Source organism: Candidatus Melainabacteria bacterium (assembly GCA_003963305.1).
Classification (GTDB): Bacteria; Cyanobacteriota; Vampirovibrionia; order Obscuribacterales; family Obscuribacteraceae; genus PALSA-1081.
This window is the reverse complement of the sequence record RXJR01000003.1, coordinates 1-57,671: the sequence shown is the minus strand read 5'-3', so window position 1 is coordinate 57,671 and position 57,671 is coordinate 1. Positions and strand designations below refer to the sequence as shown.

Sequence of the window (57,671 nt, the reverse complement as noted above, 5' to 3'; positions counted from 1 at the left end):
CGACAGTAGCTTAAACAAAATGTGATCAGTATTTCGACAGCAGAGTAAACAGCTCCTGCCCCTTGCGGTCAGGCACTGAATCAGTAGGCTCATGCACCAGGTCGAATCGGAAGTGCGGAGAAAAAAGCTCGAAGAGTTCATCCTTCGAGACAGAAAATGGTGGTCCTGACCCCTGTCTCTCGAGGAGCCACCAGAGCGCGATTAGCTTACCTTCCGGTTTCAGCAGATCGCGGACGACAAGCTCATAAGTTTTTCGTCGTGCCGGATGTATTGCGCAAAAGCATGTATGCTCAAGTACGTAATCAAAATATCCTCGATAATTATGCAAGTCGAAGATATCATGTTGAACTACTTCTGCTGTCTTTCCTAGATATCCATACTGTGCGAATTTTGCTCTTGTCGATGCAACCGCAGATGGTGCGAAGTCGAATGCAACTACCTGATATCCATAGTACGCAAACAACAGTGCATCATGACCGGTACCAGCTCCTAAAACCGCAACTCTGCCCAACGGTACTCGATAAGGTGAGTCCAAAAAGGTTTTGAGTGGAGGACTGAAGGTTCCCAACTCCCATGGAGTAATGGCACGCTGATAAAGTCCTTCCCAGAACTCTACTGTTTCCACCGTGGGGATTTTCTTCGCGTCCATCTTGCTTCCTGACTTCCACCGCCGTCGGTCAAAGGCGGCGATAATTCAATTCATACCACGGAAGAATGGCTGCTACCTTAATAAGTAACTGGCCAGCCCATGTGTGATATTCCCACAATATGCAGGTCTGGCCATGTCCTGACTGTTGGTGGTTTTCGTGACAGTTCAATTGACAACGCTCTGCTCCTATTTTTCTCGGCTCTGTCGTAGGCTTAATATGCCTATAATTGGGTCAGATCATGTTGGAGGACTACCATGAAACCTTGGGGATTTATCTCAGCAGTTGTCACAATGCAACTGATAGCAAGTGCGCCGGCCATGGCTGACGCGGATCCCAGCGATCCATTGCCCTACAGCGGCACATACTTCATTATCAACGCATTGAATGATCAAGCAATGCAACCGGCAGGGGGCTCCGCAGGTCAAAATGTTCTCACTTATGAGTTCAACAAAGGCGGGACGCAAAAGTGGCAAATTACACGTAAAGAAGATCCCGTTACCCACAAGCCGACTAATAAATACAACATCAAGCTTGCTGGCGAATCGACGCAACTTTATCTCAACCCACACCCGATTTCCGACGCAACAGCAATACTCGGCTCGGATGCAAGCGTATATATTCTTCAGCCGGACGGCGATGGATTTACGGTCAGAAGCGTTGACCGCAATGGCGATGCCATGTACATCGTATCCTCACCGCCAATGAATCCAGAAGTGCACTTTGGACCCAAAGACGAGACATCAAAATTCCGCTGGAAGTTTGCGCACGCCGAGTGGTAAAAACCGAATTAGTGCAATTCAGTGTAGCTGCTAAACCCGATCCGGGTTGTGTCGCGCTAGTGCGAGTCTCTTAATCCCGCTCCGGATTGTGTCGCGTTAGTGCGAGTCTCTTAATCCCGCTCCGGATTGTGTCGCGCTAGTGCGAGTCTCTTAATCCCGAATCAGATTGATTGAGCTATTACTATCTAATAGGCATTAGCTAATGGAAATTACGCGCCGGGATATGCGGATCGCCAGGCAATCGAGGCAGTTGCTCAAAATGTTCTGCGATCACATTGATCACACCTTGTTCTGATTGCAATTTGCCAGTTATCGATAAATAACTCGAACCTAAAACAGTTCGACGATATTCGTCGAAGACACGAGGCTTCACAATTATGTTTGCCATTCCTGTTTCATCTTCCAGCGTAAGAAAAACAAATCCTTTTGCAGTTTCTGGTCGCTGTCTACAAATCACGCAGCCGGCTACAGTAACTCTCGTATCATGCAATTCTTCTTTGAGTTGGTGGCATGACTTGATACCATTATTGGTTGCCCATTGACGATAAAAATACATTGGATGCTCACCAGTTGAAAGCCCCATCATGTTGTAATCAGCAACAATCTCTTGCAACCTGGTCATCTCTTTTATTTCTGGTGAAACAGGTACAGGTTGCAGCAGATCAAGCAAGGGAGTTTCCCGCTTTTTATTTAGCTTAGCCAATGTTTCCCATAATGCCTTTCGCCTACCTGGGTATAGCGATTCAAATGCTCCAGCTCGGGCCAATATCTTCAACTCGGCATGACTTAATCCACTTCGCTTAATTACATCATCTAATGATTTGAAGCTGCCACCATTTTCCCAAGCCTGTTGCAATGATGCCTTAGATCGACTGCCGAGCCCCTCAACAAAACGCAATCCAACTCGCAAAGCAAGAGCACCATCATTACGTTTTTCAAGGGTGCAATCCCAAGAACTCGCAGCAAGATCGGGGGGACGCACTTCAATATTGCGGCGCATCGCATCTCTAATCAGAGTTGCTGGGCTATAAAAGCCCATGGGCTGTGCATTCAAGATTGCACAATAGAATTCAGGACCGTAATAAAGTTTCAGAAATGCAGATGCATAAACAAGCAGCGAAAACGATGCAGCATGACTTTCTGGAAATCCATAGTTTGCAAAAGCACGCAATTGGTGGGTTATCGTTTGAATTGCAACTTCCGTAAATCCATTTGCGCGCATACCAATCGCAAGGTCGACGCAAAGAGCATCCATCTTTTCTTGAGAGCGTTTATGACTCATTACTCGACGAAGATTATCCGCTTGCGAAGGCGTGAAACCGGCAGAAACAACCGCTAATTTCATACCTTGTTCTTGAAATAGCGGCACACCTAAAGTGCGTTTCAATATCGGCTCAAGCGTAGGATGCAAATAAACGACAGGTTCGTCACCACGTCTTCTACGTAAATACGGATGAATAATATTTCCCTGAATAGGACCAGGTCGAACTAAAGCGATGGAGACGATGATATCGTAAAAACAAGTCGGGTTGAGCTTCGGCAATATACTCATCTGAGCACGTGATTCAACCTGAAACAAACCGATTGTTTCTGCAGCTCTAAGCATGTCGTAGATTTTTGGATCATTCATATCCAGCTGCCCGAGATCGATTTCAATATTGCGATGCTTCTTAACTAGCTTCAATCCTTCCTGGATCATCATGAGCATGCCGAGCCCGAGAAGATCAATTTTGATCAATCCTGCCATATCGAGATCATCTTTATCCCACTGAATGACCGTGCGACCAGCCATTGATGCTGGTTCCACAGGCACAATATCACCTATAGGTTCTGCCGATAAAACAAAACCGCCTACATGTATGGAACGATGTCGAGGCAACTGGTGCAATCCAGCAACCACTTTGATTAGTAACTGAACGCGGGCATCATGAACATCCAAGCCCGCTGCAGTGATACCACCAGCGACCAGTTGCTCTGCTGCCTGCAAAGCTTCAAAATAATGAGACTCCGCAGCCAGCTTATCAGCTTGTTCTTGAGAGAACCCCAGTACACGAGCGGCATCACGAACAGCGGAACGTCCTCTGTACGTAATCACTTCGCAAACCATTGCTGCGTGATTGCGTCCATACTTTTCATAAACATACTGAAGAACTTTTTCTCGCTCCTGGTGTGCTATGTCCAAATCAATATCTGGAGGTTCATTGCGTCCTTCGGATAAAAATCGTTCAAACAACAAATCCATCCCTATTGGATCAACAGCCGTAATGAATAAGCAATAACAAACTGCTGAATTAGCGGCAGACCCTCTACCCTGAACCGCAATACCGTTTCGTCGAGCAAAATTCACGATATCCCACATAATCAGGAAATAGGGAGCCAGTCCTAATCCGGTGATCATGCTCAGCTCATGATTGAGTTGATTGACATGTTTTTCGGACAAATTGGAATATCTTGATGCGGCGCCCTCCCACACCAATTTTTCTAATAATCCATTGTGTGTTGTCACTTCATCGGCATATTGAACTGGAACTTCAAAATTTGGTAATGGCGGCTTTAATAATCCCAATCTGAATTGGCAACGCTCAGCGACGACCAAAGTATTTTTTATTCCTTCTGGATAATTCCTCCATAGATGAGCCATCTCAGACGGTGACTTCATATACCAGCTGCCATTGGGACGCAATCTTGTACCGGCCGTAGCAAGTGTCACTTCATGCCGCAAACAAGTTAGAACATCGTGAATTATCCTCTTTTCCGGATGCGAATAATGTACATTGTTTGTCACCACCCATGGTATTGACAATTGACTCGACAATGCTAAAAGTCGTGCTGCAATAATCGACTCTTGATGCAGGTAATGATTCCACAATTCGAAGTAAAGCCTGTCAGCAAATACTTCTTTCAGTTCAAAGGCTGCTTTTTTAGCCTGTTCAAAATCATCAACAGCCAGAGCTAATGGAACGCGACCATGCGGACAACCGGTCAACGCGATTAATCCGTTCGACCGCTCATACAATTTTTCATAAGGCACACGCGGACGACCACGTGCACAAGTCGAGCGTGCGTGAGTTATGAGATGGCAGATGTTTTTGTATCCCTGAAGATCTTGAGCCAATACAATCAAATGTGAATCATCTTCTAAAGTCAGCTCAGCACCAACTATTCCATTAAGATCAAGCTCCTTAGCTGCACTGGCAAATCGAACAATTCCACCCAAATCATCATGGTCGGTAAGTGCTAGTGCACTTAAACCGATTTCCTTTGCACGATAAGCTAATTCCTCAGGTACCGAAGCACCATCAAGAAATGAAAAAGCCGAATGACAATGCAACTCAGCATACGAGGCGCACAATACTCATAACTCTCTAAAGCTGACGGCAATTAAAAAGTAGCTCAAAAGCAGTCAGTGCAAAGCATAAATTGCAAAGCACGACAGATTACAAACAACCGCATTGCAAAGCATGGATCGCAATTGCAGGCAACTAAGCACGGCAATCAGAAAACACGCAATACAAAGCACTCATTACAAAAGCAAGCAAACTCTCGACCACAGGAGTGATGATCTGCGGAAGACAGCAAGCTGCTCAACTTCACTGCTCTGCATACAGCATACCATACAAAATTATGTGTGGCAAGCTTTTAAGAGCGCGCATTCTAGTATTTGCTATTTCCGCACGACAACCTGATCCTCGTTAACCACCGCTATACCCGACTCGCTTCTCAATACGTCTAAACTGCTAAGACTCGGGCGCTCAATCACGAGCATGCTCTCAAATCCAACAAACTCATATATCTCCAAGTTCTCCGCGCCCACTGCCTCATACTTTCCTGTAGCGTTGTATCTCAGAGGCCGAATGACTGCATTATTGACGCTGAAACTGCCCTCCGGCAAAGCAGCAGAACCAAGAGCTGGTGCAACTTCAATCACGTAGAGATGATCATAGCTAGCATCCCAAATTCGCCTATTGTTTCCACCACCGGAAAGCAAAACTTTGCGCACTACCGGGGCCGTTCCAGAGTTATTAACAACTGTCGTCATATCATCACCTCGAATTAAAGTCGAATATCGAACATGAGGGACGAAATCGAAAATGATTAAGTGCCGAAAATTCCGAAATTTCCGTTGCTAAAGTAAAAGCGTAATAGTGCTCAAGAAAGCCACTCTAACGGCATGTACAGCAGCAAAAAACATTGTTTTCTGGATTTTAGACTGATATCAGTTTAAGCACACAAATCGAACTTAAAAGCGATATCGGTTAAAAATCCCGAAATGAGACAAATCTCTCACTAGTTAAGGCGTAGCGGGTTTGTCAGTCTTATAGGTGCCATCGGTCATTTGATAGGTGTTATAACCATCGGTATCAGTTTCGATAGTGCGCACATTTCCAACATCTGGAATCAGTCGTCCATCAGGATACTGAGAAGGATTAAATTGCCTTACCAGCTTCTCAAGTGGTTTTACACCATCAGGAATCAAGTTGCCGCTTGCATCTTTCGCAGTGCTCGTTTTTGATGAGAAATTCAATTCCAGGGAGTAGAAACTGCCGTCTGCGGTTGGTAGATAGATAGTCAAACCGTTGGCGGTCTTCTCAAACGCCTGTATTGAGCCACGATTCGAGCTCACTACTTCTGGATACGATTCTACAACTGCCCCATTTGGACGGTGATAATATTCGGTGCCGTCAGGTGCGGTCTCAATGGCTTTAGCAGGGCCATAATTTGTATCGATAGTTTTCTCTGTGTTCGTCAGAACTTTATTGCCATTTACTTTATCGTATTGAACAAAATCGTTTCTAGCGTATAGGACACGGTTGACGTCACCGTAATCTGTCGAACGAAGATGGTTCGGATCGTAGACTTGAACTTTTGCACCAGATCCATCAGCAAGATCATAAATGGTGCTGTCGAAAGTTCTCACAATTCTGTTGACTGCCCCCTCAGGCGAATCCATAGGAGAACTGTAGTTCTCCATCACGTATGTAGGTTTAAACGAAGACTCTGCGCCACCTTGCGGACGTTCAACTATCTCGATGTGATCAGGATGATTAATCTGCTCGAACGTGGTCTCGTTTGCATCGTTCAGAATGTATTCATTCTTGACCGGCGCCGAGTCTTTGACAGGTTCAGCATCAGCAGGTACTTCGCCACGTTCTAATATTTTATCGATCATAGAATGAGACGCTTTACCGTTGCTTCGCCATGCAGTTGAGACTTCAACTTCCCGCACAGAGCCATCCGCCATTGCGATCTGAACTTTCAGAGGATTTGGATACCACTCTACTGTTGCACCATCTGTAAGATGATAGAAGGTTGTGCCATCAGCTTTAGTGTCCTCAACGGAAACTTTTCCGTACCAATCTTCGCGCGGAGTTGCGTATTTGGTGGCAGAAGTACCGTCCATCTTACCGTAGTCGACTTGACCATCTGGGTGTGTCACTGTAGATGTCACCAGCCCATAATCTGTTTTGAGTCCCTGGGTGTAAACGCGCAGAACCGTGTTGTCGGCAACATTAGTGCCTTTGATAATGTGATAGGCAGTGGAACGATCAGGAAATGATTCAACGAGAGTCGACGTTCCGTATGGAGTGTCCACTGGATCTTTGAACTTTTCTATAGTGCCCCACGTTCTGCCGTTCTCGTCATTTTTGGCGTCTTCTTTTGTCCAACGCTGGAATGATTTGTTGTCGTTAGTTTCGTACGCAATGATCTTCGCCTCACCACCGAAGGGATTTTCGGTGGGCTTTTCATAAACAAAGAGATGCAGTCCGCTGTCAGTCTTGCCACGATAATCGCTTCCAGAAAAATCTGCCTGCGGTCTGAACTTTCCATTGGTGGCTTCGAATTGCGCGGCCTCGCTCTTGAACAAATCACCATAAGTCAAGTTTCTATTGACGCGAAGCGCCTGGATGATTTCCGGATTCGTGTCAGCATAGGGCGATCGCGTATCCAAAGCCGCTTTGACACGGCTTTCGGCTTCCAGCGCAGCTTTTTCTTGCGCTGTGCGAATATCGATAAACTTCTGCTTTGCCGCTTCCGGATCTGTTTTGAGCAGTTCGGCAGCAGCTCTCAGCTCTGGTTCAGCTTGTTTAGCGCTGATACGGTGACTGACTTCGTGTCCTAGTTTTTCTGGTCCATCTGCCGGACCCAGCCTGACCACGTTGCTGTCTTGATTGATACTGGTTTCTCCGGTAGATACGCGTTGGACACGAGTCAGAGGGCTGCGACCGACCAGATCCTGAAGGGGGGCATTGTCGGTCCAATTCTCACGCGCCACGAAGTGATCGACGGGAATGGGTCGCCCCATACGAACGTTGGCCGCGTCTACGGCTCTACCGACTCCATGTTGAACAGCCGGCAAGAATAAGTTCAGCGCAGCACCAGATGATGCTGCCTTCATAAGGCTGTCTGGCGTTCCAAGACTCTGCTCGGAAATCATCATCTGAGTGGTGCCACCAGCTGCTCCAACCAGGGCTCGCAACGGGATACTCTTCGAAAGCGAAAGTCCTTTCGTCATGGCGTTGCCGTACTCAAACATTCCGAATCCGACCATGCTGCCGACAGCGTTGCTGGCTCGGCTCTCTGAACCGACAGGGTCACGGGCACCACCATACAGACCAGCACCAATAATCATGGCTGAGCGCTCGCTAGACAAAAACTTGGCGCTCAGTCCACCAGCTTTGATGAAATTGTTGGACTCGAGAAAGCGTCCGCCGCTCTCCATCGCTCCGCCTGTGAGTTTGCCTGCAACAACGTAAGGAGCGATCGCTCCTACACCGCTTGAAAAAGTCTGCGCTAACCACGAGGCAGTGCCATTGCTTTCCGGCACGGAGAGCAAATCAACTCGTGGCAAATGTTTGCCTGAGACAGCTTCTGAAACCGAAGCGACAGCGTTAATGGGATCGATAACGGCAGCGTTGACGAATGGATGCGCTATGTTATCCATCAGCCACCCGGACGACTGAGTGTCCTTCTTCGGCTCAATTTTCACATTTTCAAGATTATCGCCCAATGTCATAAACCTTCGCTAGAATCGTCAACACAGAAATCGGTATCAATCAACAGTTCAATTGGAACAAAAAAACGCTACCAAAATGTGTCACCGGAATTAAACGCCAAATTATCAGTATTTCTGCCAGTGAAGGCATTATTCATCAGTGAACCTGGGCTTTAAATGGGGTAACTACGTAGTCCGGCACGTTTAATCTGCGGGGCGTGCCAGGTGGTCAGCCCGCGACGCAGAGGCATGGGTCCTTCTCAGGCGCCCAAGGCACATTGGCGGCTCACCACGATACAGCTGCGGATACAACCCGACAGGTACTCTCACACCGGCGAGTCCGAGGCACCCCACGCCAGGTCCCAGTCAGACCGGCGCTAATCAAAAATTCCCTCGATTGACCAATTTTTGTGCATGTGATCTCGAACCAGTAAAACAAGCATGCACGAACCGGGCTCATACTTTGGTTCAATTAGCGCAACATAGTAAGATTTTTGAAACTGCTCTTCCCACCACAATCCCGAAAGGCATTCTGAGACTGTAATATTCAAAATCTTATACCACTTACCATGATAGGCAATTGCATTCGGAATATTATCACTGAATTCAACAAAAACCGGCACCGCTTTTGGTATCTGCTTCAAAACAAGACCGGCTGTTAATCCTCGTTTCCCAATCTTTGCTTCAATATAACCTGTTTCAACCGGCACAGAATTTTTCATCGTGCTACAGTCATTCTTGAATGTTGAAACGATCTGACTATCAATTTGATTAGCTTCAAATACAGGAACCCATAGACCTGAAGAATCAAGACAATGTTGATCGTTTGCAAGCGGTCGTACAAGTGAATTCTGACCAAGCCTGGTAAGAAATTTCTGCAATAAATTCGTCTGCTGCTCACTTACAATTGAATTCGCATTTGATTCAATTTCTACTTTACTTTGCTGAAACGACTCTTTGCAAAAGCGATTAACTTCCAATCGAATCGCAGTAAATTCTCGGCACAGTGGATGTGCTTCAATCGTCAATCGTAAGACTTCAAGCAAGAACTTTGAACTATATGATGGACGCACAAGTTTGACTAACCGTTCATAGAACAACTCATCGTCATTGAAAAATCGAATCAACAATTCTTCAGCGCAATAACCTTCCTTCTGCAGATTGGTTTGTAAATGGTCCAACATCGACTTGAGCAAAAAAACAGTCTGCTCAAGCGATTCAATCGGTCCATCAATTTCGACACTAGCACCAAATTTTCTATCTAGCACCGGAATATTCGGCTGAAACTTATCAAAACCTAGCACCAATTGTTGAGCATTTACTGCTTCTCGTCCAAATCTTTCTGCCAAGTTATCTACAGGAATCTCAGCGAGATGCCCCATTGACTTGATACCGAGATCAACAAATACATCTTGCAAATCACTATCTAAAGCCAGATGGGAAATTGGCAACCTGTTTAGGAATTCACTATCTCTTCCAGGCGGAACAATGTACCAACGATTTTTTGAACGACTTGCAACCATTGCACCAAAAGCAGAATCAGCAACACCAACATTCGCATTGGTATATCCAAGTTTACTGACCAATCGCAACAAGTCACGGCAAAGCTTCCCTTCACCCCCTAATCGCTGCATTCCAGCGGCATCGAGAATAAAGATTCCTGGTTCTTTTGCAGATACTCTAGGAGAACAAATGACCAATTCATTGACGATTTGTTTTTGTGCTTCTCGATATGATTTAACATCACATTGGCGCCAACTTAAATTTGCACAGGTAGCTCGTGCTTCCGGCCATTTCATACCGGCTACAACAAATTTTTTACTGGCACTATCTGAGCACATAAAAACACGAGCACGACTGAGATTGATTTGGTCAGTCTGCTTTTGTGCATCACCCAACAAAACGAATGCCTTTCTTTTCAGTTCAGGCTCACGTTTTTGGTGTACGGCGATCTGGAATTTGGGGATGCGTAAACAAGCAATTCGAGACATGAGATCGAATATTCACCTCAACACTTTTCGTCATTCCTTCTTTCCACAGATCAGTTTTTATCGAAGGAATGATTGACACCACTCCGGATAAACCAATTTCGCAATGCACGTTTGAAGGAGACCACTCAAAATACAATCGTGACTGACAGCCCCAAGAAGAATTAGCATTACTGGTGCTCTCTTCATCTTTCAGCAAAACTAGAGCCGTTCTGGATTTCTCTAAAGATCGTTGTAAACGCGCCGAAATTTTGCTCGATATAGATAAATTACTACCGAGATCAAATATCAATACATCAAACATTGCTGAACGGATCAATTGCTCAACCGCCCAAAGCGCATCATGTTCGATCTTCGGTCCCTTCAAATTTCTTACGACCCAAAATCTACCCGGTTCCTTTGCTTCACTCGGAACCATATTCAATGGCGACGCGCCAGCATAACCAGATTCAACGAATGCCCAGTCACGAGCTTTTAATCGATCGAATGTATCGATATACACAACTTGCATATTGGCAGCACACCATCGCGCTACGATTGCTCGCAGAACACTCGTTTTACCTGATGAAAATGCTCCGGACCACTCAGTAATGCGTTTCCTTGAAATCCCATGCAAAATACCAAAATCAACTTCTGGTATTCCGGTCTGAATATTCTTATGAGTACGTGAATCAACAACCCATTTTCCGGGAAATAGTTGCTCAAATTGTTCTTTTAATTGGATAACGCTCTGCTGATTCATAATCTAGGCGCACAAATAAGCGCAGATGCAATTGCATCTAACAAACCTTTTCCCTTGTTACGTCAAACGCGGTCGTATGGATAGCAATCACTGCAATCCACACATACACGCGCCATCACTTTATTTTTAAAACCAATTCGAAGCACACAGCAACGTGTAACAACGATGCTGAATCACGAGACGGATGGTGCGTCCGTTGTGTCTCGCTAGTGTCTCTTCGGTTTTATAAGTATTCCAATTAGACCATACTTTTGTATGTGTGTCAATGAATATTTCAAATCCGGACAGCACTGAAGTCTGAATCAAAATAGGCCCAACCGATTCCCACAGCCCGACAAATACTAATGTCACCTTCGATTCCCAAAAACCCGTCCCCCACAAGAAATTTCAGTCCCATGCCACGAACTAAAGCGATATCAGTTGAACACTCAATTTTTCAATCTTAAGCTGATATCGCTTAAAAACTGGAAGGAGACGCAAAGCCCTCATATATCTATGCTCTTGCCCGCTTCAAATCAGGGCAGCAAAAAATCACTAATTCACAAAAGCAAACCAGCAAAAAAATGAGACCCATTTAAGGAGAATTTCGTAATTTTCCCATACACAAGTTTGCCGATTGCACTTAATCTCAAATTCTTGCCCCACTAAAAATCTATTACCGGAGCGATCCGATTCGACTCACTATGCGTCGAAGGTTCAGCCAAAACTCTCTAGCCACGAGGCTGTTTGAGAACAAGGCTGGGAGCTGATATCAGCTCAAAATCGCACGCAGTACACTCGAGTCTCGCGACTACGAGCGCAAAAAGACTGCGAACAAAACCGAGACTAGACAATCAATTATTACCAACCCACGACGTGTGTCGACGGGACTAAATCGTTGCGTCGTACCTCCGGAGGTTCACATGACCGCTAAACCAGATTTTGATCCAAGAGAAGCGCCAATGAACATGCGCGACAACATGCGCATGAATCCGGGCGGCGATCAAGATTCCGCGATGGCTCTCTACCAGTCAGCCTACCAATCGAATCCAGAAGGTAGATGGCGGTCCGACTGCTTTCCACGCAACTTTCCAAACAACTTACCTGATTTCAACAATGGAGATTTAGAGATTCCACACTGCTGGCCAAGACCAAGACCAAGTGATTGGAACGAACCAACCGAAGCACAGACAACGAGAGCTGAAACAAAGCTCGATAAAGGTATCAATGGACTTATCCCAGATGCAGATCAGCAAAATCTCAAAGACGCTAACCATGCGCTTCTAACCGGTGACGCCACTGGTCTGAGCGCCGTCTACGAAAAATACAAAGATGATCCAGCCAAGTTGCAGGCATTTGTGCAAGAGCAAAATCGTGAACTGAGCGATGCCAATTCTGACGTGGGCGTAAAGATGACGGACGACGGAAAGATATATGTCTCTAAAGAGCGCGGCATGACTGCCGTTGAAATCGATCCGGCAACTGGCGAAACATCAGTTCGCAAAGTAATGCATGGACCCGATGGAGAAATCTACGTAGGCGACAAAGCGGACAACAGGGACCCGCAGCGAACGCTAGATCTGATCGGCAATCATGCCATAAACGACATTAACGAGCCCAATTTCAGATTCTCGTTTGCACTCCAACATGATCGTATGAGAGGTTACTTTAAACACGCTTTCCTGCTAAATGCGCAAAGCGAGCAAGGTCCACAGGACGAAATGGAGGGTCCTGGCGATCCGAATCAATTCTCTCCCAATCCGCAGGTGATGCTGGCTTAAACATTCGGCAGTCTGGCTCAGAAGCAGAAGATGAGCTGGAACGATATCCACTGACTAAAAAGTTTGCTGAAGGCAGGTCGTCATGTTCGAAAGAGCATGGCGATGCTGTTTACAGGCGTATTTCTGTATGTCTTTCATTTTTTGACAAGGTCTCCGTGGCAGGCCGCAACAATTGAAGTGTTACAACGTGACCACGAGATAGTCACACTAGCTCCTGGAGTGCCTTGAACTCGACTCCATGGTTTAGGATAACGAGGAGCGAATATAAGGTAATCAAGCAATAAACGTTCCTCATAGCGAAAAAACAGAGTTCGTCCGTTACCTCATTTCTGGATTTTCGGCTGTAGGTACGGATTTGGCCACGTACTGGATCCTGCTTGGTCCACTTGGACCATCTCCGGCCAAAGCGATTTCATTCCTAACGGCTTGCTGCGTAGCTTACTTGCTGAACAAATTCTGGACGTTTAAGGCTCACGCCCATTCATGGTCCGAGATATCAAAATTTATCGGATTATACGCAGGAACATTCCTGGCAAACGTAGCGGTAAACAAACTTGTAATCGAAGTCGCCCCTGAATTATCGCAACAGCTAAAACCGTATGTTTTTCAACTGGGCTGGCTCACCGCCACTGGTGTTAGCACCATCCTCAACTACATAGGACAAAAGTTCTGGGTCTTTCGTAAGGCAAAAGCTGAGAAGTTGTCGTCCAGTTCTGAATCAATTTGAAAAAGCAGCTTAATGAATCTCATGCGCGCCGGAATCCTGCGCGACTTCCGGAAGCGCATGCCGGTTAACGTCCTTATCATCAGTCACAGACTCTATCGTAGGAGAATCACCAATGCCGTCGAGCTTCTGTACGGCAGACGCTCTTGCTGAAAGATGTGTGACAAAGACATTGACCAAACAGGCGACCGGCAAACTATAGATAATACCGAGCATGCCGTCAAATCGAGCACCAATCATAATGGCAATGAAAATCATGACCGGGTGGAGACCGATCACGTTGCCGATATATCGAGGGGCAACGATATTGTCTTTGAGCCACTGCACCAAATTGAATACAAGGGCCACGATGATCACTTGAGTCAGTCGGTTGAATGGTAAATTGTCTACGCCGTCCACGGCAGCAGAAAAGACCGTAGGAATGAATCCAATCGTCGGACCGATCACGGGCACAATCTCCCAGACGCCGAGGAAAATTCCAAGCAACAAAGCATAATGAACGCCAAGCCCCATGTACACGAAAATCATGAAGGCGCCAAACAAAAGTCCGAGCACGATTTGTCCGCGAAAAAAGGCTTGCAAACCAATATCCATATCAGTCGCGAGCACTTCCAAAAATGGGTAATGCTTTTTCGGAAACAACTTGATGACGGATTCTTTGATATTGTGCCCATCCAGCAAGAAATAGAAAGAAACCACTATTATGCTCAACCCGTAAAACAACCAGGTCATTGTCGACATCGCAACGTCCGTCATTCTGCCGATAATCTGAGCAGGGTCAGGCTTAGGAATACTTCCAGCAACAGTCGTGAGTATATCCACGGCGCGCACCTGGATCTGGGCAGCATGCAACCGAGCTTCCAACGGCTCCAGTGCTTTCACCAGAAAATCAAGCCACTGGGGAAACTGATTGAATGTAGTGTCACAAAGTTGTGTAACCTGAAAAATGATCGCCGGTATAATTAGAGTGATACCAAATATGGTGAGCACACCCAGTGCAGCATAAACAATTAAGATAGCGGCGGCTCTATTCCTGACGATCTTCTCCAAATAATCAACTACATTTATGAACAGATAGCTGAACAAAACAGAGAAGCCCAGAATTCTTATAATGTCCGCAAAAAAGCCGCCGATTTGCCAAAAGGCTATAAACGCCACCAGAGCCAATACCAGAACAGTCAGCTGTCTCTGTATTTGCAAGAGCTTGTCCGAAGCTTGCCGTTCGTTGGAGCGCTCACTGTCTTCGAAAGTCATTTGTGTCCTGCCATCGATGAATCTTAAATAGTCTAACTTATTTATGACATGTTGCAAAACATAATCGGATGCCGCCGCTGTGACTTTAAAGCAACCCTAAAGTATATCTGCCAAGATTCGTGGTCGGAAAAACAGATCACGTACTATGAAAGAATGATTGAGGACCGCAACGACCCCCCGATTGAAGCGCCGGAACGCCCAGCTTGAGAAAACGAGTTCTAATAGCATTATTGGCAGTATCATGCTTGCTCAACGCGGCAGGCATAACCTTTTTCGTTTTATTTCTCAGTTCTGAATCGCACAATAAATCTCTCAAGCGCAATTTCAAAAGACAGCTAAAGGATATTGAAATCGTCAGAGCTGAAGCTAATCAGCTCAATTCATCGGCGATTTTGTCACGGCGCATGTTTATCAGCCATTTTGACGGAGTACCTGATTCTTTTGCAGTATCGCCCCCGTTTTTATTGACGCCTACAAAATCGGTGACATTGGTCGTCTACTTGCACGGACAAAATTCAAGCTACCTTGAACCCTTCGAAACCGGGGCCGGCAAATGCCTGGCGGAAGTCATCATCGGCCGAAACAACACAATTTTGTTGTCCTGCAATTATCGAGCCCCGGCCTCATGGGGCAATGACGCGGCTATGTCCGACATAACCCAGAACGTACGTGAGATGTGTCAGGAGTATCCGGTAACCAGAATCATCGTCATGGGCACCTCAATGGGCGGTTCAATCGCGCCCACTTTCGCAGCCACAGCTCCTCCTGACATAAAAACAAGAATCACTGGCGTAGTAAGTGTGGAAGGAGCGGGCAATCTGGCCAGTCTCTACAATCAGACCACGATGACAGCGGTCAAAGATGCCATGTTTGTCTCATTTGGAGGCACACCGGAAACTCAACCACAGGCGTATGCCGGAAGAAGCTTTCTTACTCACATAAACGAGCTGCCGCAAACAGTCAGATTCGCAGTCGTGTCAGCACATAAAGACAAGGTCGTGCCGCCGCTACTGCAAAAGGAACTAGTAGACGCGCTGGAAAATGCGCACATACAACACAAATTCATCGAACTCGACATCCACCATGAAGCACCGGCAATTTCGGTCTACCACGAAGCTCTGGAGTACGTTTTAGGCGAAAACAAGTAGCCTCCTGTTAAAAATCTCACTCCGTTCGTCCATGCTCATGGCATGGAGGATCAGGAAAACGTGTATACTACGTTTACTTAACCTCTCCCTACCTCCAAGCACTGGCTCCAGCGGAATTCTATGTCTACCGAAACAGTTCGAGTTACCGTCGACATAGTCGCATTCGCTATCGAGCAAGGCGCCCTGGAAGTACTGTTGATCAAGAGGAAATTCGACCCGTTCAAAAGCTCCTGGGCGTTGCCAGGCGGATTTATCATAGACTCCGACAAATCGCTGGATGATGCAGCCGCAAGAGAACTGCTCGAAGAAACAAACGTAGGCAACGTCTATTTAGAGCAACTCTATTCTTTTGGCGACAAAGGTCGTGATCCACGCGGACGAACTGTCACCGTTGCCTACCTGGCACTGCTGCGACAAGAAGAGCTGGAACTGAAAGCCAGTTCAGACGCCAGCGGCGTTGCCTGGTGGCCTGTAAATCAACTTCCCGAGCTAGCTTTCGATCATGCAGATATAATTTCTTATGCACGCAAGCGATTGCGCTACAAGATTGAGTACTCGCCCGCTGCCTTCATGCTCATTCCAGAGAAATTCACTTTGAGAGATTTGCAAATGGTTTACGAAGCCGTTCTCGGTCGGAACGTAGACAATCGAAATTTTCGCAAAAAGTTTCTCAACACAGGCGTGCTGCAAGAGCTCGATGAAACCTCGCAGGAGACTTCATTTCGCCCAGCCCGTCTCTACAATTTCTCCGAAGGTGATTTCGAACGACTACCAGATCGACCTGTATTCCTTTTCTAAGCATCGTATTCAATACCACATGTTCATACCAAAACTAAAAAAGTTCATGCCAAAACTCAAAAAGAAGGCTCTGGTTTTGACTCTGGTCGGTTTAATCGGCATTGCTCCAACAGCCTACTCTCAAAGTCACAACTGGAATATGCAGGCGCGTGCCCAGGCCGAAAACGCCAACTCACGAGCGCTGACTTTATTGACCAAAGGTCCTGTCGTAAAAGGCTGGCTCGACGAAGCCATCGCAGCACTTTTGCGTGCGACCGCCGCCGACCCGACCGATCCGGTACCTTATACAACACTTGGTCTGGCGCTCGATCTCAAACAACGCTACGGAGAAGCGCTGGATGCACTGGCAAAAGCCTACCAGCTCGATCCAAAGTCTAAGGAAACAGTCTTGAGCACTGGTATCAGCCACTATCTCGGACATACTTTTGATAAATCCGAACACGTCTTAGTAACACTTTTACGCCAGAATCCAAAATTCTGCGACGCTCACATCGATCTTGGATTTGTCTATATGCGCCTTGGTGAATTCGACAAAGCCAAAAAGAGTTTCAAACAAGCAATAACATGTAATCCGAATTGCCAGCCCGCCTACCAGGGAATGGCAATCGTCGACTATCTCTCCGGCGACCTGGAAAGCGCATATGCGGAAGCTACTCACGCCGAAACTTTGAAGTCTTATCCACCCGTTTTGCTTCTTCTTGCTGAGATCTGCGCACTGCGAGGAGACGAACAGCAAATGAAAGACGCACTGAAGAAGCTTTCTAAATTCAAACAACCTTTTGAACAAAGACCAATGACTCTAATCGGCTTTTCAGCTAATCATGATTTTCACTGGGATCCATTCATTGCAGACGACTTTGATCGAGCAAACTTCATCACGGCACGCGCTCTCGAGTTACCGCTGCAAGACAAGAAAAGAGCGTCTCTTGCAGCCGCGGGTAAAATCGACCAACAACTGGCCAGAGCGGAGCAGATGCTCACCTCCGCACCGCACGACTTCTACCTGTTAAGACAAGCCGGACTCTTAAACATGGCAGATGGAAATTATGCCGGCGCCGTCAAACAATTTAACGACGTGCTCACAAAGGCGTGCCCAAACAGTCATATCGACTATTTGTATCTGGGACGTAGCCTGGCTCTTTTGGGTCGAAAAGATGATGCTGCACAATGCGTACGTGAATACAAAAAGAATCTCTCGCAACAAAAACTTTCACCGATGTTTGAGCAGATTGTAAACAATACAGGTGGCACTGCAGGCGGTGCACCAGCCCAGACGCCGATTCAAACGCAACCGCCAGCAACAACACCAATCGATACCGGCTTTTAATAAGCTGGAAATCCTCTGGTGCGTTTTTTGGCAGTCAGCGCTCGGTAGCAGGCTTCCCAGGACCCAGCGCTCGCTACCCGGCTCTCCAGGACCCAGCGCTCGCTACCCGGCTCTCCAGGATCCAGCGCTCGCCACCCGGCTCTCCAGGATCCAGGGCTCGCCACCCGGCGCTCAGGATCCAGGGCTCGCCACCCGGCGCTCAGGATCCAGGGCTCGCCACCCGGTGCTCAGGATCCAGCGCTCTCCACCCGGCTCTCCAGGATCCAGGGCTCGCCACCCGGTGCTCAGGATCCAGCGCTCGCCACCCGGCGCTCAGAATCCAGCGCTCGCTCTACCCGGCTCTCGCGGAGCCAGCAGCCGATACCGAACTCTCTCAGCATCCAGCGATCCAACGCGCACTTAAGCGCACTCTAAGGGCGTCAAGACAGCGATGGGCTGGCAGCTTGACAACATTAGAGGAGAATTAGACGCTATCCCATTGCTCAGATATATAAGATAGTCTACTGTTTGATTACCCGCACTTTTTGAAACAGATTGGCGAAACGGCAGCGCAAGAGCTTGTTGCCGCGGACTCTGCTGCGCGGCTCAGGCATCTCTGGCGAAGGAACAAAAATATGTCACTACTTTCACCCCTGTCACCTTTAAGCAGCTCAGTCAATCCAGTTTCATTCAATAAAGAAATGAGCGTACAGCTAAACTCCGATGCGAGGAAACAAACTACATATTCACAAAGTGAGATTGACCGTCTTCTTCAGGTTGAATCGGAAGGATTTACGACCGCCATCGAGAAGGCTCAAAATGAGATAGAAGTTCAGTTTGAGCAAGTCAAAGCAGATCTCGATCACACGTTGATGAACGAGTTGAAGAGCGTCAACAAACGACTCCAATCACTGGAAGCTTCGCTGGAAACGATTAACGAATCGAAGCTCTCAAATAATTCACAAGCTTTGATCATACTGGTCGCCTTATCCATAGTTCTGAGTGTGGCCAATCTGATCACACTCTTTGTGCACCATTCTTGAGCAAACAAGAAACTCAAGGAAAAGTATCAATCAGACCTGTCCGTTTCCTTACGTCTCCAGCGACGGTTTGTACTCATCCGGCTTCATGTTGAACGTCCAGGCAACAGCCTCCTGAACTGTTTTCATAGTTGGTGGCACACGCAGAAAATACTCCTTGAACGTGCCATCAGATTCGGGAGTGCTGTTTTTAACACGAACCAGGGCAATAGGCTCGTCTCCAGGCATCTGTTTGAGATAAAGAGTTCCCATCTCGTTTTGATCTTTTATGCCTGCGCACGTTTCACGCAAATAATCAGCAACTCCAAATTTATCGATCAGTGCCCGCCTCAGTTCTACGTTTTGCTCAGCATCAATGCGAATAGTGGTCAGTGTTTCCGGTCTCTCAATAATTTCGCGGGGCACAACAGTTCCCTTCCAGGCAAAGATCTTGTAGCCGTCAGGAAACTCTAAAGCAGCACCGTCTGCACAATGCAAACGTTTTAAATCGTCCAAACGAATTTTCGGCAAACGACAAACAAACAAAACTCGCGTCAATGGACAATAGGCAAAACCGCATCGCATCAGCAAACTCAAGTCCGACAATGTGGTCCTCACCTGTCGACTGAATTGATCGCGCAGCATATCGGCTATCACTGCATAACATGTGGCCGAGTAGCTAGCCCAGGCACCCCAGAGTGTATCGTAAGGACCAAAGGCAAGAAGTGCAGCCGTATTCATCGCACCATCCGGATGTCGCTGTCTTGGTTTTCTATACTTCTCATCAGCTTGAGGCGCCGGGCACTGTTCGAGCTCTCTTTCAAATTTCGACCCGCCAATCTGCTCGTGCAAATCCAGTGCACGCCGATACAGCGCCGTCATCGAACCGCGAGAAGATCCGAAGATTGTAGTGGGTGCATCGCGGAGAGAGAGTGATTGCTCTCGCAAAAGCACATGTCCTACCGTCCGCTTGATGTGTTGCGCGGCATCAATAGGTCGTGTGTACAAATGACTGGTCAACTTGGCGGCAAGACCCAAAGTAGCTGATTCTGCCAAACAAGAAATGGCCTCAGAAGTATTCGACTGGAGTAAGTTCAAAAGCGGCAATGCTGCAGAGATTCCACACCGCGACCACTTGAACCTGACATACAATTCGGCAAGATCAGGAAGAACCGGCTCGTCATCATACTTAAGAGAGCAGATAGCTGTAGTGGACACCTGCTCGGTCAAACGACGAAAGGCAGACTGCCAATCATCTCGTACGAGCAAGCGTCCTAATTCCTCGATGCGCAAATCAATATTTAGGTCATCGCTCTTCTTATCGCCCGACCGGAAGCACAACAGCTGTAATAGCAAAGGCATGACGGACATTTGGAATGGACCGTCACACCAGACAAGATAAGGCGCTCGCAATCCGATGCTGTTATAAGTTCGGACCGCTGAGGCTATCACTGCCGCTGAAGCAATTGGTTGATCCAGCTCAGCGCCAACGCGCATTTGCTGGGAAAGCTGTTCAAGCAACCTTTCCTGATCAGATCCGAGCGTATCAAACAGCTCCGTCAAGTGCGATCACTACTTGGGTGTCGTAGCTTTAGTCGTACTCGTAGTATTCGGAGCCGAGGTCGCACCAGCAGAGGTCATGCCAGTCGAGGTCGTACCAGTCGAGGTCGTACCAGTCGAGGTCGTACCAGCCGCAGTCTTGCCAGTGCTAGCGGCAAGTGCAATTTCTTTCCAGTTGGAACGATAGTGCAATTTTTTCCACTTCCCATTTTCTCGTTTGAAGATGTCTGTGCAGTGCGATTTGAACTTCTGAGGATGCTTTCCACCGAATTCTTTGAAGGCAACAAACGATACTACCGCCATATCGCCATCAACTCTGCAATACGGATGCTCCATGGTGTATGCAACCAATGGCGAATCAGACACTTCCCAGCCATGAATTTTATGTTTCATATCCTCGAGAACGGCTTTTCTACCGACAATTAAAGACTTCGATGCTTCATCGAATGTGGTGCAGTCGTCATCCATATATTGACCAGCCGTTTCCAGGTCGCCCCGGCTGTAAGCTCTGAAGAGAACTTTGAGTGTATCAAGAACCTTCTCCGATTCCGCGCATGCGGCATGTGGATTGACACAGCTGATTTTGACTCCGGCCGCATCAACTTCCCAGCCCTGATAACCGGTTTCTTTCGCCTTAGTGTCGGTGTTGGGTAAGACTTTCTCGACTATCGGCTGATCTTTCAATTCGGTCGCAGGCTGCTGCAGTTCGTGCACTTCCGCCGCAGCCGAAGGCGCCACTGGAGTGGAGTTCGCAATACCCCGATTCTCGGTGATGTCTCTCACTGCAACGCTGCCTTCAGCAAGCACCGACGCAGACGACAGCGAAACAACAAAGGATAGCGCTAACGTGATCTTCAAGGTTTTGCTAGCCATATTTTCCTCTTAATTTGCACGAGCCATTGCTGATTCAACGTCACGTAAAGCGTTGTCGGTATCAGCAAGGTAAGAATTGATTGAATCCAGTTTGCTTTGCAACTCCGCGATTTTCTGGCGCGTATCGTCGGCTGCGTCTCGAAGATGTGCGCGCTGAGTTAGAAGAGCATCTCGAGATCGAGCCAGACTATTCAAAATCGATGCGTTGTAGGCTGAGGCTCGTCCTGAAAACCAGCACAATGAACAAATAGCCAGCATTGCAATCAAGTTAATAGAGAATCGATGCGTGATCTTTTTAGAAGCTGCCAGCATCGTTTTGAGTCGGAGATAACGGGGATCTTCCACGGTGTTTCAACCTATAGCAGTCGCACGAAGCACGTCAATAATACTCCGCAAATGGCTCTCTGGCGAGCAAATCACAGAAAACAAGTCTAAATTCTGAAAGTCTATGTTAACCAAAGTTACGACAGTTAACGTCATTGCAACAATTAATATTTGCGCCCCAGAACGTTCCAACGCATATCAACCCCATACAGACAGTCAATTGACAGACAGCCAGCTAGGGGCAGCCACACAGATTACCTAAATTTGTCACCCATCCTAAATTATCGTGATATAACGTAAGTAATACAATTACTTTTAAAACCGCTGAATCGTAAAACAGACACCAAACAGGTGACAAAATGTACGGACTCAAACCAACTACCCAGACTGAAGAGTTTCGCCAAAAGCTTATTGAACAGGCTCTAGATCTAGCTATTCTCGAGGATCTGGGTTCTGAGCAAATCGACGTAACCACTGCCAGTATCGTCACCACCGACAGACAAGTTTCAGGCAGCGTCTATTGCAAGCAAGAAGCCGTTGTTGTTGCCGGCTTGCAAATATTCGCCCAAGTTCTGGAGAAATTCGACAAGCGAATCTCGGTAAAAAATCACGTGGCGGAAGGTCAGTTTATCGAATCGACTCCGACAGTGATTGCCACATTCGAGGGTCCCGCATCGAGCATTCTGAAAGGTGAAAGAATCGCTCTCAACCTTCTACAACGAATGTCCGCAATCGCAACGGTTACGCATCAATATGTTGAACTGGCTAAGCCATTCGGAATTGAGATTCGCGACACGAGAAAAACAACGCCCGGACTGAGAGTTTTCGAAAGAGAGGCAGTGCGAATAGCCGGTGGACAGAATCATCGCTTTGGACTGTTTGATGCCATTTTGATCAAAGACAACCACATTCAATTCGCAGGTGGCATTGAAACCGCCATCAATAATGCCAAAAAAGCATACCCCGAACTAGCTATCGAGGTAGAGGCAACGACTCTTGAACAGGTCGAGCAGGCATTGAAACTGGGTGTCCAAACGATACTGCTCGATAACATGAACGCTCAAACCATTCGCGAAGCGGTGGCGCTGATAAAGGGGACCTGCTTTATTGAGGTGTCAGGCGGCGTCAACCTCAAAAACATCAAGAATTATTTGATTGAAGGCGTCAACGCCATTTCGATTGGAGCTCTCACACATTCGGCTCCGAATATCGATATTAGTCTCGAGGTTGAAATATAGAGATGACCAGGAATGCAACGAATGCAACGATGTCTAGCGGTGCCGTGACTCTGGCGAAAGCGAATGCTTTGCCGAAGGAGCAGTTGCTGCGTGAAATAAACGAACTGCGAAAGGTTCGAAACGCCGTCATTCTCGCCCACAATTATCAAATCGAAGAAATTCAAGATATTGCGGATTTCGTAGGTGACTCGCTTGGTCTATCACAACAGGCAGCTAAGACAAAAGCCGAAACGATTGTTTTTTGCGGTGTTCACTTCATGGCCGAAACCGCTGCCATACTCTGTCCTGAAAAACGCGTTCTAATTCCCGATCTAGATGCCGGCTGCTCACTTGCAGCATCCATCAATATCGAGCAATTGCGCGCATGGAAAACTGAGCACCCAAACGCCGTCGTCGTCTCATACGTAAACACAACAGCCGAAATTAAAGCAGAATCCGATTATTGCTGCACGTCAGGGAACGCCCTGAAAATCGTGCAATCGATTCCGGAAGATCAAGAAATTCTTTTCTTGCCGGACCAATTTCTAGGCTCCTGGGTGCAAAAAATGACGGGACGTCAAAACATGCACATCTGGATGGGTGAATGTCACGTACATTCGGCTGTTCACCCAAGAGAAATCGACGAAAAAATCAAAGAAAATCCTGACGCCGAACTGCTTATCCATCCTGAATGCGGTTGCTTGACTCCGTATCTAGACCGGGTTGCACGGGCCGGCGCAAGCGATCAGCTCAAGGTGGCCTCGACTGAAGGGATGATCCAGCGCGCTTGTAACTCGTCTGCGAAGAAGTTTGTGGTGGCAACAGAAATCGGTATCTTGCACCGCTTGAAAAAAGAAAATCCAGAAAAAGAATTTTTGCCGATCAATCAAGAAATGAGCTGCATGTTCATGAAAATGATCACCCTTGAAAAGCTGCATCACTCGCTTGTGGAGGATGTATTTGAAGTCACTGTGCCAGAGGATATTGCGCAAAGGGCGCGATTATCAATCGAACGAATGATTTCAATATATTAGAAATCAATGACAAATCTAAATAGCATTCTAGACAAATCGTGGACGCGACTCGACTGCGACGTTCTAATTCTGGGCTCCGGTCTGGCAGGACTTCTACTCAGCGTCCTGTTACACGAACGTGGCGCCAACGTTGTGCTCGCTTCAAAAGAAAACTTCAGCGATTCCAATACGTTTTACGCGCAAGGCGGACTGGCCGCAGTGACGTCAAATCAAATTCCACATTTGATTTCAGAGCACCTGAACGACACCATAAAGTCTGGCGCCGGACTAACCGACATCAAAGTTGCATCGGAGATAATTGCGTCAGCACCATACCTAGTGCAGCAGCTAAGTCGCTTCGGAATGGAGTTTGACAGAAATAGTGACGGCACATTCGAAATGGCCCTCGAAGGCGGACACAGCAAAGCGCGTGTTCTGCACAGCAAAGATACAACAGGCAAAGCGATATCCAACGCGCTGTTAAAAACAGCGCGTGAAAAGGCAGCGAGCCAGCCGGCATTTGAATTGATCGAATACTGTTATGCCTTCAATCTCCTCAACGATGGGCAAAAGGTTATTGGAGCTGAAGTTCTGCACGATGGGGTGATCAAACAAATCTCCGCCGGTCATGTCGTTCTTGCTACCGGAGGTGTAGGACAAATATTTTCTCGCACCACAAACCCACTCGTTGCCACCGCCGACGGTGTAGCATTGGCCTACAGAAGTGGTGCCATGCTTGCCGACCTGGAGTTCGTACAGTTCCATCCCACAGCACTGGCTCTGCCAGGAGCACCAGCTTTCCTGATTTCAGAAGCGGTTCGTGGAGCAGGCGCCATTCTAAAAGACGACAACGGAAATCCATTTGTCAGAAACTTCCATCCTGACGGTGATCTGGCAACTCGAGACGTAGTCGCCCGAGCAATTCATCAAACGATCATAGACAACAACTTGCCATCCGTAAATTTAGACTTGCGTCCAATTGGCAAGCGAACCTTATTAAAGCGATTTCCAAACATCATAGAAACGTGTCGAAGATTTGGCGTCGATCCACTGCAACAAGCTGTGCCCGTCTGCCCCGCTGCGCACTATTTCATGGGTGGTGTTCTCAGCGATGCCTGCGGACGAACAAGCATTCCAGGGCTTTATGCAATTGGCGAAGTTGCCTGCACAGGATTACACGGCGCTAACCGCTTGGCGAGCAACTCACTTCTTGAAGCCGGCGTCATGGCGGTCAAGCTAGCAGACGTACTTATCGGTGGCTCGAATAGCATTTCTTGTTCGGGTGGAACCACACCGCTAAGCCTGAGCAAAACAACGCTGGGCATGAGCAACGGCGCGCTAAACATAACCAACAAAGCGTTGAACACCAGTTCGCCTAAGGACAATTGGGATGTGCCGACATCGCTGCCTGAGTTTAAAACAAAAATGTACGAACATGCATCATTGGTGCGCAGCCACAGTCGACTCCATAAATTGCTCGACTATATTCAGTCTAATCGCTGTGCTGCTGGGTCAATCAACGTCGCCAACATCAGCTCGGCGAATCTTCTTCTCGTCGGCGAGCTCATTGCAACCGCAGCAAACAACCGAACGGAATCTAGAGGCGCTCACTTCAGAGAAGACTTTCCCGGTTCGAATGATACCTTCTTTGCCAGACGGCAAGCGGTTTCCCAGGGGAACTGGGATTGGCTGGACGACTCTAAAGGTTTCGCCAAGATTGACAAGCAGTCGACTTTTCCAGCATAACGCTGATTAAGTTTTGTTCCACAAGCATTCTTGACAATGAGGCAAAAGCTTGATGCGTGGTGCATCGGGAGTATCTAGCGATAGATATTCGATCTCGATATCGAGATGTTCTCTTTAGCTAGCTAAGGGTATACACTTATATCAATCGTTAAGGTTGTCTTTAGGTTTCAGAAACCTGCTACCAGAGCCAATTATCGCAGCGACGCATTAAGTTTCTTTCCACCAATTAGCTGAAACAAAATCTGCTTCCCGGCCTCTTTAGATACATCAACTCACTGTCGGAGATATAAAAAGTGAACGCCCGCACAAAGATATTCATCGCAGATTACGATTGTGCGAGTCTGGTCTCATTGATGTTGTGGCTTGAACAGTATCCAGAATTTGAAGTATCTGGAATTTCGAGAAACAGCGCCCACTTAGTGGACCGCATCAATAAAGTCAATCCGGATATCGTGCTCTTGGACATCAACAACGGTGTCGGCGAGAACCTTCCATTGCTGCGCGCCATCCGCGGTACCAACTCATCACCTGCCATACTCGTAAAAACGCAGACTGAGCAGCAAGCCGATGCCCTTGCCATCGAATCAGATGGCACACTAGCACCGTCAATCGCGATTAAAGAAGTTTGTGACGCTATTCGCAAAGCCAGCAATAAACGACGTATGGCGCTAACCGCTGCCAATATGCCGATGACGAAGGCCGGCTAGTGCTGTTAACGCCCCGTACTTAGCCCGGAAGAGTCTGCGCTGGAAGAGATAAGTCATCTAGCACCATTTGTAGTTGCGATCCTTGTGAGCGCCATTGCTACCGCTTTCGCCAGAGTGACGCTAAGCAGAAACTTAGCCCGCACCCAAAATGAAGGTAAAAGTCTGCTTGTTGAGCAGGGCAAACTGCGTCCGGCCGAAATTGCATATCTTTCGTCGAACGGAGACATCTCACACGCTTTACTGGTGCTGGGTGCCGATCTCACTCAGCGCGCCCTGAAAACAACGCTATCAGAAAATAGCAAAGTGCCTGCCCTGGCACCATATGAATTGCGAATGTGGGATCTAGCCAAAGAAACAATCAAAGACTGGGCAATTACCAAGGCCGACCAACACTTGCCCATGGACATCAAGAAAGATCCGATCGAATACGCGCGCAGAGTCTCAAAAATCTACAACTTCGTTGTTCATACAGCACGCCACATGGTCGTCAAAGTCTTGCAAGATCCACGACAGATAAGACGCTATTTCAGAATGTCTGCCATTGCCACACTTATTGCAGACTTTTCAACGGCAGGATACAAAGCGGCTTTCGAGGAAGAGTTTAAAAGCAATCTTCTTTCGCGCGGACTGTTAGTCTCATCAAGCCGCCGGCGATCGTACGCGAAATATTACACAGTGCTTGCCATTGCCGGAGCCTTACTTACGGTGACAATAACATTTATCTTCATTCAGCCCTGGACTTTTGCCCTGGGCTTGGTGAGCATGTGCTTGACGAGCGCTGTACTACTTCGTTTTGCTTTATTACTACTACATTCAATTCCACTTTACGCAGAAATAGCGGAGGTGATTGGACATCTGAAGCGACAAAGCTGGCGCCTGCAAATGCTGAGGATTCTGATCCGAATAATAACTGCGCTGACTTATTCAGTTGTATTGATCGGCTTTCTGGTGCTCACCGGCATAGCTCTGGCTATCTTGACTTTCGGCTTTCATCATTCACACATCATATTTCTCTCCATTTACGTTTTGCTGACGATCGCGTTCATTCTTCCCGTACAAGTATTCATTGACGGCTGGCGCCTCAATATCGAAGAACGACCAAGCGCCGAAGGAGCAAGGCAACTTAGTTTGATTCGACATGAGCTAGCTGCAACAAGTCCGCTCGACAGCTTTAAGGAAGTCTTGCTGACTACGGATTATGTCCCCACTTTCTCCGAACTTCTGGCGATCTATGGAATCGAAACACTCCTGATTCTGGTATAGGAATCAAGCTGTTCCGTCGTCCCGAAACGCTGCGCCAGTGGGATTTAAAATCCTACCAGTCAAGTTTCAACTGATATCAGCTTAAGATCTTCAATTTAGCGCGGAAAGCCGTCCAGTTCGTTGAGTTCGCGGGCCGTAATGCGACGAGCTCGTTGCCTCATAACCTCAGCCTCCTCCGTTTTACTATTCCGGTCGAGAAGGTCCGCAAGAGCGTTCAAACACTGCGCGATATCCAGCTCCGTCGGACTCTGAGGATCAGGAGAACTATCGACCATTGTGATTACTCGTCTATAAAGCTCCTCCGCCTTCGCATAATTGTGCTGAGATAAAGCCTGAGCTGCTTCCGTAGCAAGTTGCTGAACCTGTTGCATAAAAATCCCTCTGAAAACCACTTCCCAAAGCGACCGAGTTCAAGCAATTTCTGTTCCAATCACGATCAGGCGATGGCGTTTGTTACGGGGGTGGACTTCAAGCAGAAAAATGCGGGACGTGCCATGTAATGAGGCTTTATAATCGATTGTCAAAATCTAAAGCGATATCAGCCTAAAATCGAAGATCAGGACAAAAAAGTGCCGAAGAACAAATTAAAACCGGGCTTTGCAGGTGTCATCACAGGCGCATCGACTGGCATCGGAAAAGCGCTGGCAATACTGCTTGCTGACCGACTACAAGCGAAATTAATTATCAATGCTCGCACAGAAGAGGCGCTGGCTGAAACACAGGCCTGCGTGCGAAAACATGGCGGTGAGGCAATTATTGCATCTGGTGACGTAGCGGCAGCGGGAATGCCTGCTGCGCTTGTGGACCGTTGCCTGAAAGAATTCGGAAAAATTGACTTGCTGGTGAATAACGCAGGGCTTGCTAAACCAGGTGCTGTGATGAACTTAACTCCTCAAGACTGGGAGCGCGTCTTCGCCGTTAATTTCTTCGCTCCGCTGCATGCCACTTACGCAGCCCTTCCTCATTTTGTTTCGCAAAAGGCGGGCAAAGTAGTAAATATTTCGTCTGTTGCCGGTAAGGTTGCCTTTCCGGGAAGTGTTTGTTATGCAGCCAGTAAATTTGCGCTTACAGGCATGTCTGAAGGCATGGCTGCTGAACTGCAAAACCAGGGCGTGGACTTCATAACAGTGTGTCCGGGCTGGGTACGCACCGAGTTCTTCGACAAGAACGACGTAATGAAGTCGAAAAATCCAACACTGATAGCCCAGGAAGGCAATTTGCGCGGCATGGTTATGAAGCATATTTTGAGTATTAGCTCAGAGCGAGCAGCTGAAGATATTTTCCAGGCGCTACAGAAAGGTGGTGGACAGGAAATCGTCCTCACTGCGCCTGGCATAGCAGTTGAACGCCTGAATGCTCTCTTCCCGCGTGCTATTTTTGGCATGTCAAAACGCATTCCGACCGAGTTTGTCGACTCGTCCAATCGCAGCAAAAAGTAAGCTCTCTCGGTCAGCCTCGTTGACCGAGAACCCTGCCAGAGTTTCAAAAAGGCTCAAATTCGGGTACTAAATCTTAGAACCTGAACCATGCCGGGAAAAAACGATTGGCAGAGCTTGAACTTTCGGTCAAATATAAACCGCTGCCGGCAAAAATTGGTTTTGCGGTAATGACGGCTCTAATGCCCCTCTGGGCAATAATCGTGCCATTTTGTTTCGGACTATTCTTAACACTAGTTGTGACGAACTGGGCAGCCATACACGGTGCTGCCCTGCCGATCGCCGGAGCGCTAATCGTGCTCGGCACAATTCCAATATTGGCTATTCTGATGGCAGCTGTATGTGAAGACGATCGTATCGTCGTCAGCAAAGAAGGACTCTCTTTTCCGCTGTTCATGTTGCCGAAGCTCCGGTTCAGACGCGAACGCCACTGGAGTGATCTAATCGCCGCTCAAGTGCAAATTGATACCTCCAAGCCTACAGCGAAAGATCTGTCTTCGTGCGGTTTCCTGAGCCTGTTCTTCCGCTCGGGCGGTCGAAGCACTATGGATCTCTCTAGACTCGCCAAACCTGAATTAGAGCAACTCCTGCTTGCAATCGAAGTTTGGGGACAGAGCTGCAAAAGATCACCCGAACTAATTGAGTTTCAGAACGGATTACAAAATCAAAGTCGTGGTATCGAATTTAGTTACACTCAAATGTGGGAGGAGGAACTAAGCAGGCGCTTCAGCGCAACTTCATTCGTACCGCTCGAACCAGATAGAAAGCTACAAAATGGTCGCATCAAGATTGTTCGGCAACTGGCATTTGGGGGATTGTCCGCAATCTATTTGGCACAAGAAAACGAAAAAGAAATGGTTGTTATAAAAGAGGCGGTAGTCCCGGCCAATGCTGATGAACACACACATCAGAAGGCTGCCGAATTGTTTGAACGCGAAGCGAGATTACTGATGAAGCTGAATCATGAAAATATTGCCCGAGTATTCGATCACTTTACAGAAAACAATCGCAGTTACATGGTGCTGGAATACATCCGAGGTCAGGATCTCAGACAACTGGTGAAACAGAACGGACCTCAATCAGAAGAATCTGTTTTGAAATGGGCAAAACAAATTGCATCAATTCTCGCTTACTTGCATTCGCAAGACCCCCCAATCATTCATCGAGATCTCACACCGGATAATCTCGTAAGAAAAGAAGATGACACAATTACGCTGATTGACTTCGGCGCAGCCAATGAGTTTGTGGGCAATGCAACCGGCACGATGGTCGGTAAACAAGCCTACATAGCGCCGGAGCAACTTCGAGGAAAAGCCAACCTGAGCAGCGACATCTACGCACTTGGTGGCACGATGTACTTCCTCTTAACAGGAAAAGATCCAGAAGCACTGATGTCTTCACACCCAAAGGAAATAAATGCAGAGATTTCAGACGCGATCGACGCATTGGTCGCCTCATGCACAGAAATGGAAATAGGCGACAGACCGCAATCTGCAAACGCGCTAGAGCAAGCAATCGGGGAAATCATAATCGAAAGGTCACTTCGAATCCGAGAGAAAGTTTGAACCATGCCAGAAGATCAGACGCAAAACCAGCAAGAGGAAAATGTATTTACTCCTGACGGAGAGTTGGTTATCTCCTATCGCCCGTATGCAAGTATGGAAAAATGGATCAAATACCGGTTCTCAGCATTCAGCAGCGTCAAAGCGTTGTTCACCATTGGACTGGTGATGCTCTTTTTTGGGTTTGGTGGACCACAGTTAATACTGGAACAGATAACCAACATCATGAACTCAGGTGCATCTAGCTCCGCCATCATGGCCGGTGCAGGACAGACACCTAACCCTACGGATAGCTTCATTTTGCCAGGGCTTTTTCTAACTTTCCTGGGAATTTACTTGATTGCTCTGGCCCGCTATTTATCGCACCCCACGCATATTTCAGTGAGCAAAGCTGGGATCTGTATGGAATGGCACCGCTGGAACTACTCAAATGGATTGATGATGCCCTGGAGCAAAGTGGAGCGAGTCGACCTAGCATGGCCGCCAGACAAGACATCGCCTCAAGATTCGATCATTCGATTCAAAGAACTCTCCACCGCAATTAATGGCTCGAACCAGCCAGAGAGCTATCCAATTAAACTGAAACTAGGCAGTATTGCAACGAGCGAAGATCGGCATAAGATGCTCAAAGCAATCGAATATTGGGGAGCGGATGTGCCTCGGGATCCACAGCTCATCGATGTGTTGACTCCGGCCCAGGACGACAGCTACACAGAACTCTGGCTGCAAGCGCTATCAGCGCCACCAAAGCGCGAACGCCTGACGCCCATATCAGAAGGCGCACTGCTTCTTGACGGGAAATATTCAGTGGTCGGACAACTCGGTGTCGGTGGACAAGGTACCGCCTATCTAGCCAGGCGCGTCAGCGACAATGCCGAAGTTGTCTTGAAAGAGTTTATTTTACCCGTGTATGTCGACGTAAACGTGCGTCGTCAAGCTCTCGAAAGCATGCAGCATGAGGCAGCAATGCTAAAACGACTTGACAGTCCGCAGGTCGTCAAACTAATTGAATTCTTTGTAGAAGATCATCGTGGCTACCTTGTGCTGGAAAGAATCGACGGTTTGTCGCTGCGACGGATAGTCGAACAAGAAGGTCGCATGAGCGAAGAACGTGTGCGCGATCTGGCAGCGCAAATGTGTTCGATACTCCAGTATCTGCATAGTCTTTCACCACCTGTAGTGCACCGCGACTTCACACCGGACAATTTGATTCTCAATAAAGACGGTATCTTAAAACTAGTAGATTTCAATGTTGCTCAACAAACAGAATCCACGGCAACCGGCACGGTGGTAGGTAAACATGCTTACCTGCCGCCCGAACAATTCAGAGGACGGCCCACCCCTCAAAGCGATATCTACGCTATGGGTGCGACGCTGGTCTACCTCCTGCTCGGAGAAGATCCTGAACCAATCACCTGCTCACATCCAATAAACGTTAGAGACGATGTTTCTCCAGAGCTAGACCAAATTATTGCACGTGCCACCGCTCTCGATACCGCCAAGAGGTATGCAATCATTGAAGATTTAGACAAAGATCTCGGACCCAAAGACGACAAACAACAGAATAACAACCAAGACGCACAAGACGAAGAGTCTGGGCACACGATTAAGCTGCGAGAATCAATTCGGTCAGAGGTCTGAGACCGGTTTCCTGAGAAACGCTCCTGCGGAACACTCCTTGGGGAAGGCTCTTGTGGGAATGCTCCTTGCGGAACACTCTTTGGGGAACACTCCTTGAGGAACGCTCTTGTGGGAATGCTCATGGGGAACACTCCTGCGGAACACAACTGCGGAACGCTCGCGCACTACGAACGGGCCGGTTGCTGCTCGGGAGGTGTATAGCGCTTTCGCCTGAACACGTCAGTTTTCAAAGAAGCGACTCTATCCAGGAAAAGCAAACCGTCCAGGTGATCCATTTCGTGTAACACAACTCGCGCTTCGAAATCCGAGGACTCAAACTCCCACCATTCGCCGTGCTCATTTTGAGCTCTGACCTTTATGTGCTGAGCTCTCTTCACATTAGCAGTCAGATGCGGCAGGCTGAGACATCCCTCCCTCGCCATCACCTCTCCCTCCGAGAATAGCACTTCGGGGTTTATCAGAATCATTCGACCGTGATTGCTACCAGCTTTGGCATTACGCGAGGCGTCAACGATAACCATGCGCTGAAGAGCACCTACTTGCGGTGCAGCTATTCCCACACAACCTGGAGACTCGTAAAGTGTTTCCAACAAGTCATCGATCAAACTTTTGACAGCGTCATCAATCGCTTCGATGGGGGCGGAAATCTGCTTGAGTCTTTCATCAGGATAAAGCAGTATCGGTAAAATCGCCATTTACAGCTGCACCACATCCAGTGACTGAACCGAGACATTTACATTCAATCGCTTGGAGGCATCATCCAGAGTCGCACGTAGTTGTTTCTCGGTAACTCTATCAGGCAAGCTAATTTCCAGAACCATTAAAAAGACCGTTGCGCCATCACGATCGCCGGTATGCTTAGTCTCTACATCAGTTACATTGGCACCGAGATCAGCAAGCACACGCGTAATACCAGATACGATGCCAGGCTTATCCGCACCATATACTGAGATTATATAAGGCGCGCCCTGATCCTCGGTCACCTCGACTTCTGCGTCACTCAACTCACGCACGTGAATCGTCAATCCAAGCCGGTTTTCAACCTCTAAAATCCGCTCCTTCAGTTGCGCCAAGCTTTGTTCCTCAGGCTGCCGAATCATCAGGATGATGGCAAACTCACCTCGCAAAAGCGTCATACTCGAATCGAGCAAGTTACAACCCATCTCAAACAGAATCTCAGCCAGTTCAGCTACAATTCCGACCCGGTCATGTCCGACACCAGTTAAAACAACATTCTTTGCCACGTGACGCTCCAGTTGAACAGATTGAAATTATACATGTCGACAAGAAAGATATTAGTTGCCGGCACGATGCCGAATCAAAAAGACGCGCTGCTCAAGGGCAACTGCCTCAATCTCACGGCTGGTTTTGTGGAGCAAATCTGCGTAATTTTCAAGACAGGCTGCGACGTTCGCATGATCAGGACCAAGAGTATTTTCCCAGATTTCGACGGAGCGCTGATAGAGCGACTCGGCGCGAGTGTAATTACCATTCTGGTGATATAGCCATCCCAAATTATTCAAACTCTCCGCCACCTTGGGATGCTCACTGCTTAGCTGCTTTTCCCTGATCGTCAGTGCTCGCAAATGCAAAGCTTCTGCCTTAGGAAATTGGTCCTTCTCTGTATAAAGAGACGCCAGTAGCGTAAGTGTGTTGGCAATGGTTGGATGGTCGACACCCAAAGCCTTTTCCTGAATCTGTAGAACCCGCCGAAGATAAGGCTCGGCATCACCGTTGCGCCCTTGCTCATAATAGAGCCGCCCCAGGCTGCTGAGAACTTGGCCTACATCCAGGTGGTCCGGTCCCAACTGCCTCTCACGAATCTCTAGCGATTTCTTGTACAGTGGTTCTGCCTGAGAATATTTACTCATCATCCGATAAAGATCGGCAAGACTGAGCATGCCAGCCGCGGTGCTCAAGTGCTCGACTCCCAGATTGCGCTCCTGGATTGGCAAAGCTCGCCTGAACAGTGGCTCAGCGTCGGAATATCGGCCCTGGGCCAGATATACCAGGGCCAGATTGTTTAAAGCTTCGCCAATATCTTCGTGTTCGACGGCCAAAGCGCGCTCGCGAATGTCTAATGCCCGTTTCAACATTTGTTCGGCTTCGTCGAAACGACTTTCATGATAAAGACTCAAACCCACAGCCGTGAGATAGTCAGCAAATTGCGGGTGTTCACTTCCCAAGAGGGTTTCTTTCTCGGGCAAAAGTTCCATCAGTGCGTCAATTTTGTTGCCCATAAAGAATCCTGCAGACGTCGTAACTATGATATCAAAGCAGTAAGCCGGATTTTCGGGAGCGGAAACGAACCCAGGAAAGGGCGCCAAGCCTTACCCAGTGGCAATTGCAGGGCACCCTTTCGATTTTAAACTGATATCAGTTTAAAACCAGGAACCGAGATTTATTTATCCCGTTCCACAGTCTCGATCGCAGCCTGGGCTGCCGCTAGACGCGCAACCGGCACTCTAAATGGCGAGCAACTTACATAGGCAAGCCCTATCTGGTGGGCAAAAGCGATCGACGATGGCTCACCACCGTGCTCTCCGCATATTCCCAGCTTCAAATCAGGGCGCGTCTGCAAGCCGTATTCGACGGCAATTTTCATGAGCTTGCCGACACCATTGCGGTCCAGGACTTCAAATGGATTACTTTCGAGAATTTTTCCCCTGACACCGTTGGCATCGATGCCCTCGAGATAACGATTCAGGAACTTACCCTCAGCATCGTCACGGCTATATCCAAAAGTCATCTGGGTCAAGTCGTTTGTGCCAAAGCTGAAAAATTCAGCGTGCTCTGCGATTTCATCTGCGGTTACACAGGCTCGCGGAATCTCGATCATAGTTCCGAATTTATAATCGATGTTTGTCTTTTCCCGTTCCATAACTTCCTTAGCAGCAGCCTCTAAAACGCTACGTGCCGTCTTCAGCTCATTTACATGGCCGACCAGAGGAATCATGATCTCGGGCAAAACCTCGATGCCTTCTTTTTTCACTGCAATGGCAGCTTCAAAGATTGCTTGCACCTGCATCTTATTTATCTCGGGATACACAAGACCGAGACGGCAGCCGCGCAGACCCATCATGGGATTGGACTCATGCAACTCGTTCACTTTCTGGAGAAGCAATTCCTTCTCCCGCAGTTGCGCACCCTTAACTCCCTTGGCTTTCATGGTGGCAACTTCTTCGATCAGCGCCTCCATTTTGGGGAGGAACTCGTGCAACGGCGGATCAAGCAGGCGAATCGTCACCGGCAGCCCCTTCATTTCACGGAAGATACCGATAAAATCTTCGCGCTGCATAGGCAAGAGCTTAGCTAATGCGGCTGTTCGTTCGTCCAGTCCGGCCGCCATGATCATTTCTTGAACAGACGGAAGTCTGTCTTGACTCATGAACATATGCTCGGTTCTGCACAGACCTATACCTTCAGCACCGAAATCACGAGCAACGCGAGCATCTTCTGGAGTGTCAGCATTAGCTCGCACTCTCAACTTGCGAACCTTATCAGCCCAACCCAAAAGCGTCTTGAACTCCTGAGAGAATTCCGGTTCATGACGCGCAATCGCGCCGCTGAAAATCTCTCCGGTAGAGCCGTCGATTGAAATCACGTCACCTTTTTTGAATGTCTTTCCGTTTACAGTAAACTCTTGTTTATGCATGTCGATTTTTACTGCTTCACAGCCTGCGACACATGGTTTCCCCATGCCTCTGGCAACCACCGCAGCATGACTGGTCATGCCACCACGCGTGGTGACTACACCTTGAGCTGGAACAATACCGTGAATATCGTCAGGGCATGTTTCAATACGCACCAAAATCACTTTCTCGTTCTTTTCAGCAAGTTTTTCCGATTCATTCGGGTCAAAACAAATAAGTCCTATAGCGGCTCCCGGAGACGCATTCAATCCGGTGGTGAGTAAGCGCCCTTCATCTTTTGCTTTAGCCTTTTCAGACGGCACAAAACTCGGCAAAAGCAATTGATTCAATTGCATCGGCTCGACCCGCGACAGAGCCTCATTCACACCAATAATATTCTCATTGTTCATGTCGACAGCCAGCTTCACTGCAGCTGCGGCTGTACGTTTTCCTGTACGGGTTTGGAGAATAAATAGACGTTCGTGCTCAACAGTAAACTCGATATCCTGCATATCCTTATAATGTTTTTCGAGCTTACCGACTGTAGCCAGCAGTTCCTCATAAACCTTCGGCATTTCTTTTGCCATCTCGGCAATTTTCTTTGGTGTCCGAGTGCCGGCGACAACATCCTCGCCCTGAGCATTAACCAGGTACTCGCCGTATAATGCCTTCTCGCCAGTGCTCGGATTGCGGGTGAAGCAAACGCCCGTTCCGGACTTGTCGTTGAGATTGCCAAACACCATGGCCTGAATATTTACCGCCGTACCGAGATTGTGATCGATCTTGTTCAAATTTCGGTAGTAGATAGCGCGGTTGTTATTCCAACTTTTGAACACTGCTTCGATGGCACCGGTCAACTGCTCAGTTGTGTCCTGCGGAAATGGCTTGCCATGCTGCTTGAGTACAAGCTCCTTATATTCCTTGACCAGTTCCTTGAGATGATCAGCAGTCAAGTCAGGATCATTTTTAATGCCTAAATCGTCTTTTTTATCCTCAAGGATGTCTTCAAATTTGTCTTTATGGATTTCGAGCACAACGTTGCTGTACATCTGAATAAAACGCCTGTAGCTGTCCCAGGCAAAACGAGGATTGTTAGTCAGTTTCGCAAGAGATTCAACTGTCTTATCGTTCAAACCAAGATTCAAAATTGTGTCCATCATTCCCGGCATCGAGAACTTGGCACCAGATCGAACCGACAACAAGAGCGGCTTTTCGAGGTCGCCTAGCTTTCTATCAAGCGACTTTTCAACTTGCTTCAGTTCCTCGAGCACTTCATCGAAAAGCCCGGCAGGCACCTTCTGTCCATGTTCGTGATAAGCTCGGCAAACTGAAGTAGCGATGGTCAAACCTGGAGGAACATTGACACCACTGGCGGTCATCTCGGCCAGTCCGGCACCCTTGCCACCAAGATACTCCTTCATGGCAGAACGCGTCGTATCAGTGAGTTCTTTCGAATCTCCCTGAAACGCTTTGTACGCGTCTGCAAACAAAAGCACTCTTTTCATTTCGGTGCCTTTTTTGATTGTTGTCGATCCGGTGGTGCTCATCATGCTCGCTTTCTCCAGTTTGCTATGAGTGTGGTTGGTTGGTGGTTCCGTGTTATTGACGAAGGTGTAAGTAAATTTCGCTGGATGTTTCTTCGATTGCTTTGGCAGACACGTCTATGACGTGGCACTTCAATTCACGAAACAACTTTTTGGCTTGTCGCACTTCCTGACGAATGCGGTCGGGATCAGCATAGTCAGTACTGGTTGGCATACCGAGAATTTGAGCACGAGTGGTGCGGATGTCTTGCAGCAAGTAAGGGTCAATATGCAGCCCAACAATCTTGCGAGGATTGATCTGGAATAAGGCGAGCGGAGGCTCGACACCGGAGACGATGGGAACGTTAGCCGCTTTGAGTCCATAGTGATGCGCCAGGTACATGCAGTTCGGGGTCTTGCTCGTCCTGGAAACACCCGTAAGCACGACGTCAGCCTGAGTAATACCATCGGGATTTTTTCCGTCATCAAATCTAATTGCGAAATCTACTGCTTCAATGCGGCGGAAGTAGGTTTCATCGAGTAAATGCAATCGACCCGGTTGAGACATAGGAGCCGTACCGGTCAGCGACGAAATGCGTGTGATTAAAGGACCGAGCAAATCGACCGTTGGAATGTTGAACTTACGAGCTTCCTTTTCCAGAGTTTCCCGATACTCCGGCAATACAAGCGTATAAGCGATAACAGCGTTGCCATGCGATACTTCGCGAACCAGACCAGCCAGTTGCTGACAGCTGCGCACTTGCGGCAGCCGGTAAATCGAGGCCCGCCCGGGCTGAAATTGGACGAGAGCTGCTCTGGCAACCGCTTCGGCAGTCTCACCACTGGAGTCAGAAATCGTAAAAACGATGAGTTCGCGCGTTTCAGTCGGAAACGGCGAATCTATTTCTAGGGCAGGATTTTCGTGCTGTTCCACTACATCACCCGCAACATCGCAAAGCTCTAAAAGCAATGCGCTCTAGTATTGGGCTCAATGTTCACACGGGTTAAGCCAAAACTGTTGAAACAACAGATAACTTTAATAAGGTCTACTCACCTTCATCTTCTGGGCTCAGACGGAGACAGTCAAATTGAGAGCTTTCATGACCGTCAAAAGGTCCAGCCCAGCAGTTGTCAACTTAAGCAAATTTCCCTGGTTACAGCCCGGCACACTCACTGACATGCTGTACTTGATACATCCTAGATAGGGAGCGCCTGTTCGCGAGAAAAGAGCCATGGCAAAATCCTCGCGCCGCATCCGATTCTCTATTTCAGAGCCCATGCCGGAGGCAGTCTCCACAGTAGCCAATCCAACCACGACAATGCGCTGCATCGTCAGATAATACGCATTCAGCACAAGCTGTTCGATGGCATCAGAAGCATGCCTGGCGACCAGAATGCAAGGGAGGTTCGCTTTGCGCACAATGTTTGCCGTATCTTGCCACTCGATCACTTTGGATCCGGACTCAGAGGCGTCGAAATAAACTGGCGTCGCCGCTCCCCCTGGCAACTCAACTAAAGTCAAAGACTCTCCGTCTCGATTCTGACTGATGGCCTTGTGAAAATCAGCCTCGCGCATGCTGCCAGACGTTTCCAGAAAAATCTGATGGTAGCCTGGCGGTGTTTGCGAAACACTACTGATGAATGACAGCTCGGACTCAGAGGTTCGATTTTGACCAAAAACAATGGGTTTAATGGCTCGAGTTTTAAAACCCTGCTCTCGCAAAGCTCCGGCCATGCCGGAGAGCAATACCGTTTTACCGCAAGCAGCTCCTGTGCCAACAACGGCGAGACAGTCTGTCAGCTTCTTCTTCTTACTCGATTGCAAGGTTCAATTCCGAGTGGAGTGGTCAATATTGTAACCGCCCAGTTGAATTCTTGAGCTTTCGCTTATCTCACTCACGATAAGCGGAAACCGTTCAGATTAGAAATGAGGTATCACACACTTGATGAATCGGTCACACACTCGGTGACTCGGTCACACACTCACTGAATCGTTCGCAGATTTCGTGCTTACTCACTTACTTACGAGCGTTTATCGCGACAGGATTGATGTCATCAATTTTTCGGTGACAAACTTCAACGGCTGATTTAAGTTGCACGTCTTTCATGTCTTCAGGAACACGCTTGGCTGCTGGTCCATCGGGATCAGCCCACCATGGACCTCTACCTTCCTTGAGATCTTTGTCAGTGATTTCCACTTTGACGTCGGGACCGATGCCCTTTTTGTTGATGTCGGTGTCGTTCGGTGTCAAATACCGGGCAATTGTGATGTTGACGCCGCTGCCGTCTTCCAATTTATTGATTCCCTGCACGAGCCCCTTCCCGAACGTGGTTTGCCCGACCAGAGTAGCGCGGCCATTGTCTTTCAAAGCACCACTTGTAATTTCAGAGGCACTGGCACTGTTCTTATTGACCAGCACCACCAGCGGTTGTCTACAGATCGGCTTGCCGTCGGATGGGGACGGATTCTTGTATCCATCTCGATCAACTGTTGAAACTATCACTCCACTGTCCAAAAACATGTTCGAAATTTCGATTGCATTTGTCAGCAATCCGCCAGGATTATCACGCAAATCAAGTACTATTCCTTTCGCACCAGACATTTTGACGAGAGCCTCACTCATCTCGCGATTCGCCTGTTGCGAAATAAAACTGCTCAAGCGAATATAGCCAACCTGCGAATCAAGCATTTTAGCCGTCTGAACAGCTTTAATTGCAATCTCGGCCCGCACGACGGTTACTTTAATACGCTCTTTCTTGCGCATCAGGACAAGATTGACTGGAGTATCTATTTTCCCGCGTATGTACTTAGCCGCGTCTTCGACAGAAAAACCTTTGGTCGCCTTGCCATCTATCTCAGCAATCTCATCCCCCGGTTGCAATCCGGCTCTAGAAGCGGGCGTATCGTCAATGGGCGTGATGACAATGACTCTGTGATCCTTGTCAATTCCGATCTGAATTCCAATTCCAAACAACTTGGCGTCGATTTGCGACTTCTCATCAGCGAAAGCATCAGTGTCCAGAAATCTGGTGTAACGGTCTCCGAGGCTAGCCAGCATCGTCTCAATTGCTTTATGAGCATCTTCGAGAGTCTTCAGCTTCCCGTCGTATCGGTGCTGCCACCTCTCCCAGTTCTGTTTACCAAGCGTGTCAGGCTCGTAAAAATCGTCCTTAATCAGATTGAAAACACGCTCGTAAAGCCGATCTGGATCAACAGTCCGATCACCTCGCATGGTCTGAATCAGCCTGGGCAACTCAGACTCAGAAGCGACTATAGTAAATTTTCTATCGCTGGCAATAACACTCGAATCGACTAGAGAAAATGCCAGGGCAAAAGGAATTGTAAGTAAAAGTTTCCGGCGCATATAAGTATCCTGGAGACTGTCGGGAGCTGGATTTTTCACGCTTGCCCGCTGTTCTACTTAGCGGCAACTCACTGTTTTCAATGGTTTCAGCCTCAGAAAAGACTGACCGGCAAGGCGTAAATTTTCGGAATGATGGCTCTGGTGATGGACTTTGACATGGTTTATATACCCATTATGCGCAAGTCCTAGACATTTTGCTCGATTCTGCGGGTGTTAGTATATGCCGAGCAACCCGAAGTGGAGTTGCTTATGGAGTTCAATCGAGGAGAAATCGCAGTCGTGGACAAGCTTTCAGCAAACATCGGCATATTTGGCGGGTCTGGTTTCTACAAACTCTTTGACGAGTTCGAGGAAAGACAGATAGAAACACCTTACGGTGCGCCCAGCGACAGCGTCGCAATCGGAAGCATAGCCGGCAAAAAAGTGGCGTTCATTCCTCGACACGGTGGAAAGCACACAATCGCTCCACACAAAATCAACTATCGGGCTAACTTATGGGCCATGAAGTCACTGGGCGTAACGCGTTTGATTTCACCTTGCGCCGCAGGCAGCCTGCAGAAACATGTCAAACCCGGCGATTTCGTTATTTGCGACCAGTTTGTCGACCGCACCAGCGGACGAATCGATACGTTCTACGAAGGTCCCATCGCCACTCACGTTTCGGCGGCAGAAACATACTGCCCTGAATTGCGCCCCCTGGCCGTCAAGGCTGGCGAAGCATGCGGTATCACGATGCATCCCCAGGGCACAGTAGTTGTAATTCAAGGTCCTCGGTTCTCATCCAAAGCCGAGTCCATCTGGTTTGGAGCACAAGGATGGGAAGTTATAAACATGACCCAATATCCGGAAGCTCATCTGGCTCACGAACTGGAAATGTGTGTCGTCAACATTTCACTGATCACAGACTACGATTCCGGGCTCCACGGCAACGTCGAACCTGTTTCTCACTCGGAAGTGATCAAAGTGTTCGGTGCAAATCTAGGCAAGCTGCAGAATCTGCTCGTCAAATTTGTCGAAACCATTCCTGACAAGCGGGCCAATTGCAAGTGCGCCGAAACGCTCTTGCACTCGCGCGCCTGAGAGACTGTCAAGAACACTTAATCAAATCAGCCCTTAAGCGCTAAGTTTAAGGGCTATATTAAGTTGCTCTGATATGCTGAACCATTACTTGCTGAACCGTTACTTGGGCGAATTCAGAAAAATTTCTGCCGCCGAGCTCAGTAAGCAAATTCCAGCTTGAATTTTGATCGCTAATCATAGAAACGAAATCAATGCCGGCAATCTCAATCAATCATGTAGTTGCAGTCCTTGGCGCAGTACTCGCGCTCAGCTCTTACATGGTTTTGAAGATGTACGGGGCGCCTGACAAGATCTGTGTCGGTGGCGGCATCCTCTCGGCACTGGTGGTAGCGATCTTCTGGTCATGTGTGTTGTTGGGAGCCGAAGATGAGGACGAATAATACTATGTTCAAACTAGGTGCTGCGCTCATAAGCGCCACAACGTTGATTGGCAATATTGCGTTGCCGTCTCAAGCTTTGACGTCTCATGCGTCAGCAAAGGACGCAGGGACTCTGCCGCAAAAATCAACCAAAATAGCACTGACCAGTGGCTCAGAACCGGAAAAATTCACCTGGAAGAAGCCACTTATTCCCGTCACTCAGGATTTCACATTACCGAACGGACTGCGCGTAATCCTCTCCGAAGACCATACAGTGCCTGTCGCTGCAGTCGCTATCGTTTATGATGTCGGAGCGCGAAACGAACAGAAAGGGCGCTCCGGATTTGCCCATCTATTCGAACACATGATGTTCGAGGGATCAGAAAACGTCGGCAAAACAGAGCACTTCAAATATGTCGAAAGCGCTGGAGGTTCGCTGAATGCCTCTACACATGCCGACTTCACTAACTATTTCGAAAAAATTCCCAGCAACCAACTGGAACTGGCCCTCTGGTTAGAATCAGACCGCATGCGTTCCTTGAAAGTAACACCAGAAAATTTCGAAAACCAACTGCAAACAGTAAAAGAAGAAAAACGATCACATATCGACAACCAGCCTTATGTTCCCGCCGCGCTGAAACTGGAAGAAGTGACTTTCGATAACTGGTCGAACGCGCATCCGGTCATAGGTTCGTTCGAAGATCTCGAGGCGTCATCGATTGCCGACGTAAGAAGTTTCTTCAAAACATACTATGCACCCAACAATGCAGTTATGGCTATTGTTGGAGACTTTGACGCACCGTCCGTGCGTAAGCTGGTGGAAAAATATTTCGGCAGCATACCTGCGCAACCTAAACCAAAAGCACCTGATGTAGCCGAGCCCCAGCAAACAAAAGAAAAGTATGCCAAGGTCGAAGACCCTCATGCTCAACTGCCAGGCTTCTGGATGGCATGGAAAGCACCAGCCAAGCGAGATCCCGATTACTACACCCTCGGTATCATTCAAACGCTTCTTTCAGCCGGAGACTCCTCTCGTTTCTACCAGCGCATGGTCAAAGGCGACCAGATCGCTTTAAAAGCCGATGCACAATATGACGAGCGACGCGGACCAGGGGCATTCGAAACGTTCGTCATCTTCAAGCCTAATACAACCGCAGAGAAAGCCAGAGAGATTGTCTGGAGCGAACTGGAGAAATTGAAAACCACACCAGTCTCTGAAACAGAACTCGATAAATCGAAAAACCAGGTTCTAAGAGCACTGTTTTCTTCGAACAGTTATACGTCTGTGCAGCGAGGGCTGGCAAGAGCGGAGATGCTGGCCGAGTACGGCTCATTCTTCAATGATCCCAAAGCAATAGATGCAGACATTGAGGGCTACATGAACGTAACTCCTGCCGATATCCAACGCGTTGCAGCGAAGTATTTCACGAAGGAAAAAACCACTGTCATCGATGTGGTACCGACAAAGAAAACTGCTTCGTCAGCGGCAGAAACAGAAAAGAAATAGCTATACCGGTCAAAGATCCGCCCTCCACTTTTGAGAGTGCGAATCGAGAGTAATATTGCAAGTCTAAGGAGCAGTCATGGATTACTTAACTAAAGCAGCGCTATCAAGTAAAGCAGTGCTATCGAGTAAAGCAGCGCTATTGGGTAAAGCAGCGGTATCGGTATCGAGCCCGAGCACCACTGCGCAACCAGCCAGTTTCACAAAAACAGTACTTAGAGGCAACTCGAATTCTCGGTTGATCAAGACACTTTGTGCGGCGCTGAGTCTGAGCCTCGTCGCACTGACGCTCCCAAACGCCAGTCTGGCTGATGTGGCGAACAACAAGCCAGCAGCGAAGTCTGGTGCCAGCAACAGCCTCACCAAATCTGGTGCCTCGAACATCGACACCGGTAAACTTGAAGTCCCTTCGGCCTCGGTCAGCAACGAGCAGTGGCGGAAGAACCCGCCTTCTTCGCCGCCACCACGTCCATTCAAGCTGCCTACAATCACCTCTTACAAACTCGACAATGGTTTGCAGGTACAGCTAATAGAAGATCACCGCGTTCCGTTCCTCACTGTCGCACTGGGCATCAAGGCTGGTTCCGCCCTCGAACCCAAAGACAAACTGGGGCTAGCCGAGATGACGGCTGATATGCTCAATGAAGGCACAACAACCAAAAAGAGCAAAGAAATCGCAGACGAAACCGACTTCATCGGCGGTGGACTGAAAGCGGTCTCCGACTTCGATTTCACGATCGTCAGCGGCTCAGCGCTCTCGAAATATAGTGACCGGCTCGTGAACCTCCTCAGCGATATCGTCTTTCATCCAACCTTTCCGGAAGAAGAGTTGAAGCTGGCAAAAACGAACTTGACCCAGGCACTGGCGATGAAACGAAGTGAACCTGATTTCCTGGTCGAGGAGCGGTTTAACAAAGTAGTCTTCGGCGACCATCCTTACTCAGTTGTCGCGCCGACTCCAACTACGATTGAAAATATCGCCCGCAAAGACCTGCAAGAATTTCACGATTCGCACTATTTGCCTAACGAAGCGACACTCGTTATCGTAGGTGATTTCGATCCCGCGCACTTGAAGCAACAAATCGAATCCAAGTTCGGAACAGGAATTTGGAAGTCTGGCACGATGCCAGTTGCAGACATGCCACAGTTGCCCAAGCAGAACGGAAGAAAGATTTACCTGGTTGACAGACCGGGGTCCGTCCAGTCATCAATCAAACTGGGCAACGTCGCCATCAATAAAGCCGATCCTGATTATTTTCCAGTTCAAGTCGCCAATCAAATATTAGGCGGAGCTGCGCACTCAAGGCTTTTCTTGAACATCCGCGAACAGAAGGGCTACACCTATGGAGCTTACAGTTCAGTCGCTGCACACCGCCAGCGGGGACCATTCGCCGCAGAAGCAGAGGTGCGGACAGAAGTGACAGCACCATCGCTGGAAGAATTTCTCTATGAACTGAGCAGAATTCGCGATGTGAAAGTAACCGATAAAGAGTTGAAAGATGCAAAAACATACATCGTCGGGTCATTTCAACTCGGTCTGGAAACTCAAGCGGGACTGGCACAGAGATTGCTCGAGTTGAAACTTTATGACTTGCCGGATAATTATCTCGAGACATACGCAGATAAAGTGATGGCTGTCACATCGGAGCAAATTCGCAAGGTTGCCAGAAAGGTGATCGACACCAACAACATTGTCATTTCAGTTGTTGGTGATGCCGCCAAGATAAAGCAGGACTTGCAATATTTCGCACCAGTGGAAGTTTATGACACAACCGGTAAGCTAAGCAGCGACGCCGCAAGTAATCCGCTCAGCCTGTGAATTCCGCTCAGCCTGCGAATTCCGCTCAGCGTGAGAATTCCGCTCAGTCTGCCATATCTACTGGTTCCGCAGCCGTCTAAAGAGCAGATAACTGCATAGAGAGGTACTCCAGGCATACAACGGCCAGACGCCGACATGCAATTCTGCAGTACCGGGTATGACACCAGCTGTAAGCACGCCGACTACCCAACCAAGACTCAGAGCGGCCATGGCCGGCCACAACACACCGGGATGAAACGATTCTGCGTCACTCGCTAATTCTGATTGCGCAGCAGAACTCCGGTCATTCACTGATTCTGACTGCGTAAAACTCCCGTCACTCGCTGATTCTGATTGCGTAGAACTCCGGTCACTTGCGGACTCTGATTGCGCGACAGAACTCCGGTCACTTGCGGACTCTGATTGCGCGACAGAACTCCGGTCACTGGACTTTTCTGATTTCTCTCTGGAACTGAACGCCTTGCCACGACGGCGAATCCAAAAGTACTCCACCACTAGGATGATTGTCACGCACGGCAATACGATACTGTTGAAAGACGAAAGAATTTCAAAGGCCTTTCCATAAAATGTCAAAATAATGGCTACCACAGCCGTGAATGCCATCATCGAAAGTACCAACCGCTTTCTATTTACTTGAACCAGATTTTCAATAGAATTAATCGACCCATATAAATTGGCATCACCGGCAGCGAAATAAGAAGCGGTCAGAACGATAGCAGCGAAAAGAGTGGCTTTACCGAAGGAAAAGGCAGTTACTGCCCCTGTCGCGGTGGAAAGGTCTTCGATGTGCACCAATCTGGAAAGCATCCATCCAGAGGCAGGAAAGATTATCTGCCCAATCAGGATTGATACCACAAGCGGTATCGAAGTGGTCCACAAATTAGGTCTGGCGAAACGCCAGAAATCAGGTTCGTTTCCCCACACCGAATATCCGATCACAAATGACGAAATGACTGACAGGCAGGTGGCAAAAGATCCAGTTCCTGCCTCTGTCCAAACGCCCACTGAAGTCATGGCACTCGTCTTCAAGCAAAGGGAAAAAATCCACAAAATCAAAACGGGAGCAGCGAAAAATTTTGCAAAATTTGCCACACCTGCAAAACCAAACAGATTGTTGGCAGCCATAAGTATTGAAGCAACAGCTGCAATTACCTGAGTCGACAGAGGAATGTCGAACAGTCCTTTCAATTCGACTGCAATGAAACCTGCGATCATGGCGTACCAGACGAGGAACAAAAAAGTTTGTAGTGCAGAGATAACCTGCGACCCCAGTTTTCCAAAGACAGATCTGGTCAAAAGGGCGAAGTTAAGCCCGGTGACTGCGCCTAGATGACTGGCACTGAGAGCATAGCCAAGTAAAATCAGACAGCTTACAAACGCACCGGCAAGCACTTGTTTAAACGAAAAACCAGCCTTATGCCATTCGTAGCCGACCAAGACGGATGGAAATCCCGACACCATGGTAATCCACAAAAGACCCATGCTGAGCGGTCCATAACGGCGATCGAGCGGCACCGCACAAGTCGCGAAATCTTCGCGAACTGACTGATCGCTCTCTTCCATCCTTATGGCTTCTTGCTTTGGAATTCAAAGATGTAGGTAGACTTAAAGGCAAGCTCGCCCCGCTCGCGCGTCTCATCATCGAGAATCAAGATGGGAAATGGCACCCGAGCCACCGTCTGCGTCTGCACTTTTAGCTGTCTGACACCGGCAATTTTTTCGTCTTTGTACTCGAGAAAAGTAGGGTGCTCGATAAAATAACCACCCTGAGGCGACTCATTCAAACCATCTTGGGCAGCCTTTTGCGTAGTAATCGAATCTTTTCCGCTCAAGGCCGCCCGGGCTGCCTGCCGAACCGCTTCTCTGCAAGCATCATCGTTGTACTGCTTTGCCAGGTACATAACAAAAACATTGCTGATCAGGAGAGAGAGAACAGTGAGGAGAAAAACCGCGAGTCCTATCTCAGCCAGGCTGTGCCCTAAGTAGTTACGAGGTTTCGATTTCAAGTTTGACTTCCAAAAGACATGTGACGGCTTTCAGTTAATACAACAATTATAATAAACTACCGCGCTCGAGGCGCAAAGCTAATTTATGCGCTCAGCCTTCGGATATACCGCTAAGCTCGCCCAGAAACGGAAGCTCCCGATAGTGCTCGGCGTAGTCGAGTCCGTAGCCGATGACGAACAGATCATCGATTGTAAAACCAACATAGTCAGGTTCACAAGGCACAACGCGACGCGACGGCTTATCGAGAAAGACAGCCATTTTCAGTGATTTTGGATTAAATTGGTCCTTCAAATATTCGAGGAAAAATTTGGCGGTACGTCCCGAATCCACAATATCCTCAACAACCAGAATGTGGCGATATCGAATATCGGGTAGATCAAGCCACGGAGCCTGCACATGACCGGAACTCTCTGTACCTGCACCATACGAACTGAGACGCACAAACTCGATTTGCAAGGGCTCATTGGTGGAGATGTTGCGCACCAGATCGGCAAGAAAGCAAAAAGCTCCTTTCATAACACCTATGATTACTGGTTTTTCAAGGTCTGCGTAGTCACGGCTAATTTCTTTGCCAAGCTCACGAATACGATCTTGTATGGTTTGCGAAGAGTAAATTTCCTTGATGTTAGCCACGACTTTCTCCGAAATGAAGCACCAAATATAGTTCCACTCGAGCGTTAGACGAGAGTGAACTCTCCTCAGGCTCTCGGAAGTGAGCAAGAAAGTCCTCATTTTACGACCTTTGAGAGCGTCTAGAATATTTAGTGGTACTCAGACAAAGTCAAAGGATCTAATGACAATTGCTCTAGCTGATTGGCACGACATCTTGACAGTCCTGCGCGAAAGCTATCAAATTTGGTCGCCCGGGCTGCGAAAAGATGAGTACCACGAATACATCTGGCGACAAATTAATCATCCCTGGGCGCGACGAAACTACAAGTTTTTCGTTCTGAAACACAATTCACAAGTTGTAGCCAGCTGCAAGCTCTACACAGTTAATCTGACTTATCGGGGACGAAGCTACCTGTTTGGCGGAATAGGCGCAATCTACAGTATGAAGGCTGTGCGTGGATGTGGTTACGGACGCGAAATAGTTACGGAGATCGTTGACTATTGCTTCAATAATGACTACGACGGCACAATACTTTTTTCCGACATAGACCCCGAATTCTACGACCGCCTCGGTTTCACTGAATTTGGCTCAGCAGATTTCAGCGTTCACTTACCGAAGCAGCAAGTCGCAGCCGAATTTTCATCATCGGACTCAGCTGGGGGACCGTGCAGTACCGGGAGTAACGGGAGTGCCGGGAGTATCGGGAGTGCCGGGAGTGCCGGGAGTATCGGGAGTTCCGGGAGTTCCGGGAGTGCCGGGAGTGCCGGGAGTATCGGCAGTGCCGGGATGACAGGCAGCGCCGTGTTCACGGCTGGTACGGACGTAACAGGCATCGCGTCAGCAGCGACTGACACGTCTGATGTGAACTATGTGGACGACACCGATGTACCGACGATGATTGCCATTTATTCAAAATGGCAACGCTCTCAGCCATTCGCCTATCAACGCTCGGAATTGTATTTGCAATACAAGTTGGGTCGAGAACGCTATTTGGCAGAACACTCGACTCTGGCATGGCCCAGGTTGGAAATTACATATGCCGTTGAAAATGGCATTCAAACAGGCTATGCCCTGACAGAAAGAGGCGGCAAAAATCTGCGCATATTGGAGATCGTAGGGACTGAATCAGCGCGCCATCAGCTTTGGAACACTTTGGTTGAAAATGCCATTCAGCAAAGCATGCACAAATTAAGAGGGTGGGAGTCAGTAGTCTCTGACCTCTATCCCAGTTTTCGCCTCGACGGCGTCATCGACGACGCTGTTAAGAAATGCCGCCATTTTCCGCCGCTTACAAGCACTCAACGAACCTGGGGACGCCCAATGTACATGCCGTTTGAAACCGAATTAGAAAAATTAGTCGACTACTTTCCATGCCCAATTCTGGAACTAGACCACCTCTGACAACTTTTAGCTGTACAGTATTAAGGCGTTAAACTGATATCGTCTTTAAATTTCGAAAAAACCTTCAAAATCCCCTCCCCGTAGCCTTACAGAAACGAGAAACAATGTCTGAATTTCTTGCCAGTCACCTTCTCCTTGCACAACTTGCAGCCGAAGGAACGAGATTCATTTTCGGAAGCCTTGGCTCGGCAGATTCGCCCTTAATTGGTGCTGCACTCGAGATGAATGCAGACATCCACTATCTGGCAGCGCTGCATGAGGAAATAGCAGGATCGATGGCGATTGGTTACGCGCAGGCTTCAGGACGGCCGGGAGTGGTCAGCCTGCCTGCCGCGACAGGGCTGATCAACAGTCTCTCCAGTCTATACAACGCCATCCACGCCAGGGTCCCGATGATTGTCCTGGCCGACCAGCAAGATACGCAAATTCTGAACGACGAACCACCGCTCTGGGGTGACCTTTGCGAACTTGCCAAGCCGGTAAGTAAGTGGAGTTGCGAACTGCGCACCGCCTCGGAAATTCCTCGGCTTCTCCGGCGTGCCTTCCATGAGGCGAACTCGCCACCGAAGGGTCCCGTTTTCATGTCTCTACCTATCAATATTCTGCTTGACCCAGCCACTGCATCTCCTCTCAAGCCGCCGCAGTCCAGTCCTCTAGGCGCTGCTGACCAGGGTTTTCTGCGAAAAGCAGCAAAAGCACTGGTGGGTTCTCAGCGCCCGGCCATCATCGCCGGGAACGAAGTCTCAGCGTACAAAGCTCGTCGCGAGGTCGTGACACTGGCAGAGGTAATCGGCTGTCCAGTTTTTTGTGAGCCAATGCCAACCGGGGTGAACTTTCCCAATCGCCATCCTCAGTTTGCGGGAGTACTGCCCCTCAATCTCAACAAAGCCAATGAACTCTTGCAGCCCTACGATTGCTTACTTGTGATCGGAATGCAGACACGACTCCCGGCTCGTCCCCAGGACCCACCACTGATCCCGCCCGGCGTGCATGTCATCCAACTGAACGTGGAGCCTGGATTGTCGGGACGCTCATTGCCATGTGATCTGACTGCAGTGGCTGACATCGGCGAAAGCTTGTCAAGATTGAGAGCAGACATTCAGCTGATCGTAGATTCAAGCTGGGTAAACAAAGCCAAAATGCGGGCTAATGGCACGATTACAGCCATTGAAAAGGTGAGAGAAAAACAGGAAGAACAGTCAGGTTATCCCACTCTCGAGTCGCCAATAACCTTAAGCTGGCTACTAAGACTGGTCGACGCAGTTCGTCCGACAAGTTCAGTTGTAGTGAACGACATCGTTTCCGACAAAGCCGACCCATTCGAAACACTGAGCCTGGAGAACAGCTCATCATATTTCGGCACCAATGGTGGCATTGCCGGTCACGGACCGGCCGCAGCTCTTGGGGTTCAGTGGGCCAGCCCGGAGAACGTCGTTGTTTGCATTACTTCGGATGAATCAATCCTTTACTACCCACAAACGCTATGGACAGCCGCTCATTACGGACTGCATGTCAAATTCGTGGTGGTCAACTCACTGGGTCGAACAAATTACAACGTCAGGCTGACACCATCTGTGCGAAGCGAAGCACGTATATTTCTGGACAATCCACCGCTTGCCTTTACGGAACTGTCACAAGCAATGCGCGTTCCTGGCGCCGCTGTGAGCCTCATGGCTGATCTGGAAGACGCCTTGAAACAAATGTTCGAAACGCCAGGGCCGTTTCTGTTGGACGTACATATCGACGAAAATTCCTGAATCAGCATCTCGACAGCGTTTTAGAGACTACCCATTCTGGTCTCAACTCGCTTAGCACTGCTCTGTGAACGATTTCATGAGGATCGATTCGACTGAGAAGGTGCGGCAATTTTCTTGTTGCAAAACCTTATCGAATGTTGTATTTGAGCGCCTTTCACCACTCACGCTGTTACACTTTAGTCCGTATCGCTCTTAAACAGGGTATTCCAATAGTGAAAACGCTAGCAGCTGACAGCGTCCAAAAAACCGAACAGGGACGTGTCGTAAATGACTTTTCGATTCAAGTCGCAACCGTAAACGGGTCAGGGAGCCAATCCTCGAACAACGTTTTGATGCGTACGATTTTTCAAATGGGCATTCCGGTAAGCGGAAAGAACCTATTCCCATCCAATATTGCTGGGCTTCCAACCTGGTTCACAATCCGGGTCAACAAAGACGGCTATATTGCGCGTAAAGCCGAGACCAATATCCTGGTCGCAATGAATCCCCAGACAGCTTTCGAAGATGTCAAAGCCCTGAAACCAGGAGCGATTTGCATAAGCCCGGTGGAATTGAAACTGAACGAAGTGCGCTCCGATATCAAGCATTATCAGGTGCCCTTCACTGAACTAGCAGCGAAAGCGACTGAGACGATTAAACTGAGAAAGCTGCTCACCAACATGATCTATGTAGGTGTCGTAGCTGAACTGCTCAATCTGGACGAAAAAGAAATCGAGAAAGCTGTGGCTGGTCAGTTCCCAGGCAAAGCCAAAGTGGTACCGCTCAACGTCAACGCCATCAACATCGGACGCGAATGGACCCGCGAGAATCTCAAAAAAGATGATCCTTACTTCATCGAAAGAATGGATAAAACCGCCGGTAAAATTATCATCGACGGTAACGCTGCTGCTGCACTCGGTTCACTCTTCGCTGGTGTAACAGTTGTAGCCTGGTATCCAATCACCCCATCGTCGAGTCTATGCGAAACCCTCATTGATTATTTGCATGAGTATCGCGTCGACGAAAATGGCAAAAACACCTTTGCAGTGGTGCAAGCCGAAGACGAATTGGCTGCGGTAGGAATGGCACTCGGTGCCGGCTGGGCTGGTGCTCGGTCGATGACATCGACGTCTGGTCCTGGTATTTCGCTCATGGCTGAATTCGTTGGATTCGGTTACTTCACTGAAATTCCAACCGTAATCTTCGACGTGCAAAGAGTCGGACCTTCGACAGGTATGCCAACACGCACATCGCAAGCCGATCTTTTCAGCACATATATGCTCTCCCATGGCGATACCAAACACATCGTCTTGCTACCAGGGTCGGTGGCAGAGTGTTTTGAGTTCGCAGGTGCAGCCTTCGATCTGGCTGAGCGCTTCCAAACTCCAGTTTTCGTTCTGACAGACCTCGATCTCGGCATGAACAACTGGATGTCTGATCCGTTCGCCTATCCAACCAAGCCACTCGATCGCGGCAAAGTGCTCAATGCGGAACAACTCGATAAAGTGGGTGAATTCGCCCGGTATAAAGATGTGGACGGAGACGGTATCCCCTACCGCACCCTGCCTGGCACAAATCATCATCTCGCTCCTTACTTCGTTAGAGGCAGCGGTCACACTGAAAAGGCCACCTATACAGAAAAGCCTGAAGACTATAAAAATCTGATGGACAGACTGGAACGCAAATTCCAGACGGCACGCAAGTTTGTGCCGCAACCGGAAGTGCATACCGAACCGAAAGCAAAAGTAGGAATAATCGCCTTTGGTTCCACCCACTTTGCTGTGTATGAAAGTCGCGATCAGCTCAAAGCAGCAAACATTCCAACCAGCTACTATCGCGTCAGAGCACTTCCTTTCACAGAGGATTTGCGCAAGTTCGTCGAAGCTCACGACCGGGTCTACGTCGTCGAACAAAACCGCGACGCACAGCTGCGTGATCTGATCACTCTCGAACTACCTGATATGGCGACGAAACTGCACTCGATCAGACACTACACCGGTCTGCCAGTCGATGCGCAATTCGTCACAGACGAAATCTTGAAGCAGGAGAAAAAATAGTCATGGTTCAGACACCCTCAAATCCAGCACAAAGCACAAACCGTATCGGTCTGACCTTAGCTGACTACAAAGGCGCCCCGTCGACTCTGTGCGATGGCTGCGGTCACGACGCGATCACCTCTCAAATCATCAAAGCCTTCTACGAATTGGGAATAGAACCACATCAAGTAGCAAAACTGAGTGGTATCGGTTGCTCGAGTAAAACTCCTGCATACTTCCTGAACCGTGCCCACGGCTTCAACTCAGTGCACGGAAGAATGCCTTCGGTAGCCACTGGTGCCAACATGGCGAACAAAGATTTGCTCCTCATCGGTGTGAGCGGCGATGGCGATACAGCCTCGATTGGTCTGGGACAGTTCTGCCACCTGGTGCGCAGAAATCTGCCAATGATCTACATCGTAGAGAACAACGGAGTCTACGGGCTCACAAAAGGACAGTTCTCTGCCACCGCCGACATCGGTTCGAAAGCGAAAGGCGGAAAGCTGAACGAATACCAGCCAATCGATCTATGTGGTCTGGCCATCGAACTGGGATGCGGATTCGTAGGCCGATCGTTTGCAGGCGATCCCAAACAGTTGATGGCGTTATTGAAAGCGGCTGCATCACACAAGGGCACTGCTGTACTTGATGTAATCAGCCCTTGTGTTACCTTCAACAATCACGAAGGTTCAACCAAGAGCTACAAATACGCCAAGGAAATGGAAACACCTCTGCACGAGCTGGGATACATTCCGTTTTACGAACAGATCACTGTCGACTACGATCCCGGTTCCGTACAAGATGTTGAATTGCATGACGGCTCGCACTTGCGCTTGAAAAAGCTTGGCAAGGAATACGATCCTCGCAATCGCGAAATGGCAATGTCGACTATGCTCAAAGCTGCCGAAGAAAAACAATTCTTGACGGGGCTTCTGTTCATTGACGAAAAGAAACCTGATTTCGTGAACATGATGGATCTGATTGAAGAGCCGCTTTCATCTCTCCCTGAATCTCGTACGCGTCCAAGCAAGGAAGCGCTCGATAAAATCATGGCTGAGTTGATGTAGTTGACTTGGTTTGACGGACGCGCTGGAAGTAAAAAATGGCACACGTCGACTTAGGCTCAGCAGCTGATTGGGCGCAAGCCATAAGTAGCACCATCGTGCTCTTTTTCATCTACCAGCAGATGAAGCAAACCAATACACAGATGATTCAAAACGACGACCAGGAGCGCTACCGGCGCTCCTGGGAGTTTGTGAAACTCTATCGAGAAGAACTGCGTGAATTCGAAAAACGGCTTGAGAAGCTCGACTGCGATTTCGCAGCGCAAGACTTCGCGCCCGATTCGCCTGAGTTCTGCACATACGTGCAAAATTTCTTTCGACCACGAATGCATCTATACGTGCTTTTAAACCAGATGGTAATGCGGCAGGAAGTTGATGAACGGATGCTGTTTGGCTACCTGGAGGAAGAATTCAACAAATTTGTCGAGATTGGCATCAAGCACTACGGACTTGTAGAATTCAAACAAGAGATAGGCACCAAGATCAATTTGCTGCTTACACTCTGGGGTTCTCAGATAAAATCATCGAGTATTCTTTTTGTGTCAGCAGCTACAGGCTAGTCAATGCTAAACGAGAAAGCCCCGGATTTCTCCCTGGAATCAACAACGGGTCAAGACATAACTCTTTCGAGCCTGGCTGGTTCGTATGTTGTGCTGGTCTTTTATCCGGCAAACGACAGCCCCACCTGCAATAAACAGCTGAGCGACTTCAGCATCAATTCAACCGCCTTGATGGAAACAGACGCCAGAGTCTTCGGAGTAAACACGGCACCGGCAAACAAGAGTCGCTCTTACTGCACGCGGCAGAGATTGGAATTCCCAATTCTCAGCGATCCGGGCGGCAACACTGCAAAAAAATATAAGGCTTTTTTGGGTTGGTTACCGTTCATAAAAAGAACCGTGGTGGTGATCGATCCGGCAGGAAACATTTGCTTTTACGAGCGCGGAACGCCGGCTCCAGAAAGTGTGCTTGAGTGCATTAAACAATCCAAACTGGCGATGCGAAATAATTAGCTGAAAGTCGCACCAGTATTGATTTTCAATATCTCCGCGTGATTTTAGACTGATATCAGCTTAAAATCCACATGACATTACTCAATTGCTTACAGGCTGACCGTTTCGACTTCCATTTACTGAATTGGAACGAACGTGCGGCTGTACCCGTCCAGACTGAAGCGACGGGCAGGAAATTGGGGGTTAAAAGCTGTGGGAATTTCGCTTAGACCAGAATATTTGAAGAGATACAAGGATATAGCCATGCTCTTCGTCAAGTACGGCAGCTCTGACCTCGTAAAAAATGCAGGTCTTGACGAGGCACTGGGCGGCGATGGTCGAGTTCCCCATGAAATTAAGGGTAAGGCCGAAGAGCTGACAAAGGATCTGGAAAAGCTGGGGCCCGCTTTCGTTAAGGTCGGACAGATGCTTTCGACTCGCCCTGATTTCCTGCCCGCCCCATACCTGGAGGCTCTGGCCAGGCTGCAAGACAATTGCGAACCTTTCAGCTTTGCGGAGGTCGAGAAAATAGTTACTTCAGAACTGGGCGTACGCATCTCCAGAGCATTCAAAGAATTTGACGACCGACCGCTCGCGGCAGCATCGCTTGGACAAATCCATCACGCCGTCATGAGAAACGGACGGGAGGTGGCAGTAAAAGTACAACGTCCCGGCATCAGAGATCAGATTATTCAAGACCTGGAGATCCTCAGTGATGTAGCTGAATTCTACGACAACAACACAAGTGCCGGTCGTAAGTACGAATACGGAAAAATGCTCGACGAGTTCAGGCGCACGATTCTGGAAGAGCTTGATTATAAGAAAGAAGCTCATAACCTGGAGACAATGAGAGACAATCTCAAAGAATTCGAGCGCATCTATGTTCCACAAGCAGTAAGTGATTACAGCACCTCGAGAGTGCTGACGATGGATTTTGTAAAAGGCAAGAAGATCACACTGGTGACACCGCTAGAACAAATTGAGTTGGATGGTGAGCCACTTGCTGAAGAGGTATTCCGCTGCTACTTAAAGCAAATTCTGGTTGATGGATTCTTCCATGCAGATCCGCATCCTGGGAATGTTTTTCTCACGCCGGACAAGAAGATCGGATTAATCGATCTGGGTATGGTGGCAAGGATTTCGGCCGATCTGCAATCGAAACTGCTACAGCTGCTCTTTGCTATCAGCGAAGGACATGGTGATGATGCAGCGGAACTGGCATTCGAAATCGGCGAGATCAAACGTGACTTTGACGCAAGAGCTTGCAGAAAGGAAATAAATGATCTGGTTCAGCATGCCTTCGACTCAAATATCATGGACATGGAAATCGGCAAAGTAGTGCTTGCGATTACCAAAACAACTGCCGATCACGGTCTGAAAATGCCTTCGGAATTAACCATGCTCGGCAAAACTCTTCTCAATCTGGATCAAGTTGGGCGAACTCTCGATCCGGAATTTGACCCTAATGCATCAGTGCGGCGCAATGCTGCTCATTTAACACAACAACGTATGATGAAAAGTATATCGCCGGCTGGTTTGTTCAACAGCATGATCGAGACAAAAGATTTTACGGACAAATTGCCCAGTCGCGTAAACAAGATTCTTGATTTGCTTGCATCGAATAAACTTCATATCGAAGTTGAAGCGATCGACGAGAAGGTTTTAACTGATTCATTCCAGAAAATTGCGAACAGAATCACTTCTGGACTAGTTTTGGCGGCGCTGATTATCGGGGCAGCTCTCTTGATGAGAGTGGAAACTCAATTCAAAGTATTTGGATACCCGGGGCTGGCTATGATCTGCTTTATGCTCGCAGCCGGGGGCGGATTCGCCCTTGTAGCCCACATCATGTTTTATGATCAAAAACCGCAAAAACTCAGAGGTGGCAGCAACATGCTACGACCTAAATCGACGGCGTACCACACTTGATCTCGTCGGGACATAATTCGGCATAGGGGGAGCCCTCGCGGGCTCCGCCCTGCCACACCACCGTACAAGCGGGTCCGCATACGGCGGTTCGGTAGTTTAGGCACCAG

At 48.4% G+C, this 57,671-nt stretch carries 47 protein-coding genes and 1 pseudogene (1 of these 48 running past the window's edge); 27 read left to right on the top strand and 21 right to left on the bottom strand.

All coding sequences use genetic code 11. From position 1 onward, the window contains the following. Window positions 1–14, top strand: partial view of a cysteine desulfurase gene (locus EKK48_03410; GenBank protein RTL45117.1) — the 3' portion only. 1,153 nt of this gene lie to the left of the window's left edge; the window shows 14 of its 1,167 coding nt (coding positions 1,154–1,167); the start codon falls outside the window, past its left edge; its stop codon occupies window positions 12–14. Window positions 15–25: 11 nt separating this feature from the next. On the opposite strand, the gene EKK48_03405 is transcribed toward EKK48_03410, so the two are convergent. After that, the gene (locus tag EKK48_03405; GenBank protein ID RTL45116.1) at window positions 26–649 is read right to left on the bottom strand and encodes a methyltransferase domain-containing protein; all 624 of its coding nucleotides are present in this window, start codon (window positions 647–649) and stop codon (window positions 26–28) included. Between the two features lie 291 nt (window positions 650–940). Here EKK48_03405 and EKK48_03400 point away from each other — a divergent pair, with 291 nt between their 5' ends. After that, on the top strand, window positions 941–1,429 hold the full coding sequence (locus tag EKK48_03400) for a hypothetical protein (GenBank protein ID RTL45115.1): 489 nt from the start codon (window positions 941–943) through the stop codon (window positions 1,427–1,429). Window positions 1,430–1,628: 199 nt separating this feature from the next. Here the strand turns inward: EKK48_03400 and dnaE are convergent, their stop codons facing one another. The 5 genes and pseudogenes from dnaE to EKK48_03375 form a co-directional block, all read right to left on the bottom strand. After that, window positions 1,629–4,781, bottom strand: a complete 3,153-nt coding sequence (gene dnaE / locus EKK48_03395) for a DNA polymerase III subunit alpha (GenBank protein ID RTL45114.1) — start codon at window positions 4,779–4,781, stop codon at window positions 1,629–1,631. Between the two features lie 312 nt (window positions 4,782–5,093). Next, entirely contained in the window at window positions 5,094–5,468 is a 375-nt protein-coding gene (locus EKK48_03390; GenBank protein ID RTL45113.1) for a hypothetical protein, read from the bottom strand. A 252-nt stretch (window positions 5,469–5,720) separates the two neighbouring features. Continuing rightward, the gene (locus EKK48_03385; GenBank protein RTL45112.1) at window positions 5,721–8,438 is read right to left on the bottom strand and encodes a hypothetical protein; all 2,718 of its coding nucleotides are present in this window, start codon (window positions 8,436–8,438) and stop codon (window positions 5,721–5,723) included. Window positions 8,439–8,800: 362 nt separating this feature from the next. Then, a complete protein-coding gene (locus tag EKK48_03380) occupies window positions 8,801–10,414 on the bottom strand; it encodes a DNA polymerase Y family protein (protein ID RTL45111.1) in 1,614 nt (537 codons plus the stop codon). A 312-nt stretch (window positions 10,415–10,726) separates the two neighbouring features. Beyond that, window positions 10,727–10,768, bottom strand: a pseudogene (locus tag EKK48_03375) (hypothetical protein). 1,287 nt (window positions 10,769–12,055) lie between these two features. On the opposite strand from EKK48_03375, the gene EKK48_03370 reads away from it, so the two are divergent. Together EKK48_03370 and EKK48_03365 are read left to right on the top strand one after the other, a co-directional pair. Then, entirely contained in the window at window positions 12,056–12,913 is an 858-nt protein-coding gene (locus EKK48_03370) for a hypothetical protein (GenBank protein ID RTL45110.1), read from the top strand. 280 nt (window positions 12,914–13,193) lie between these two features. Further along, window positions 13,194–13,640: a GtrA family protein gene (locus tag EKK48_03365; protein ID RTL45109.1), complete on the top strand. Its 447-nt coding sequence runs from the start codon at window positions 13,194–13,196 to the stop codon at window positions 13,638–13,640. 9 nt (window positions 13,641–13,649) lie between these two features. Here the strand turns inward: EKK48_03365 and EKK48_03360 are convergent, their stop codons facing one another. Then, window positions 13,650–14,891, bottom strand: a complete 1,242-nt coding sequence (locus tag EKK48_03360; protein ID RTL45108.1) for an AI-2E family transporter — start codon at window positions 14,889–14,891, stop codon at window positions 13,650–13,652. A 203-nt stretch (window positions 14,892–15,094) separates the two neighbouring features. Here EKK48_03360 and EKK48_03355 point away from each other — a divergent pair, with 203 nt between their 5' ends. The 4 genes from EKK48_03355 to EKK48_03340 all read left to right on the top strand — a co-directional run bounded on the left by EKK48_03355 (window position 15,095) and on the right by EKK48_03340 (window position 19,186). Then, window positions 15,095–16,039, top strand: coding sequence for a DUF2974 domain-containing protein (locus tag EKK48_03355; GenBank protein ID RTL45107.1), 945 nt, complete (start codon window positions 15,095–15,097; stop codon window positions 16,037–16,039). 120 nt (window positions 16,040–16,159) lie between these two features. Then, window positions 16,160–16,837 (top strand): NUDIX hydrolase, encoded by a 678-nt coding sequence (locus EKK48_03350; GenBank protein ID RTL45106.1) that lies wholly within the window; start codon window positions 16,160–16,162, stop codon window positions 16,835–16,837. Next, window positions 16,737–18,164, top strand: coding sequence for a tetratricopeptide repeat protein (locus EKK48_03345; GenBank protein ID RTL45105.1), 1,428 nt, complete (start codon window positions 16,737–16,739; stop codon window positions 18,162–18,164). Before EKK48_03350 ends, EKK48_03345 begins: the two co-directional genes overlap by 101 nt. Window positions 18,165–18,778: 614 nt before the next feature. Continuing rightward, the gene (locus tag EKK48_03340) at window positions 18,779–19,186 is read left to right on the top strand and encodes a hypothetical protein (protein RTL45104.1); all 408 of its coding nucleotides are present in this window, start codon (window positions 18,779–18,781) and stop codon (window positions 19,184–19,186) included. Between the two features lie 48 nt (window positions 19,187–19,234). Here EKK48_03340 and EKK48_03335 read toward each other — a convergent pair whose 3' ends face one another. From EKK48_03335 to EKK48_03325, 3 genes are read right to left on the bottom strand one after another with little or no spacing between them, the layout of a single operon-like run. Next, on the bottom strand, window positions 19,235–20,725 hold the full coding sequence (locus tag EKK48_03335) for a hypothetical protein (protein ID RTL45103.1): 1,491 nt from the start codon (window positions 20,723–20,725) through the stop codon (window positions 19,235–19,237). 9 nt (window positions 20,726–20,734) lie between these two features. Next, on the bottom strand, window positions 20,735–21,595 hold the full coding sequence (locus EKK48_03330) for a nuclear transport factor 2 family protein (GenBank protein RTL45102.1): 861 nt from the start codon (window positions 21,593–21,595) through the stop codon (window positions 20,735–20,737). 9 nt (window positions 21,596–21,604) lie between these two features. Beyond that, window positions 21,605–21,940 carry a hypothetical protein gene (locus EKK48_03325; GenBank protein ID RTL45101.1) on the bottom strand — a complete coding sequence of 112 codons (336 nt, stop codon included), beginning with the start codon at window positions 21,938–21,940 and terminating at the stop codon, window positions 21,605–21,607. 338 nt (window positions 21,941–22,278) lie between these two features. On the opposite strand from EKK48_03325, the gene nadC reads away from it, so the two are divergent. The 5 genes from nadC to EKK48_03300 all read left to right on the top strand — a co-directional run bounded on the left by nadC (window position 22,279) and on the right by EKK48_03300 (window position 27,865). Continuing rightward, window positions 22,279–23,157: a carboxylating nicotinate-nucleotide diphosphorylase gene (nadC, locus tag EKK48_03320; GenBank protein ID RTL45100.1), complete on the top strand. Its 879-nt coding sequence runs from the start codon at window positions 22,279–22,281 to the stop codon at window positions 23,155–23,157. Between the two features lie 2 nt (window positions 23,158–23,159). Beyond that, window positions 23,160–24,170, top strand: coding sequence for a quinolinate synthase NadA (gene nadA / locus EKK48_03315; protein ID RTL45099.1), 1,011 nt, complete (start codon window positions 23,160–23,162; stop codon window positions 24,168–24,170). Window positions 24,171–24,176: 6 nt separating this feature from the next. Next, the gene (nadB, locus tag EKK48_03310; protein ID RTL45098.1) at window positions 24,177–25,895 is read left to right on the top strand and encodes an L-aspartate oxidase; all 1,719 of its coding nucleotides are present in this window, start codon (window positions 24,177–24,179) and stop codon (window positions 25,893–25,895) included. Window positions 25,896–26,188: 293 nt separating this feature from the next. Next, complete coding sequence (locus EKK48_03305) at window positions 26,189–26,602, top strand: hypothetical protein (GenBank protein ID RTL45097.1); 414 nt, start codon at window positions 26,189–26,191, stop codon at window positions 26,600–26,602. A gap of 84 nt (window positions 26,603–26,686) precedes the next feature. Then, window positions 26,687–27,865, top strand: coding sequence for a hypothetical protein (locus EKK48_03300; GenBank protein RTL45096.1), 1,179 nt, complete (start codon window positions 26,687–26,689; stop codon window positions 27,863–27,865). A 95-nt stretch (window positions 27,866–27,960) separates the two neighbouring features. On the opposite strand, the gene EKK48_03295 is transcribed toward EKK48_03300, so the two are convergent. After that, window positions 27,961–28,236 carry a tetratricopeptide repeat protein gene (locus tag EKK48_03295; protein RTL45095.1) on the bottom strand — a complete coding sequence of 92 codons (276 nt, stop codon included), beginning with the start codon at window positions 28,234–28,236 and terminating at the stop codon, window positions 27,961–27,963. Between the two features lie 138 nt (window positions 28,237–28,374). On the opposite strand from EKK48_03295, the gene EKK48_03290 reads away from it, so the two are divergent. From EKK48_03290 to EKK48_03280, 3 genes are all read left to right on the top strand, one after another. Then, complete coding sequence (locus tag EKK48_03290) at window positions 28,375–29,304, top strand: SDR family oxidoreductase (GenBank protein ID RTL45094.1); 930 nt, start codon at window positions 28,375–28,377, stop codon at window positions 29,302–29,304. Between the two features lie 104 nt (window positions 29,305–29,408). After that, the gene (locus EKK48_03285) at window positions 29,409–30,866 is read left to right on the top strand and encodes a serine/threonine protein kinase (GenBank protein RTL45093.1); all 1,458 of its coding nucleotides are present in this window, start codon (window positions 29,409–29,411) and stop codon (window positions 30,864–30,866) included. Window positions 30,867–30,869: 3 nt separating this feature from the next. Further along, entirely contained in the window at window positions 30,870–32,504 is a 1,635-nt protein-coding gene (locus EKK48_03280; GenBank protein RTL45092.1) for a serine/threonine protein kinase, read from the top strand. Between the two features lie 164 nt (window positions 32,505–32,668). Here the strand turns inward: EKK48_03280 and def are convergent, their stop codons facing one another. The 7 genes from def to EKK48_03245 all read right to left on the bottom strand — a co-directional run bounded on the left by def (window position 32,669) and on the right by EKK48_03245 (window position 41,024). After that, window positions 32,669–33,199, bottom strand: a complete 531-nt coding sequence (gene def / locus EKK48_03275) for a peptide deformylase (protein RTL45091.1) — start codon at window positions 33,197–33,199, stop codon at window positions 32,669–32,671. Beyond that, a complete protein-coding gene (locus EKK48_03270) occupies window positions 33,200–33,748 on the bottom strand; it encodes an ACT domain-containing protein (protein ID RTL45090.1) in 549 nt (182 codons plus the stop codon). It abuts the gene before it with no gap. A gap of 51 nt (window positions 33,749–33,799) precedes the next feature. Beyond that, the gene (locus EKK48_03265; protein RTL45089.1) at window positions 33,800–34,744 is read right to left on the bottom strand and encodes a tetratricopeptide repeat protein; all 945 of its coding nucleotides are present in this window, start codon (window positions 34,742–34,744) and stop codon (window positions 33,800–33,802) included. 161 nt (window positions 34,745–34,905) lie between these two features. Further along, window positions 34,906–37,641 (bottom strand): pyruvate, phosphate dikinase, encoded by a 2,736-nt coding sequence (locus EKK48_03260; GenBank protein ID RTL45278.1) that lies wholly within the window; start codon window positions 37,639–37,641, stop codon window positions 34,906–34,908. A gap of 94 nt (window positions 37,642–37,735) precedes the next feature. Further along, window positions 37,736–38,527 carry a kinase/pyrophosphorylase gene (locus EKK48_03255; GenBank protein ID RTL45277.1) on the bottom strand — a complete coding sequence of 264 codons (792 nt, stop codon included), beginning with the start codon at window positions 38,525–38,527 and terminating at the stop codon, window positions 37,736–37,738. Window positions 38,528–38,728: 201 nt separating this feature from the next. Beyond that, window positions 38,729–39,484, bottom strand: coding sequence for a hypothetical protein (locus EKK48_03250; protein ID RTL45088.1), 756 nt, complete (start codon window positions 39,482–39,484; stop codon window positions 38,729–38,731). Between the two features lie 193 nt (window positions 39,485–39,677). Further along, window positions 39,678–41,024, bottom strand: a complete 1,347-nt coding sequence (locus EKK48_03245) for a S41 family peptidase (GenBank protein RTL45087.1) — start codon at window positions 41,022–41,024, stop codon at window positions 39,678–39,680. Window positions 41,025–41,273: 249 nt separating this feature from the next. On the opposite strand from EKK48_03245, the gene EKK48_03240 reads away from it, so the two are divergent. The 4 genes from EKK48_03240 to EKK48_03225 all read left to right on the top strand — a co-directional run bounded on the left by EKK48_03240 (window position 41,274) and on the right by EKK48_03225 (window position 45,786). Further along, window positions 41,274–42,104 (top strand): S-methyl-5'-thioadenosine phosphorylase, encoded by an 831-nt coding sequence (locus EKK48_03240; GenBank protein RTL45086.1) that lies wholly within the window; start codon window positions 41,274–41,276, stop codon window positions 42,102–42,104. Window positions 42,105–42,295: 191 nt separating this feature from the next. Then, window positions 42,296–42,484 carry a hypothetical protein gene (locus EKK48_03235; protein RTL45085.1) on the top strand — a complete coding sequence of 63 codons (189 nt, stop codon included), beginning with the start codon at window positions 42,296–42,298 and terminating at the stop codon, window positions 42,482–42,484. After that, window positions 42,471–43,970: an insulinase family protein gene (locus EKK48_03230; protein ID RTL45084.1), complete on the top strand. Its 1,500-nt coding sequence runs from the start codon at window positions 42,471–42,473 to the stop codon at window positions 43,968–43,970. Before EKK48_03235 ends, EKK48_03230 begins: the two co-directional genes overlap by 14 nt. Window positions 43,971–44,046: 76 nt before the next feature. After that, window positions 44,047–45,786 (top strand): insulinase family protein, encoded by a 1,740-nt coding sequence (locus EKK48_03225; GenBank protein ID RTL45083.1) that lies wholly within the window; start codon window positions 44,047–44,049, stop codon window positions 45,784–45,786. Window positions 45,787–45,843: 57 nt separating this feature from the next. On the opposite strand, the gene EKK48_03220 is transcribed toward EKK48_03225, so the two are convergent. The 3 genes from EKK48_03220 to hpt all read right to left on the bottom strand — a co-directional run bounded on the left by EKK48_03220 (window position 45,844) and on the right by hpt (window position 48,525). Beyond that, window positions 45,844–47,349 carry a hypothetical protein gene (locus EKK48_03220; protein RTL45082.1) on the bottom strand — a complete coding sequence of 502 codons (1,506 nt, stop codon included), beginning with the start codon at window positions 47,347–47,349 and terminating at the stop codon, window positions 45,844–45,846. Between the two features lie 2 nt (window positions 47,350–47,351). After that, entirely contained in the window at window positions 47,352–47,792 is a 441-nt protein-coding gene (locus EKK48_03215) for a hypothetical protein (protein RTL45081.1), read from the bottom strand. Between the two features lie 91 nt (window positions 47,793–47,883). After that, on the bottom strand, window positions 47,884–48,525 hold the full coding sequence (gene hpt / locus EKK48_03210) for a hypoxanthine phosphoribosyltransferase (protein ID RTL45080.1): 642 nt from the start codon (window positions 48,523–48,525) through the stop codon (window positions 47,884–47,886). A gap of 61 nt (window positions 48,526–48,586) precedes the next feature. On the opposite strand from hpt, the gene EKK48_03205 reads away from it, so the two are divergent. From EKK48_03205 to EKK48_03175, 7 genes are all read left to right on the top strand, one after another. Further along, entirely contained in the window at window positions 48,587–49,807 is a 1,221-nt protein-coding gene (locus EKK48_03205) for a GNAT family N-acetyltransferase (GenBank protein ID RTL45079.1), read from the top strand. A gap of 104 nt (window positions 49,808–49,911) precedes the next feature. Next, window positions 49,912–51,564, top strand: coding sequence for a thiamine pyrophosphate-binding protein (locus tag EKK48_03200; protein RTL45078.1), 1,653 nt, complete (start codon window positions 49,912–49,914; stop codon window positions 51,562–51,564). A gap of 134 nt (window positions 51,565–51,698) precedes the next feature. Beyond that, window positions 51,699–53,600: a 2-oxoacid:acceptor oxidoreductase subunit alpha gene (locus tag EKK48_03195; GenBank protein RTL45077.1), complete on the top strand. Its 1,902-nt coding sequence runs from the start codon at window positions 51,699–51,701 to the stop codon at window positions 53,598–53,600. 2 nt (window positions 53,601–53,602) lie between these two features. Further along, window positions 53,603–54,646, top strand: coding sequence for a 2-oxoacid:ferredoxin oxidoreductase subunit beta (locus EKK48_03190; protein ID RTL45076.1), 1,044 nt, complete (start codon window positions 53,603–53,605; stop codon window positions 54,644–54,646). A gap of 35 nt (window positions 54,647–54,681) precedes the next feature. Beyond that, a complete protein-coding gene (locus EKK48_03185) occupies window positions 54,682–55,203 on the top strand; it encodes a hypothetical protein (protein RTL45075.1) in 522 nt (173 codons plus the stop codon). Between the two features lie 3 nt (window positions 55,204–55,206). After that, window positions 55,207–55,656 (top strand): peroxiredoxin family protein, encoded by a 450-nt coding sequence (locus EKK48_03180; GenBank protein ID RTL45074.1) that lies wholly within the window; start codon window positions 55,207–55,209, stop codon window positions 55,654–55,656. 198 nt (window positions 55,657–55,854) lie between these two features. Beyond that, window positions 55,855–57,564, top strand: coding sequence for an AarF/ABC1/UbiB kinase family protein (locus EKK48_03175; GenBank protein RTL45276.1), 1,710 nt, complete (start codon window positions 55,855–55,857; stop codon window positions 57,562–57,564). Window positions 57,565–57,671 lie beyond the last annotated feature (107 nt).

Coding starts and splice junctions, on each gene's coding strand:
- EKK48_03390 (RTL45113.1), bottom strand. CDS start 5,468: ATGACGACAGTTGTTAATAACTCTGGAACGGCCCCGGTAGTGCGCAAA.
- EKK48_03190 (RTL45076.1), top strand. CDS start 53,603: ATGGTTCAGACACCCTCAAATCCAGCACAAAGCACAAACCGTATCGGT.
- EKK48_03185 (RTL45075.1), top strand. CDS start 54,682: ATGGCACACGTCGACTTAGGCTCAGCAGCTGATTGGGCGCAAGCCATA.
- EKK48_03350 (RTL45106.1), top strand. CDS start 16,160: ATGTCTACCGAAACAGTTCGAGTTACCGTCGACATAGTCGCATTCGCT.
- EKK48_03265 (RTL45089.1), bottom strand. CDS start 34,744: ATGGGCAACAAAATTGACGCACTGATGGAACTTTTGCCCGAGAAAGAA.
- EKK48_03200 (RTL45078.1), top strand. CDS start 49,912: ATGTCTGAATTTCTTGCCAGTCACCTTCTCCTTGCACAACTTGCAGCC.
- EKK48_03400 (RTL45115.1), top strand. CDS start 941: ATGCAACTGATAGCAAGTGCGCCGGCCATGGCTGACGCGGATCCCAGC.
- EKK48_03245 (RTL45087.1), bottom strand. CDS start 41,024: ATGCGCCGGAAACTTTTACTTACAATTCCTTTTGCCCTGGCATTTTCT.
- nadC (RTL45100.1), top strand. CDS start 22,279: ATGTACGGACTCAAACCAACTACCCAGACTGAAGAGTTTCGCCAAAAG.
- nadB (RTL45098.1), top strand. CDS start 24,177: ATGACAAATCTAAATAGCATTCTAGACAAATCGTGGACGCGACTCGAC.
- EKK48_03220 (RTL45082.1), bottom strand. CDS start 47,349: ATGGAAGAGAGCGATCAGTCAGTTCGCGAAGATTTCGCGACTTGTGCG.
- EKK48_03340 (RTL45104.1), top strand. CDS start 18,779: ATGTCACTACTTTCACCCCTGTCACCTTTAAGCAGCTCAGTCAATCCA.
- EKK48_03260 (RTL45278.1), bottom strand. CDS start 37,641: ATGAAAAGAGTGCTTTTGTTTGCAGACGCGTACAAAGCGTTTCAGGGA.
- EKK48_03240 (RTL45086.1), top strand. CDS start 41,274: ATGGAGTTCAATCGAGGAGAAATCGCAGTCGTGGACAAGCTTTCAGCA.
- EKK48_03205 (RTL45079.1), top strand. CDS start 48,587: ATGACAATTGCTCTAGCTGATTGGCACGACATCTTGACAGTCCTGCGC.
- EKK48_03360 (RTL45108.1), bottom strand. CDS start 14,891: ATGACTTTCGAAGACAGTGAGCGCTCCAACGAACGGCAAGCTTCGGAC.
- EKK48_03380 (RTL45111.1), bottom strand. CDS start 10,414: ATGTCTCGAATTGCTTGTTTACGCATCCCCAAATTCCAGATCGCCGTA.
- EKK48_03295 (RTL45095.1), bottom strand. CDS start 28,236: ATGCAACAGGTTCAGCAACTTGCTACGGAAGCAGCTCAGGCTTTATCT.
- EKK48_03405 (RTL45116.1), bottom strand. CDS start 649: ATGGACGCGAAGAAAATCCCCACGGTGGAAACAGTAGAGTTCTGGGAA.
- EKK48_03225 (RTL45083.1), top strand. CDS start 44,047: ATGGATTACTTAACTAAAGCAGCGCTATCAAGTAAAGCAGTGCTATCG.
- EKK48_03345 (RTL45105.1), top strand. CDS start 16,737: ATGAAACCTCGCAGGAGACTTCATTTCGCCCAGCCCGTCTCTACAATT.
- hpt (RTL45080.1), bottom strand. CDS start 48,525: ATGAGGACTTTCTTGCTCACTTCCGAGAGCCTGAGGAGAGTTCACTCT.
- def (RTL45091.1), bottom strand. CDS start 33,199: ATGGCGATTTTACCGATACTGCTTTATCCTGATGAAAGACTCAAGCAG.
- EKK48_03370 (RTL45110.1), top strand. CDS start 12,056: ATGACCGCTAAACCAGATTTTGATCCAAGAGAAGCGCCAATGAACATG.
- EKK48_03235 (RTL45085.1), top strand. CDS start 42,296: ATGCCGGCAATCTCAATCAATCATGTAGTTGCAGTCCTTGGCGCAGTA.
- nadA (RTL45099.1), top strand. CDS start 23,160: ATGACCAGGAATGCAACGAATGCAACGATGTCTAGCGGTGCCGTGACT.
- EKK48_03230 (RTL45084.1), top strand. CDS start 42,471: ATGAGGACGAATAATACTATGTTCAAACTAGGTGCTGCGCTCATAAGC.
- EKK48_03330 (RTL45102.1), bottom strand. CDS start 21,595: ATGGCTAGCAAAACCTTGAAGATCACGTTAGCGCTATCCTTTGTTGTT.
- EKK48_03180 (RTL45074.1), top strand. CDS start 55,207: ATGCTAAACGAGAAAGCCCCGGATTTCTCCCTGGAATCAACAACGGGT.
- EKK48_03280 (RTL45092.1), top strand. CDS start 30,870: ATGCCAGAAGATCAGACGCAAAACCAGCAAGAGGAAAATGTATTTACT.
- EKK48_03195 (RTL45077.1), top strand. CDS start 51,699: ATGTTGTATTTGAGCGCCTTTCACCACTCACGCTGTTACACTTTAGTC.